Annotated in this window: 54 protein-coding genes and 1 riboswitch (1 of these 55 running past the window's edge); of the genes, 20 read left to right on the top strand and 34 right to left on the bottom strand. The window is 45.8% G+C overall.

Features of this window, described 5'->3' with window-relative positions:
- Both ACED41_RS16045 and ACED41_RS16040 read left to right on the top strand, forming a co-directional pair.
- Positions 1–339, top strand: partial view of a thiol:disulfide interchange protein DsbA/DsbL gene (locus tag ACED41_RS16045; protein WP_017063015.1) — the 3' portion only. Its footprint begins 261 nt before the window's first position; 339 of the gene's 600 nt are visible here — the last part of the coding sequence; its start codon lies beyond the left edge, outside the window; the stop codon is at positions 337–339.
- A gap of 140 nt (positions 340–479) precedes the next feature.
- Positions 480–1,436, top strand: coding sequence for a DUF2860 domain-containing protein (locus ACED41_RS16040; protein ID WP_017066751.1), 957 nt, complete (start codon positions 480–482; stop codon positions 1,434–1,436).
- A gap of 62 nt (positions 1,437–1,498) precedes the next feature.
- On the opposite strand, the gene ACED41_RS16035 is transcribed toward ACED41_RS16040, so the two are convergent.
- Positions 1,499–3,022, bottom strand: coding sequence for a YifB family Mg chelatase-like AAA ATPase (locus ACED41_RS16035; RefSeq protein ID WP_017058783.1), 1,524 nt, complete (start codon positions 3,020–3,022; stop codon positions 1,499–1,501).
- 472 nt (positions 3,023–3,494) lie between these two features.
- Here ACED41_RS16035 and ilvG point away from each other — a divergent pair, with 472 nt between their 5' ends.
- From ilvG to ilvA, 5 genes are read left to right on the top strand one after another with little or no spacing between them, the layout of a single operon-like run.
- The gene (gene ilvG, locus ACED41_RS16030) at positions 3,495–5,141 is read left to right on the top strand and encodes an acetolactate synthase 2 catalytic subunit (RefSeq protein ID WP_102321080.1); all 1,647 of its coding nucleotides are present in this window, start codon (positions 3,495–3,497) and stop codon (positions 5,139–5,141) included.
- Between the two features lies 1 nt (position 5,142).
- Positions 5,143–5,427 (top strand): acetolactate synthase 2 small subunit, encoded by a 285-nt coding sequence (gene ilvM / locus ACED41_RS16025; RefSeq protein WP_017055442.1) that lies wholly within the window; start codon positions 5,143–5,145, stop codon positions 5,425–5,427.
- Positions 5,428–5,439: 12 nt separating this feature from the next.
- A complete protein-coding gene (locus tag ACED41_RS16020; RefSeq protein ID WP_017063017.1) occupies positions 5,440–6,408 on the top strand; it encodes a branched-chain amino acid transaminase in 969 nt (322 codons plus the stop codon).
- Between the two features lie 33 nt (positions 6,409–6,441).
- Complete coding sequence (gene ilvD / locus ACED41_RS16015; protein ID WP_065584155.1) at positions 6,442–8,283, top strand: dihydroxy-acid dehydratase; 1,842 nt, start codon at positions 6,442–6,444, stop codon at positions 8,281–8,283.
- A gap of 3 nt (positions 8,284–8,286) precedes the next feature.
- Complete coding sequence (gene ilvA / locus ACED41_RS16010; protein WP_102429012.1) at positions 8,287–9,831, top strand: threonine ammonia-lyase, biosynthetic; 1,545 nt, start codon at positions 8,287–8,289, stop codon at positions 9,829–9,831.
- Positions 9,832–9,931: 100 nt separating this feature from the next.
- Here the strand turns inward: ilvA and punR are convergent, their stop codons facing one another.
- Positions 9,932–10,846, bottom strand: coding sequence for a DNA-binding transcriptional activator PunR (gene punR, locus ACED41_RS16005; RefSeq protein WP_017067697.1), 915 nt, complete (start codon positions 10,844–10,846; stop codon positions 9,932–9,934).
- 163 nt (positions 10,847–11,009) lie between these two features.
- Here punR and punC point away from each other — a divergent pair, with 163 nt between their 5' ends.
- Positions 11,010–12,221 (top strand): purine nucleoside transporter PunC, encoded by a 1,212-nt coding sequence (gene punC, locus ACED41_RS16000; RefSeq protein ID WP_371725270.1) that lies wholly within the window; start codon positions 11,010–11,012, stop codon positions 12,219–12,221.
- A 124-nt stretch (positions 12,222–12,345) separates the two neighbouring features.
- Here the strand turns inward: punC and glmU are convergent, their stop codons facing one another.
- The 23 genes from glmU to ACED41_RS15885 form a co-directional block, all read right to left on the bottom strand.
- Positions 12,346–13,707 carry a bifunctional UDP-N-acetylglucosamine diphosphorylase/glucosamine-1-phosphate N-acetyltransferase GlmU gene (glmU, locus tag ACED41_RS15995; protein ID WP_017063022.1) on the bottom strand — a complete coding sequence of 454 codons (1,362 nt, stop codon included), beginning with the start codon at positions 13,705–13,707 and terminating at the stop codon, positions 12,346–12,348.
- A gap of 182 nt (positions 13,708–13,889) precedes the next feature.
- The gene (locus ACED41_RS15990; RefSeq protein WP_004735742.1) at positions 13,890–14,312 is read right to left on the bottom strand and encodes a F0F1 ATP synthase subunit epsilon; all 423 of its coding nucleotides are present in this window, start codon (positions 14,310–14,312) and stop codon (positions 13,890–13,892) included.
- Between the two features lie 18 nt (positions 14,313–14,330).
- Positions 14,331–15,734: a F0F1 ATP synthase subunit beta gene (gene atpD, locus ACED41_RS15985; protein ID WP_017058792.1), complete on the bottom strand. Its 1,404-nt coding sequence runs from the start codon at positions 15,732–15,734 to the stop codon at positions 14,331–14,333.
- A gap of 34 nt (positions 15,735–15,768) precedes the next feature.
- Positions 15,769–16,635, bottom strand: a complete 867-nt coding sequence (gene atpG, locus ACED41_RS15980; protein ID WP_016794171.1) for a F0F1 ATP synthase subunit gamma — start codon at positions 16,633–16,635, stop codon at positions 15,769–15,771.
- 48 nt (positions 16,636–16,683) lie between these two features.
- Positions 16,684–18,225: a F0F1 ATP synthase subunit alpha gene (gene atpA, locus ACED41_RS15975; protein WP_017063023.1), complete on the bottom strand. Its 1,542-nt coding sequence runs from the start codon at positions 18,223–18,225 to the stop codon at positions 16,684–16,686.
- A 13-nt stretch (positions 18,226–18,238) separates the two neighbouring features.
- Positions 18,239–18,772 (bottom strand): F0F1 ATP synthase subunit delta, encoded by a 534-nt coding sequence (gene atpH, locus ACED41_RS15970; RefSeq protein ID WP_010433233.1) that lies wholly within the window; start codon positions 18,770–18,772, stop codon positions 18,239–18,241.
- Between the two features lie 15 nt (positions 18,773–18,787).
- On the bottom strand, positions 18,788–19,258 hold the full coding sequence (gene atpF / locus ACED41_RS15965) for a F0F1 ATP synthase subunit B (protein WP_010433231.1): 471 nt from the start codon (positions 19,256–19,258) through the stop codon (positions 18,788–18,790).
- 59 nt (positions 19,259–19,317) lie between these two features.
- The gene (gene atpE / locus ACED41_RS15960; protein ID WP_004411110.1) at positions 19,318–19,575 is read right to left on the bottom strand and encodes a F0F1 ATP synthase subunit C; all 258 of its coding nucleotides are present in this window, start codon (positions 19,573–19,575) and stop codon (positions 19,318–19,320) included.
- Between the two features lie 49 nt (positions 19,576–19,624).
- Positions 19,625–20,422, bottom strand: a complete 798-nt coding sequence (atpB, locus tag ACED41_RS15955; protein ID WP_009848124.1) for a F0F1 ATP synthase subunit A — start codon at positions 20,420–20,422, stop codon at positions 19,625–19,627.
- An 8-nt stretch (positions 20,423–20,430) separates the two neighbouring features.
- Positions 20,431–20,820, bottom strand: a complete 390-nt coding sequence (locus ACED41_RS15950; RefSeq protein ID WP_010433210.1) for a F0F1 ATP synthase subunit I — start codon at positions 20,818–20,820, stop codon at positions 20,431–20,433.
- Between the two features lie 191 nt (positions 20,821–21,011).
- A complete protein-coding gene (locus ACED41_RS15945) occupies positions 21,012–21,893 on the bottom strand; it encodes a ParB/RepB/Spo0J family partition protein (protein ID WP_017063024.1) in 882 nt (293 codons plus the stop codon).
- A 23-nt stretch (positions 21,894–21,916) separates the two neighbouring features.
- Complete coding sequence (locus ACED41_RS15940; protein WP_029235097.1) at positions 21,917–22,690, bottom strand: ParA family protein; 774 nt, start codon at positions 22,688–22,690, stop codon at positions 21,917–21,919.
- A gap of 14 nt (positions 22,691–22,704) precedes the next feature.
- Positions 22,705–23,337: a 16S rRNA (guanine(527)-N(7))-methyltransferase RsmG gene (gene rsmG, locus ACED41_RS15935; protein ID WP_017058801.1), complete on the bottom strand. Its 633-nt coding sequence runs from the start codon at positions 23,335–23,337 to the stop codon at positions 22,705–22,707.
- Positions 23,337–25,232 (bottom strand): tRNA uridine-5-carboxymethylaminomethyl(34) synthesis enzyme MnmG, encoded by a 1,896-nt coding sequence (gene mnmG / locus ACED41_RS15930; protein WP_017058802.1) that lies wholly within the window; start codon positions 25,230–25,232, stop codon positions 23,337–23,339. The genes rsmG and mnmG overlap by 1 nt, the downstream gene beginning before the upstream one ends.
- A 482-nt stretch (positions 25,233–25,714) precedes the next feature.
- On the bottom strand, positions 25,715–26,149 hold the full coding sequence (mioC, locus tag ACED41_RS15925) for an FMN-binding protein MioC (protein WP_017058804.1): 435 nt from the start codon (positions 26,147–26,149) through the stop codon (positions 25,715–25,717).
- Between the two features lie 50 nt (positions 26,150–26,199).
- A complete protein-coding gene (mnmE, locus tag ACED41_RS15920) occupies positions 26,200–27,561 on the bottom strand; it encodes a tRNA uridine-5-carboxymethylaminomethyl(34) synthesis GTPase MnmE (protein WP_029235098.1) in 1,362 nt (453 codons plus the stop codon).
- A 130-nt stretch (positions 27,562–27,691) separates the two neighbouring features.
- Positions 27,692–29,314: a membrane protein insertase YidC gene (gene yidC / locus ACED41_RS15915; protein ID WP_017058806.1), complete on the bottom strand. Its 1,623-nt coding sequence runs from the start codon at positions 29,312–29,314 to the stop codon at positions 27,692–27,694.
- 2 nt (positions 29,315–29,316) lie between these two features.
- On the bottom strand, positions 29,317–29,574 hold the full coding sequence (gene yidD / locus ACED41_RS15910; protein ID WP_004735802.1) for a membrane protein insertion efficiency factor YidD: 258 nt from the start codon (positions 29,572–29,574) through the stop codon (positions 29,317–29,319).
- Entirely contained in the window at positions 29,541–29,864 is a 324-nt protein-coding gene (gene rnpA, locus ACED41_RS15905) for a ribonuclease P protein component (protein WP_017055478.1), read from the bottom strand. The genes yidD and rnpA overlap by 34 nt, the downstream gene beginning before the upstream one ends.
- Before the next feature lie 45 nt (positions 29,865–29,909).
- The gene (rpmH, locus tag ACED41_RS15900; protein WP_004735800.1) at positions 29,910–30,044 is read right to left on the bottom strand and encodes a 50S ribosomal protein L34; all 135 of its coding nucleotides are present in this window, start codon (positions 30,042–30,044) and stop codon (positions 29,910–29,912) included.
- Positions 30,045–30,250: 206 nt separating this feature from the next.
- Complete coding sequence (locus ACED41_RS15895) at positions 30,251–30,988, bottom strand: amino acid ABC transporter ATP-binding protein (RefSeq protein WP_017063027.1); 738 nt, start codon at positions 30,986–30,988, stop codon at positions 30,251–30,253.
- Positions 30,985–31,656, bottom strand: a complete 672-nt coding sequence (locus tag ACED41_RS15890) for an amino acid ABC transporter permease (RefSeq protein ID WP_009848134.1) — start codon at positions 31,654–31,656, stop codon at positions 30,985–30,987. The genes ACED41_RS15895 and ACED41_RS15890 overlap by 4 nt, the downstream gene beginning before the upstream one ends.
- A gap of 135 nt (positions 31,657–31,791) precedes the next feature.
- Positions 31,792–32,541, bottom strand: a complete 750-nt coding sequence (locus tag ACED41_RS15885) for an amino acid ABC transporter substrate-binding protein (RefSeq protein WP_009848135.1) — start codon at positions 32,539–32,541, stop codon at positions 31,792–31,794.
- A gap of 311 nt (positions 32,542–32,852) precedes the next feature.
- Between ACED41_RS15885 and dnaA the strand changes: the two genes are divergently transcribed.
- The 4 genes from dnaA (at position 32,853) to gyrB (ending at position 39,024) form a co-directional block, all read left to right on the top strand.
- Positions 32,853–34,274 carry a chromosomal replication initiator protein DnaA gene (gene dnaA / locus ACED41_RS15880; protein ID WP_017058808.1) on the top strand — a complete coding sequence of 474 codons (1,422 nt, stop codon included), beginning with the start codon at positions 32,853–32,855 and terminating at the stop codon, positions 34,272–34,274.
- Positions 34,275–34,355: 81 nt separating this feature from the next.
- Positions 34,356–35,456 (top strand): DNA polymerase III subunit beta, encoded by a 1,101-nt coding sequence (dnaN, locus tag ACED41_RS15875; protein WP_017058809.1) that lies wholly within the window; start codon positions 34,356–34,358, stop codon positions 35,454–35,456.
- 53 nt (positions 35,457–35,509) lie between these two features.
- Complete coding sequence (gene recF, locus ACED41_RS15870; protein WP_371725269.1) at positions 35,510–36,589, top strand: DNA replication/repair protein RecF; 1,080 nt, start codon at positions 35,510–35,512, stop codon at positions 36,587–36,589.
- A gap of 17 nt (positions 36,590–36,606) precedes the next feature.
- Entirely contained in the window at positions 36,607–39,024 is a 2,418-nt protein-coding gene (gene gyrB / locus ACED41_RS15865) for a DNA topoisomerase (ATP-hydrolyzing) subunit B (RefSeq protein ID WP_017058811.1), read from the top strand.
- A gap of 239 nt (positions 39,025–39,263) precedes the next feature.
- Here the strand turns inward: gyrB and ACED41_RS15860 are convergent, their stop codons facing one another.
- The gene (locus tag ACED41_RS15860) at positions 39,264–39,386 is read right to left on the bottom strand and encodes a hypothetical protein (RefSeq protein WP_267869012.1); all 123 of its coding nucleotides are present in this window, start codon (positions 39,384–39,386) and stop codon (positions 39,264–39,266) included.
- 142 nt (positions 39,387–39,528) lie between these two features.
- Here ACED41_RS15860 and ACED41_RS15855 point away from each other — a divergent pair, with 142 nt between their 5' ends.
- Positions 39,529–39,963: an Hsp20 family protein gene (locus ACED41_RS15855; RefSeq protein WP_009848140.1), complete on the top strand. Its 435-nt coding sequence runs from the start codon at positions 39,529–39,531 to the stop codon at positions 39,961–39,963.
- A 106-nt stretch (positions 39,964–40,069) separates the two neighbouring features.
- Here the strand turns inward: ACED41_RS15855 and ACED41_RS15850 are convergent, their stop codons facing one another.
- The 4 genes from ACED41_RS15850 to glyQ all read right to left on the bottom strand — a co-directional run bounded on the left by ACED41_RS15850 (position 40,070) and on the right by glyQ (position 46,851).
- Positions 40,070–41,320: a valine--pyruvate transaminase gene (locus ACED41_RS15850; RefSeq protein WP_048611244.1), complete on the bottom strand. Its 1,251-nt coding sequence runs from the start codon at positions 41,318–41,320 to the stop codon at positions 40,070–40,072.
- A gap of 254 nt (positions 41,321–41,574) precedes the next feature.
- A complete protein-coding gene (locus ACED41_RS15845; RefSeq protein ID WP_017058813.1) occupies positions 41,575–43,662 on the bottom strand; it encodes an alpha-amylase in 2,088 nt (695 codons plus the stop codon).
- A 202-nt stretch (positions 43,663–43,864) separates the two neighbouring features.
- Entirely contained in the window at positions 43,865–45,931 is a 2,067-nt protein-coding gene (gene glyS, locus ACED41_RS15840; protein ID WP_371725268.1) for a glycine--tRNA ligase subunit beta, read from the bottom strand.
- Positions 45,932–45,933: 2 nt separating this feature from the next.
- On the bottom strand, positions 45,934–46,851 hold the full coding sequence (gene glyQ, locus ACED41_RS15835) for a glycine--tRNA ligase subunit alpha (protein WP_017058815.1): 918 nt from the start codon (positions 46,849–46,851) through the stop codon (positions 45,934–45,936).
- A 210-nt stretch (positions 46,852–47,061) separates the two neighbouring features.
- A riboswitch (yybP-ykoY riboswitch) is annotated at positions 47,062–47,237 on the top strand.
- Positions 47,238–47,271: 34 nt separating this feature from the next.
- Here glyQ and ACED41_RS15830 point away from each other — a divergent pair.
- Together ACED41_RS15830 and ACED41_RS15825 are read left to right on the top strand one after the other, a co-directional pair.
- On the top strand, positions 47,272–47,826 hold the full coding sequence (locus ACED41_RS15830; RefSeq protein ID WP_017058817.1) for a TMEM165/GDT1 family protein: 555 nt from the start codon (positions 47,272–47,274) through the stop codon (positions 47,824–47,826).
- A gap of 151 nt (positions 47,827–47,977) precedes the next feature.
- Positions 47,978–48,232, top strand: a complete 255-nt coding sequence (locus ACED41_RS15825) for a hypothetical protein (protein ID WP_017058818.1) — start codon at positions 47,978–47,980, stop codon at positions 48,230–48,232.
- Positions 48,233–48,315: 83 nt separating this feature from the next.
- Here the strand turns inward: ACED41_RS15825 and tusA are convergent, their stop codons facing one another.
- Positions 48,316–48,567, bottom strand: a complete 252-nt coding sequence (gene tusA / locus ACED41_RS15820; RefSeq protein WP_004736675.1) for a sulfurtransferase TusA — start codon at positions 48,565–48,567, stop codon at positions 48,316–48,318.
- Positions 48,568–48,716: 149 nt separating this feature from the next.
- On the opposite strand from tusA, the gene ACED41_RS15815 reads away from it, so the two are divergent.
- Positions 48,717–48,902 (top strand): hypothetical protein, encoded by a 186-nt coding sequence (locus tag ACED41_RS15815; RefSeq protein ID WP_004736674.1) that lies wholly within the window; start codon positions 48,717–48,719, stop codon positions 48,900–48,902.
- A gap of 156 nt (positions 48,903–49,058) precedes the next feature.
- Entirely contained in the window at positions 49,059–50,000 is a 942-nt protein-coding gene (locus ACED41_RS15810; protein ID WP_017058819.1) for a LysR family transcriptional regulator, read from the top strand.
- Positions 50,001–50,135: 135 nt separating this feature from the next.
- Here ACED41_RS15810 and ACED41_RS15805 read toward each other — a convergent pair whose 3' ends face one another.
- The 3 genes from ACED41_RS15805 to fadB form a co-directional block, all read right to left on the bottom strand.
- Positions 50,136–51,116 carry an MDR family oxidoreductase gene (locus ACED41_RS15805; RefSeq protein ID WP_371725267.1) on the bottom strand — a complete coding sequence of 327 codons (981 nt, stop codon included), beginning with the start codon at positions 51,114–51,116 and terminating at the stop codon, positions 50,136–50,138.
- Positions 51,117–51,358: 242 nt separating this feature from the next.
- Positions 51,359–52,522 (bottom strand): acetyl-CoA C-acyltransferase FadA, encoded by a 1,164-nt coding sequence (gene fadA / locus ACED41_RS15800; protein ID WP_017058821.1) that lies wholly within the window; start codon positions 52,520–52,522, stop codon positions 51,359–51,361.
- Between the two features lie 26 nt (positions 52,523–52,548).
- On the bottom strand, positions 52,549–54,720 hold the full coding sequence (gene fadB, locus ACED41_RS15795; protein ID WP_371725266.1) for a fatty acid oxidation complex subunit alpha FadB: 2,172 nt from the start codon (positions 54,718–54,720) through the stop codon (positions 52,549–52,551).
- Between the two features lie 227 nt (positions 54,721–54,947).
- On the opposite strand from fadB, the gene ACED41_RS15790 reads away from it, so the two are divergent.
- Genes ACED41_RS15790 through hemG form a run of 3 tightly spaced genes read left to right on the top strand, consistent with a single transcriptional unit; the run spans position 54,948 to position 57,601 of the window.
- Positions 54,948–55,571, top strand: coding sequence for a YigZ family protein (locus ACED41_RS15790; protein WP_017058823.1), 624 nt, complete (start codon positions 54,948–54,950; stop codon positions 55,569–55,571).
- Positions 55,572–55,605: 34 nt separating this feature from the next.
- Positions 55,606–57,063 (top strand): TrkH family potassium uptake protein, encoded by a 1,458-nt coding sequence (locus ACED41_RS15785; RefSeq protein WP_010433127.1) that lies wholly within the window; start codon positions 55,606–55,608, stop codon positions 57,061–57,063.
- A 10-nt stretch (positions 57,064–57,073) separates the two neighbouring features.
- Complete coding sequence (gene hemG / locus ACED41_RS15780; protein WP_229648146.1) at positions 57,074–57,601, top strand: menaquinone-dependent protoporphyrinogen IX dehydrogenase; 528 nt, start codon at positions 57,074–57,076, stop codon at positions 57,599–57,601.
- Positions 57,602–57,671: the final 70 nt, after the last annotated feature.

Genomic DNA, 57,671 nt, shown 5'->3' with positions numbered 1-57,671 from the left:
ATGAGCAAAGCTTACGCGACAATGATTGCACTGAAAGTTGAAGATAAAATGGTGCCAGTGATGTTTAACCGCATCCACACAATGAACAAGCCACCACGTGATGAAGAAGAACTGCGTCAAATCTTCCTAGACGAAGGCGTTGATGCGAAGAAATTCGATGCTGCGTATAACGGCTTTGCTGTAGATTCTATGGTTCGTCGCTTCGACAAAGCATTCAAAGACAGCGGCCTTTCAGGTGTACCCGCTGTTGTGGTTAACAACCGCTACCTAGTAGAAGCTCAAGGTATCAACTCTCTTGATGAGTACTTCGAGCTCGTGAACTTCTTATTAAAGAAGTAAGCCATTGATGAAAGGAAGCTTCGGCTTCCTTTTTTTTTGCTAGTTCAAAAATCATTATTGATAAATAATTAACCTGGAAGTTTAAAGCTTTACTGCTATTAATAACCCGTCCTAAGAACCGGTGGGCAAGGAGCCCTTGAATGAAAATAAAAATAACTCTCTTGGCATTGAGCGTTGCGGCTTCTCCCGCTTTTGCCAAGCTTGCAGACCAACAAGGTTTCAGTGGTGAAATCTCTCTCAATACCGGGGTTACCTCTTCCACCTCGAACTTTAATACCGATGCTGATAGCAATCTTTCATCCACAGATCAGAAGGCTTCTTCGGAAAGCTCTTTTCTGGTTGCTCCTTTAGGTAGTGTTGCTTATACCTTTGGTGAAAAGCTAAACCATCAGGTATACACAGGTACCGCGCGAGATGATGTAGCAACAGGTACTGTAGTTCTCGAAGTCGGTTACAAATACCAACTTGAGTCAGGCATGGTGATCGACGCTTCACTGCTGCCAACCATTATGTCTGGTGAAACTTGGGCTGATCCATACAACACCACATCAGCTCGCACCAAGACCGATGAAACTGGCAATGCGTTTCGTTTGAAGCTAAGCAACATTGCGGGCTCAGCTTTCTCGCTAGACATGGCCTATGCGACCAAAGATGTCGACAAGGATGATATTCAAGATCAAGAGCTCAAACGAGATGCCAATACTCTCTACTTGAAAGGTCAATATCGCCTGCCACTTAGTCGTACCATGATGCTTATTCCATCCGTCATCTATCAAACACGTGATGCTGATGGTAAAGCTGAATCTTACGACCAATTCGGTGGTGAGGTAAGCTTGTTTGGTGGCATGGGGCGTCACAAGTACGCACTAACAGCGGGTTACAACCAACGCTCTTACGATGCGAGCAACCCGATCTACGACAAGAAACGCAGCGACGACAATATCAACCTATTCGCCGCCTATGAGTATGATCAATTCATGGATTGGGAAAACTGGTCGTTTATTTCACTGGCAGGCTACGGCACCAGCGACTCGAACATTACCTTCTACGACGAGTCTCAATATATAGTTTCAGTTGGCTTGAACTACAAGTTCTAACCTTAGCGAGTATGAACTGCAATCCAACGAAAGCCTGCATCTAAGCAGGCTTTTTCTGCTTGCTAGACAGCTTGAGCCGTGAGTTGTTTCAGCAAGCGATCCATCGCGCGATAGCCTAGCGCTTCTGATAGATGTTTCTTTTCGATCTGCTCGTTACCGTCAAGGTCGGCAATGGTTCGTGCCACCTTAATAATTCGATGATAAGCACGAATCGATAAACCCAAGCGATGTAGTGCTGTCTCAAGAAACTCTGCATCTTCGCGTCGCAGTGGGCAATACTTCTCAATTTCTCGGCTACCTAACAGTGCATTCGATTTATGGTTGCGAGATAGCATTAACTCTCGCGCCTGCCTAACCCTTTGCTTAACTACTTGAGTGGTTTCACCGCGATCACCGCCTTCGGCCAACATTCCTTTTGGCAACAGAGGTATCTCCAATGACATATCGAACCTATCCAGCAAGGGCCCAGATAAGCGATTGAGGTAACGCAGGATGATCTGTGGGTTGGCGCGCGCCTGGTTACCTTCGTAATAACCCGTTGGACTTGGGTTAAGTGCACCGACCAATTGAAAACGCGCAGGAAAACGAGTCTTGCCCGCAGCACGGGAGATAATGATCTCGCCCGACTCTAGTGGCTCTCGTAATGAATCAAGCACCTTGCGCTCAAACTCCGGCATCTCATCTAAGAACAATAAGCCGTTATGCGCTAAAGAGATTTCTCCGGGGCGAGGCACCGAACCACCACCCACTAATGCCGCCATTGAACTGGAATGGTGAGGAGAGCGAAAAGGTCGTTGCTTCCAGTTGTATTGATTGATTTCTTGTTGCGTTAACGAGGCCACCGACGCGGTTTCCATCGCTTCGTCATCACTCATTTCAGGTAATAGGTCACGCAGTCGAGAAGCGAGCATAGTTTTTCCGGTTCCGGGTGGGCCAAGAAACAATAAGTTATGATTCCCAGCAGCGGCTATCTCTAGAGCTCGCTTGCCTTGTTGTTGGCCGATAATATCTTGTAGGTCGCGAAGCACTGAAACATCAGCCTGATGATGTTCCGTTCTATATAGCCCAAGCTGAGCCTGTCCACACATGTCAGCACAAACCTCCAACAAGGTTTGTGCAGATTTATGCGCTCCCTTGCCCACCAGCGCAGCCTGATCACCGTTATGATGTGGGACAACTAAGCATCGCTCTACACTGTCGGCGGCTAACGTCGCAGGCAAAACGCCCTTTACCGAGCGAAGTTCTCCTGACAATGCCAACTCACCGATAAATTCATGTTGAGCTATTTTTGATGTCGGAAGCTGATCTGACGCCACCAAAATCCCAAGCGCGATGGGCAGGTCAAAACGGCCACCTTCTTTGGGCAAATCGGCTGGGGCGAGATTAACCGTGATTCTTTTCGATGGAAACTCAAAGCGAGAATTGATGATCGCGCTTCTCACTCGGTCTTTAGATTCCTTGACCGTTGTTTCAGGTAGACCCACCAGCGTGAAGCCAGGCATTCCGTTGCTTATATGCACCTCAACGGTCACTTCTGGCGCCTCTACACCCACACTAGCTCGGCTATGAATTATCGCGAGTCCCATAACTTTCCTTTGTCTTTGATTTAAAAGTATTCGCTCTGGATATTCGTTGCTCACCAAAGCGATAAGGTTGTTATATAGCTTGGTGGAATGGTATTTTAATGTGAAAAAAGAATGACATTTCCCTTGTCATGCGGCAGATTTGTGTGATAACACTAGAGATGTAGACATTTACTGAAGACAATAAACGAGAAAACTCGAATATTATGATTTTTAACGCTCGCATTTACGCACTGATTAACCTGATTATCGTAGTCATTATTAAGACTGCGCGGGGGCGAGTGGGAAGAAAGTAACCACGAATTAGAAAAAACCCCCGCACTGACAAGTCCGGGGGTTTTTTCTAATTTAAACATTCGATTTTTATATTTTTGAGCATTTTCGGCTTTGCCGATTTACAGGAAGAATGGGAGCACAAGATGTGCAGAGACAAAGGAAACAGTTACCAAAATAAAGGTAATACGGGAGAATTCCGATGAAAGGCGCAGAACTAGTCGTATCCGCACTCAAGCAACAAGGAATTGAGACCGTATTTGGTTACCCCGGTGGTGCCATCATGCCAATCTACGATGCACTCTATGACGGCGGGGTTGAACATATCCTATGTCGCCATGAGCAAGGCGCCGCTATGGCCGCGATCGGCATGGCTAGAGCAACACAAGATGTCGCTGTTTGTATGGCAACCTCGGGACCAGGTGCAACCAACCTAGTCACTGGCCTTGCTGATGCCTTTATGGATTCAATCCCATTGGTTGCTATCACAGGTCAGGTTGCAAGTTCCCACATTGGTACCGATGCATTCCAAGAAATGGATGTGATTGGTATGTCTCTGTCATGTACTAAACACAGCTACCTAGTAACTGATATTGAAGAGCTAGCTCCAACCCTCGCTGAAGCGTTTGTGGTAGCAAAGTCTGGCCGCCCTGGCCCGGTTATCGTCGATATCGCTAAAGACGTTCAACTAGCAGAAGCACCTGTTAACGCTCTTCCTGAATTTACTCCACCCGCAATTCCTGTTGCGACAACTGATGCCATTGAACAGGCACAGTACTTTTTGTCTCAAGCGACCCGTCCTGTTTTATACGTAGGTGGTGGTGTTCAACTTGCTAAAGCAACCGATGCGGTTCGTGAGTTTTTACGCCTAAACCCAATGCCAGCAGTAAGCACACTGAAAGGCTTGGGCACTATCGAACGTGACGACCCACACTACCTTGGCATGCTGGGTATGCACGGCACTAAAGCCGCTAACCTTGTGGTTCAAGAGAGTGACCTGTTGATTGTTGTCGGTGCTCGTTTTGATGACCGAGTAACTGGCAAACTCGATACCTTTGCGCCGCATGCTAAGGTTATCCATATCGATATCGATGCCGCTGAGTTCAGCAAACTGCGTCTTGCCAATGCGCCAATTCGCGGTGACATCAACAAGATCATGCCTCAACTAGAGCTAAGCCAAGACATCTCCTCTTGGGTTCATCACTCTGAAGGTCTTCGTAGCTCATTCAAATGGCGTTACGACCACCCTGGTGATCTGATTTTTGCTCCACTGCTGTTGAAGCAACTGTCAGACATGATGCCAGCAAGCTCTATCGTATCGACTGATGTGGGCCAACACCAAATGTGGGCAGCTCAGCACATTCAGCCTCGCGATCCACAGAACTTCATTACCTCTGCCGGTTTAGGCACCATGGGCTTTGGCTTGCCAGCTGCAATGGGTGCATCGGTTGGGCGTCCTGACGACCAATCTATACTTATCTCTGGTGACGGCTCGTTCATGATGAACATTCAAGAGCTTGGCACATTGAAGCGTCGTCAGATCCCAGTGAAGATGGTACTGCTTAATAACTCTCGTTTGGGCATGGTTCGCCAATGGCAATCGCTGTTCTTTGATGGCCGCCACAGTGAAACTATCTTAGATGACAACCCTGATTTCGTGATGCTCGCGAAAGCGTTCGATATCCCGGGCAAAACCATCACTCGTAAAGAAGAAGTAGAACCAGCATTGAAAGAGATGCTAGAGAGCAAAACCGCTTACCTACTTCATGTTCTTATCGATGAAGAAGAAAACGTATGGCCACTAGTACCGCCAGGTGCTTCAAACAGTGAGATGTTGGAGAACACATAACATGAAAAGATACCTATTAGACATCAAAGCCGATGATAAGCCTGTACTACTAGAGCGTGTTCTTCGTGTTATCCGCCACCGTGGCTTCATTGTTAAGCAAGTTGCGGGCACTCAAAACCACGAAAGCAAAGTGGCGAGTGTTGAGATCATCGTAGACAGTGACCGTCCGATCTCGTTCTTGGTAAACCAAATCGAAAAGCTGTGGGATGTACGTACCGTTGACGTTATCTCGATCAGCCGTAATGAACTGCCAAACAACAACTTACAACAAAAGATAAACGCATAAGGAACCGCAAACATGACAGCTAAAACAGCAGACTATATTTGGTTTAACGGTGAGATGGTTCCTTGGGCAGAGGCGAACGTTCACGTCCTGACTCACGCAATGCACTACGGTACTTCTGTGTTTGAAGGTGTTCGTTGTTACAACACACCAAAAGGGCCGGTTATCTTCCGTCACCCTGAACATGCTAAGCGCCTAAAAGACTCAGCAAAAATCTATCGCTTCCCTATTCCTTACACTGAGGAAGAAATTATGGAAGCGACTCGCGAAACGCTACGCCAAAATAAGCTAGAGTCAGCGTACATCCGCCCTCTAGGTTTCGTAGGTAACGTTGGTTTGGGTGTCTGCCCGCCAGAAAATACTGAGATGGAACTGATCATCGCTGCTTTCCCTTGGGGGTCTTACCTAGGCGAAGAAGCACTAGAAAACGGCGTTGATGCAATGATTTCTAGCTGGAACCGTGCCGCTCCAAACACGATCCCAACCGCAGCAAAAGCCGGTGGTAACTACCTATCTTCACTATTAGTTGGTGGCGAAGCTCGCCGTCATGGTTACGATGAAGGCATCGCACTGAGTGTTGATGGTTACCTTTCTGAAGGGGCTGGTGAGAACATCTTTGTGGTACGTAACGGCGTGCTATCCACACCACCAGCGACCAGTGCGATTCTGCCGGGTATCACGCGTGATTCGATCATGACACTAGCAAAAGACATGGGTTATGAGATCCGTGAAGAGAACATTGCTCGTGAAGCGCTATACCTTGCCGATGAAGTATTCATGACAGGCACAGCGGCGGAAATCGTTCCGGTTCGCAGCGTAGACAAAATTACAGTAGGTGAAGGCAAACGCGGTCCTATCACTGAAAAAGTTCAAGCGGCTTACTTTGGTCTATTCAATGGAACCACTGAAGATAAGTGGGGCTGGTTAGACTACGTTTACCCAGCAGACCAAACTTCAGAAAACCAAACGCAAACAACTAAGTAAGCAACAGCCAAATATTTTATAAGGATTTAAGCAATGCCAATCTATCGTTCAGCAACGACTACCCACGGACGCAACATGGCTGGTGCGCGCGCTTTATGGCGTGCAACTGGCGTTAAAGATGATGACTTCGGTAAGCCAATCATCGCAGTTGTAAACTCTTTCACTCAATTCGTACCAGGCCACGTTCACCTTAAAGATATGGGTCAATTGGTAGCAGGTGAAATCGAGAAAGCGGGCGGTATCGCTAAAGAATTCAACACCATCGCAGTTGATGATGGTATCGCAATGGGTCACGGTGGCATGCTGTACTCACTGCCATCACGTGAGCTTATCGCAGACTCAGTAGAGTACATGGTGAATGCTCACTGTGCGGATGCGATGGTATGTATCTCTAACTGTGACAAAATCACTCCGGGAATGATGATGGCTGCAATGCGCCTTAACATCCCAGTGATCTTTGTATCAGGCGGCCCAATGGAAGCAGGTAAAACCAAGCTTTCCGATCAAATCATCAAGTTAGACCTTGTTGATGCAATGATTCAAGGTGCCGATCCAACGATTTCTGATGAGCAAAGTGAGCAAGTAGAACGTTCTGCGTGTCCGACATGTGGTTCTTGTTCAGGTATGTTCACGGCTAACTCAATGAACTGTCTAACTGAAGCGCTAGGCCTATCTCAGCCTGGTAACGGTTCTATGCTAGCAACGCACGCTGACCGTGAAGAGCTATTCATCAATGCTGGTAAGCGTATCGTTGACCTGACTAAGCGTTACTACGAGCAAGATGACGCATCAGCACTGCCTCGTAACATCGCGAACCGCGCAGCCTTTGAAAATGCAATGGCTCTAGATATCGCAATGGGTGGCTCGAGTAACACCGTTCTTCACCTATTGGCAGCAGCTCAAGAAGGTGAAGTCGACTTTGATATGGGTGATATCGACGAGATGTCTCGCCGCGTTCCACACCTATGTAAGGTTGCGCCTTCAACACCTAAATACCACATGGAAGACGTTCACCGCGCTGGTGGTGTTATGGCTATCCTAGGTGAACTAGACCGCGCAGGCCTACTGAACAACCAAACTCGCACTGTACTTGGCCTAAGCATGCAAGAGCAGCTAGCTCAATACGACATCATGCAGACAGAAGACGAAGCGGTACTTAAGTTCTTCCGCGCGGGCCCAGCAGGTATTCGTACCACCAAAGCCTTCTCACAAGATTGCCGTTGGGATCGTCTTGATGACGACCGTAAAGAAGGTTGTATCCGTACTAAAGAGAATGCATTCAGCCAAGAAGGTGGCCTAGCCGTACTTTCAGGCAACATCGCCGTTGACGGTTGTATCGTTAAGACAGCAGGTGTTGATGAAGAGAACCTGAAATTCCAAGGTCCTGCTATCGTATTTGAAAGCCAAGATAGTGCTGTTGATGGCATCTTAGGTGGCAAAGTGAAAGCGGGCGAAGTGGTTGTTATTCGTTACGAAGGTCCTAAAGGTGGTCCGGGCATGCAAGAAATGCTTTACCCAACCACTTACCTAAAATCTATGGGTCTAGGCAAGTCTTGTGCTCTATTAACAGATGGTCGTTTCTCGGGTGGTACATCGGGTCTGTCTATCGGTCACGCTTCTCCAGAAGCAGCAAGTGGCGGTGTGATTGGTCTAGTAAACACTGGCGATATCATCACTATCGACATCCCTAGCCGTTCGATCACACTTGATGTGCCTGAAGCTGAACTAGAAGCGCGTCGTGTTAAGCAAGACGCACTAGGCTGGAAACCAGAAAACCGTCAGCGTGAAGTGTCTTTCGCACTGAAAGCTTACGCAAGCATGGCGACCAGTGCCGACAAAGGCGCCGTGCGTGATAAGTCTAAGCTAGAGGGCTAGTCTATGAGTGATGACACGGTCAGTCCCCAAAAACAAACTGGCGCAGATTATCTGCGTCAGATCCTGAGAGCGCCAGTTTACGAAGCCGCAATCGTGACACCTCTGCAAGAGATGCCTCGCTTAAGTGCTCGCATTGGTAATCAGGTTCAGCTAAAGCGTGAAGACCGTCAGCCGGTCCACTCGTTCAAGCTACGTGGTGCCTACAACATGGTATCAAGCCTTTCAGAGCAACAGAAAGCCGCAGGTGTGATTGCAGCATCGGCAGGTAACCATGCTCAAGGTATGGCGCTGTCCGGTTCTAAGCTTGGTATTCAAACCACGATTGTGATGCCAAAAACCACACCAGACATCAAGGTTGATGCGGTACGTGGCTTTGGCGGTAACGTAGTTCTACACGGCAGCAACTTTGATGAAGCTAAAGCTGAAGCAGAACGCCTTTCCGCTGAACATGGCTACACCTTTGTGCCTCCATTCGATCACCCATTGGTGATCGCCGGACAGGGCACCATGGGTATGGAAATGCTTCAGCAAAATGGTCACATGGATTACATCTTTGTGCCTGTCGGTGGTGGTGGTTTGGCTGCGGGTGTTGCCGTGCTAGTTAAGCAATTGATGCCGGAAATAAAAGTCATCGCGGTTGAACCTGAAGATTCATCTTGCTTGAAAGCAGCACTGGATGCCGGTGAGCCAGTAGTACTGGATCAAGTCAGCATGTTTGCCGATGGCGTTGCGGTTAAGCGCATTGGTGAAGAGACATTCCGTCTGTGTCAGCAGTACATCGATGGTCACATTGCCGTGTCTAGCGATGAGATCTGCTCTGCGGTCAAAGACATCTTTGAAGACACTCGTGCGATTGCCGAGCCTTCTGGTGCGCTTGCTCTGGCTGGTTTAAAGAAGTTTGCAGAGCAGAACCAACTGCAAGGCAAACAACTGGCAACTGTACTTTCTGGTGCTAATACCAACTTCCATGGTCTGCGTTATGTCTCTGAACGTTGTGAACTAGGTGAGAAGCGAGAAGGTCTACTTGCGGTTACGATTCCAGAGCGACAAGGAGCATTCCTAGAGTTCTGTAATATTATTGGTGGTCGAGCGGTAACTGAGTTTAACTACCGCCACAACGACGAAAGCCTAGCGAATATCTTCGTTGGTGTACGCCTACAAGGTGGTCAAGAAGAACTCGAACACATCATCAATGACTTACGTGAGGGCGGCTACCCGGTTGTCGATCTCTCTGATGATGAGATGGCAAAACTGCACATTCGTTACATGATTGGTGGCAAACCATCAAAACCATTGAAAGAGCGCCTATACAGCTTCGAGTTTCCTGAATACCCAGGAGCATTGATTAAGTTCCTTGATACCTTAGGTACCCATTGGAATATCAGCCTGTTCAACTACCGTAACCACGGCGCTGATTACGGCCGTGTATTGTGTGGATTCGAACTGGATGATGATGATTTAGCTCAGTTCTCAACACATCTACGAGAGCTTGGCTATCAGTGTAAAGATGAAACCGATAACCCTTCCTACAAGTTCTTCTTGTCATAAGAGTTAACGACCGAATCAAAAAAGAGCGAGTATTTACTCGCTCTTTTTATTGGTGCTGATTCAGCTCAAGCTTGAAAAGGATCTTCTTGTAAACAGATCATTAGATCGCCTTGCGATGATCCAACCAATCTTGGTGAAGTTGCTCACTCGATCCTAGGTACTTCACCATCCATTCGATCAGTTTATGGTTATCGTCTTTTCGCCATACCAAACAACAATGACTCTGCGGACTCGGTTCAGGCAGTATTTTCTCCACCAGCAGGCCTTGTTCGATAATTGGCGCGGCAATGTGCCTTGGCATATAACCCACTCCTACTCCATTTTTAAGACACTCTATGGCGCTATACCAGTTGGGTAACAACAGGCGTCTTTGACTTGAGTAGTGACCTGTGTGTCGCTTGGGGAGCACACTAGAGGTATCGTCCAAACATATCGCGGGATACTGGCTAACAAATTCTTCGTTGAGGTTTTGCTCTCGCACACACGGGTGACTTGGCGACATTACAAACGCCCAATCTAGGCGTCCCATATCTTTAACCTCAAAGTCGCCACCGACCGGTATCGCTGAGGTTGCGCCAATCACAATATCCGCTCTGCCCTGTGCAATCGCTTCCCAAGAGCCATTAAACACCTCCATGTTGATCTGAAGCTCTGCAAACTCAAAGGTTTGGTAGAACTCTTCAATCATCGGCTTCATTTTGTCGAGCTTAACCACGTTATCGAGCGTCAGACGCAAGGTTTTCTTCCAACCTCGAGCTGCTCGACGAGTCTGGGCACTGACCTCTTCCATTTGCCTCAGTAGTGCACGCGCCTCTTCAATGAACAGTTCACCTGCCGGAGTGAGCTCAACCTTTCTCGGTAAACGCCTGAAAAGCAGCACATCCAGTTCTTGTTCGACCTGTCTGACACCATAACTGATCGCCGAGGGCACTTTGTGCAACTGCTCAGCCGCCGCGGTAAAACTGCCCAAGCGCGCTACCGTATCGAGCATTTCTAAAGAGGATTTAGAGAACATAAGCCTTCAAATTTTTTGATTGATAACCACATATTTTAGCGTTTTATTTTATCAGGTCTGAAAAATAGAATGTCAGCATAAATAAACAGGGGCTTTCACTTCTGTATATCAAACAATTTTTTTGATGATAAAAACATCACTACCTTTAGCTTAATGGCATCTTATGAATATTTCTAAATTTCAATTGGTCTACCTTGCAGTTCTTTCAATGCTTGGCTTTATTGCGACCGATATGTACCTTCCTGCATTTAAGGCAATGGAAGTTGATTTCGCAACCGGCCCAGAGCAGATTGCCCTGTCTTTAACGGTATTCCTTGGCGGTATGGCAATGGGTCAGCTTCTTTGGGGTCTGGCGAGTGACAAGTATGGTCACCGTAATACGCTGGCGGTTGGTCTTGTTATCTTTACTGCAGCTTCATTCGGCTTAGCATTCAGCACCGAGGTATGGCATCTACTGACACTGCGCTTCATTCAAGCGATCGGCGTATGTGCTCCTGCGGTAATCTGGCAAGCAATGGTTATCAAGCGTTACTCACAAAGCAGTAGCCAACAAATTTTTGCAACCATCATGCCTTTGGTTGCGCTATCTCCTGCATTAGCACCTCAGCTAGGTGTGTTACTGGCGGATAGCTTTGGCTGGCACAGCATCTTCATCACATTAACCTTGATGGGTGCACTGCTAGTGGCGACAACAATGGCTCAACCAAAAGAAGCGCCTGAAGTAAAACAGACATCGATTAAGGCAGACATCAAGATGTTGCTTAAATCAAAGCCTTACATGGGTAATGTTTTAATGTTTGCATCAGCATCTGCCGCGTTCTTCGCTTACCTAACGGGTATGCCAGAGATCATGGCTCAGCTAGGTTATGAAGCAAAAGACATCGGTTTGAGCTTCATCCCACAGACAATCGCGTTCATGGCGGGTGGTTACTTCGGTAAGCAAGCGGTGAAGAAATATGGCGATGGTGTTGTACTAAGAAATCTTATCGGTTTGTTCAGCGTAGCAGCGATGCTTATCTTTATTGCATCACAATGGGAACTGACGTCAATCTGGCCTCTACTAGCACCTTTCTGTTTGATTGCTGTCGCAAACGGTGCTCTTTACCCAATCGTAGTAAACCGTGCCCTATCAAGCGCTAAACAAAGCCCAGCAACAGCTGCTGGCCTACAAAACAGCCTGCAAATCAGTATCAGTGGCCTATCAAGTGCATTGGTCGCAGCAATGGCGAGCCAAGCACTAAGCGCGACGGGTATTGCAGTTGTGATCTGTTTGGGTGCATTGTGGGTTGGTTATATTGTTTCGAACAAAGAGCTTTCTGAACACTTCGCGACACCAGACAACTCTCGAGTGGTCGCTGACGAGAAACAAGACTAATTTCTGGATTAACGAAAACAAAAAAGAGCGAGATTACTCGCTCTTTTTTTATATCTAGATAAATAAGAAAAAGCCAGTAGCGGTACTACTGACTTTCATTTAAATCATCTTATTTATTAAGAGACTACTTTTTCTTAGTCGGACGCTGCCAGTCAGCAATCTTACGTTCTTTCGCACGGCTGATAACCAGCTCATTTTCAGAAACATCGCGTGTTACGGTAGAGCCAGCTCCAACGGTAGCACCATTACCAATCGTAACAGGCGCGATTAATTGGCTGTCTGAACCAACGAATACGTCATCACCAATTATGGTCTTAAACTTATTCGCCCCATCGTAGTTACAAGTAATTGCACCCGCACCCACGTTTACGCGCTGACCAATTTCAGCATCCCCAAGATAAGTCAGGTGGTTGGCTTTAGAGCCTTCGCCAAGGCGAGTGTTCTTCACTTCAACAAAGTTACCGACGTGCGAATCGTTACGCATGTCTGCACCAGGGCGTAGGCGAGTAAATGGACCAACCGTACAGTCTTCACCAACAGTCGCTCCTTCGATTACGCTGTATGGACGAATAACTGTGTTGTCATCGATCTCACAGTCTTTCAGCACGCAGCCAGTGCCGATAACCACGTTATCGCCAATGCTTACGCTGCCTTCGATGATAACGTTAGTATCAATCTCAACGTCCATACCGCACTGCAGTTCACCACGCAGATCAAAGCGGCTTGGGTCGCGTAGCATCACGCCTTGCTTCAATAGCTTATCGGCTTGCGTAGCTTGGTAAGCGCGCTCTAGGCGAGCCAGTTGCGAACGATCGTTAACGCCTTCCACTTCAATTGGGCTTACTGGGTGTACCGCTTCAACTGCACGACCTTCGTCGTGAGCCGCAGCGATAACGTCAGTCAGGTAATATTCACCCTGTGCGTTGTCGTTGCTTAGACCTGACAACCAGCGCTTCAGATCGCCACCAGTCGCCACCATAACGCCGGTATTGATCTCTTTGATAAGCTTCTGCTCATCCGTTGCATCTTTCTGTTCAACGATAGCCACAACAGGGCCATTACGACGAATAATACGTCCGTAGCCCATCGGGTTGTCTAACACGACAGTAAGTAGCGCGATGCCACCGTTTGGTTGAGCGTCTAATAGGTTTTCAATGGTTTCAGGTGAGATTAGTGGAACATCACCGTAGAGCACCAATACTTTTTCATCATCAGCGAAATGTGCAGATGCTTGATCCACAGCGTGACCTGTGCCGAGCTGTTCAGCTTGCAGTGCCCAGTTTACAGATTCTTCAGCTAAGGTAGCCTTCATCTGATCACCACCGTGGCCGTAAACCAGGTTGATGTTTTGAGCGCCTAGACCATTACATGTATCGATAACATGCTTCACCATTGGCTTACCCGCAAGTGTGTGCAGAACCTTTGGTGTGTTTGAATACATGCGAGTGCCTTTGCCCGCCGCGAGAATTACCGCGCTAAACTTCATTGTAAACCTATCCAACGTTATTTTTATTAAGCCGATATTGTAACCGTTTTTGGGCAAAAAATTAAATCGCAATAACCATTTAACCAGTAGTGATACGTAAAAGAAGCATTTTTGAGAATCTAAAAATGCAAAAAGGCGACCCTTAGGTCGCCTTTATCTCAGAGTCTGTAATCTTAAAAAGATTAACGACGCTGTTTTGTCAGTTCGATAACTCGTAACTGAGCAATGGCTTTAGCCAGTTCACCGGCCGCTTGTGCGAAGTCTATGTCGCCATGCTGATTTTGGATATTCTCCACAGCCTTGCGTTTAGCTTCTTCCGCCTTTGCTGCGTCTAGCTCTTCACCACGGATAGCTGTATCAGCCAGTACAGTCGCTGTACCAGGCTGAACTTCTACCATACCACCAGAAACATAAATAATTTCTTCGTGGCCGTGCTGCTTAACAATACGCACCATACCAGGCTTGATAGCGGTCAGCAGTGGAGTGTGACCATGGAAAATACCAAGCTCACCCTCACTACCGGTCACCTGAAACGTCTCAACAAGACCAGAGAAAATTTGTTTCTCGGCACTTACAACGTCTAGGTGAAAGGTTATTGCTGCCATATCGCCTCCTAGTTAGCCTTATAGCTTCTTAGCATTCTCGATAGCTTCGTCAATTGCACCACAGTACATGAACGCTTGCTCTGGAATGTCATCGTATTCACCAGATAGAAGACCTTGGAAGCCACGTAGAGTCTCTTTAAGAGGTACGTAAATGCCTGGGTCACCTGTAAATACTTCCGCTACGTGGTAAGGCTGAGTTAGGAACTTCTCAATCTTACGAGCACGAGATACAACTTGCTTATCTTCTTCAGATAGCTCGTCCATACCTAGGATAGCAATGATATCTTTCAGCTCTTTATAGCGCTGAAGAGTAGACTGAACGCCACGAGCGATGTCGTAGTGCTCTTGTCCAACTACCAATGGATCCAGTTGACGTGAAGTAGAATCTAGCGGGTCGATCGCAGGGTATAGACCCATAGATGCGATGTTACGGTTAAGTACAACCGTTGCATCCAAGTGAGCGAACGTTGTTGCTGGAGACGGGTCAGTCAAGTCATCCGCAGGTACGTATACCGCCTGTACAGACGTGATAGAACCAGCTTTAGTTGACGTGATACGCTCTTGTAGAACACCCATTTCTTCAGCCAGTGTAGGTTGGTAACCTACCGCAGAAGGCATACGACCTAGAAGTGCTGATACTTCAGTACCTGCTAGTGTGTAACGGTAGATGTTATCAACGAACAGTAGAACGTCACGACCTTCGTCACGGAAGCGCTCTGCCATTGTTAGGCCAGTCAGGGCAACACGTAGACGGTTACCTGGTGGCTCGTTCATCTGACCGTAAACCATCGCTACTTTTGATTCTTCAGGTTTTTCGATGTTTACAACACCTGCTTCCTGCATCTCAAAGTAGAAATCGTTACCTTCACGAGTACGCTCACCTACACCTGCAAATACAGATAGGCCTGAGTGTTGAAGTGCGATGTTGTTGATAAGTTCCATCATGTTAACGGTCTTACCTACACCAGCACCACCGAATAGACCGATTTTACCACCCTTAGCGAATGGACAAATCAAGTCGATTACTTTAACACCAGTTTCTAGAAGCGCTGTCTCGTTAGACTGCTCTTCATAGCTTGGAGCTTCACGGTGAATGGCGTAATGCTCTTCAGCACCAATCTCGCCACACTCATCAATCGCGTCACCTAGGACATTCATGATACGACCCAATGTCTTAGTACCTACTGGTACTGAGATTGGAGCGCCAGTATTTTCAACTGTCAAACCACGACGTAAACCATCAGAGCTACCCATTACGATTGCGCGAACTACGCCACCGCCAAGTTGTTGCTGAACTTCAAGAACTAGACGTTCTTGTACTTCATTAACATTCAGAGCGTCGTATACACGAGGTACTTCACCCTGTGGGAACTCTACGTCGACTACCGCACCGATGATCTGTACGATCTTACCTGTAGCCATCGTTAATCCTCTAACTATTTAGTTTTACCTAAGCTTAAACCGCAGCTGCGCCTGAAACGATCTCAGAAAGTTCTTGTGTAATCGCCGCTTGACGCGCTTTGTTATACACAAGTTCTAAGTCATCAATAATGTCACCAGCGTTATCTGTTGCTGATTTCATTGCAATCATTCGAGCCGCTTGCTCACAAGCAAGGTTCTCAACCACACCTTGGTACACTTGAGATTCGACATAGCGAACCAGTAGTGCATCTAGTAGTGGTTTTGGCTCGGGCTCATAAATGTAGTCCCAAGAATGACTGCGTTTCATTTCTTCGCTGTCTGATTTAGGCAAAGGAAGTAATTGATCGATCGTTGGTTCTTGAACCATAGTGTTTTCAAACTTGTTGAACACTACGAACAGGCGATCTAATTCGCCTTCATCATATTTCTTCAGCATAACGCTTACAGAGCCAATCAAGTCTTCAAGGCTTGGGCGATCGCCCAGACCAGAAACTTGAGCTGCTACTTTCGCGCCGCTGTTATTGAAAAATGCTGTCGCTTTAGAACCTACAATTGCAAGTTCAACGTCAGCACCTTTCTCAGACCAATCTTTCATGTCGTTCATGGCTTTCTTGAACAAGTTAATGTTCAAACCACCACAAAGACCACGGTCTGTAGAAACGATGATGTAACCAACACGTTTGGCTTCACGTTCCTCAAGATAAGGATGCTTATACTCGAGGCTACCATTAGCCAAATGACCGATCACTTTACGCATTGTTTCTGCATATGGACGAGTAGCTTCCATTGCGTCTTGAGAACGACGCATTTTTGAAGCTGCTACCATTTCCATTGCTTTCGTAATCTTCTGTGTGCTTTTAACACTACCGATTTTATTACGTATCTCTTTTGCGCCGGCCATCGTTACTCTCCGTTAATGGTATGAGGTGGCCCTAAGACCACCTACCAATTACCAGGTCTGGGTTGCCTTGAAATCGTCAACAAGCTTCTTCAGCTCAGCTTCGATTTCTTTATTGAAAGCACCCGTTGTGTCGATCTGTGTTGCTAGATCGGCATATTGACCACGAGCAAACGACAGTAAAGCAGCTTCAAAGTCTAGAACTTTAGAAAGTTCAACGTCTTGAAGGTATCCACGCTCTGCAGCGAAGATTACTAGAGCTTGGTCAAATACAGACATAGGAGCGTATTGCTTCTGCTTCATCAGTTCTGTAACTTTTTGACCGTGGTCTAGCTGCTTCTTAGTCGCTTCATCAAGATCCGAAGAGAACTGAGCAAATGCTGCAAGTTCACGGTATTGAGCTAGAGCAGTACGGATACCGCCAGATAGCTTCTTGATGATTTTAGTCTGCGCCGAACCACCTACACGAGAAACTGAGATACCAGGGTCAACAGCTGGACGTACGCCCGCGTTGAATAGCTCAGTTTGTAGGAAGATCTGACCATCGGTAATCGAGATTACGTTCGTCGGTACGAATGCAGATACGTCACCAGCTTGCGTTTCGATGATAGGAAGAGCAGTTAAAGAACCCGTCTTGCCTTTCACTTCGCCTTTAGTGAATTCTTCTACGTAGTGTTCGCTTACACGAGCAGCACGCTCTAGTAGACGAGAGTGAAGGTAGAAAACATCACCTGGGAACGCTTCACGACCTGGTGGACGCTTAAGTAGTAGCGAGATTTGACGGTAAGCGACAGCTTGCTTAGATAGATCATCATAAACAATCAGTGCATCTTCACCGCGATCACGGAAGTATTCGCCCATCGCACAACCAGCATACGGTGCAAGGTATTGCAGCGCTGCAGATTCAGAAGCCGATGCAACAACAACAACAGTGTTTGCTAGTGCGCCGTGCTCTTCTAGTTTGCGAACTACGTTAGCAATAGTCGACGCTTTTTGGCCGATAGCTACGTAGATAGAGAAAATACCAGAATCTTTTTGGTTAATAATCGCATCGATCGCCATTGCTGTTTTACCAGTCTGACGGTCACCGATTACTAGTTCACGTTGACCACGACCGATAGGGATCATTGAGTCAACAGACTTGTAACCAGTTTGAACAGGTTGATCTACCGATTTACGGTCGATTACACCTGGTGCGATAATTTCTACAGGCGAAGTCAATTTAGCTTCGATTGGACCTTTACCATCAATTGGCTCACCTAGCGTGTTTACCACACGACCAAGCATTTCAGGACCTACTGGTACTTCTAGAATACGACCAGTACCTGTAACTTTCATGCCTTCCTGTAGGTCAGCATACGGGCCCATTACAACAGCACCAACCGAATCACGGTTCAAGTTCAGTGCTAGAGCGTAACGGCCACCCGGTAGTTCGATCATTTCACCTTGCATCACGTCCGCTAGGCCGTGGATGCTAAGGATGCCATCGCTTACAGAAACGATAGTACCTTCATTGCGAGCTTCACTAACAACGTCGAAAGATTCAATACGTTGTTTAATTAGATCGCTAATTTCAGTGGAATTAAGTTGCATGCTCCAATCCCCATTAAGACTGCAATGCATCGCTCAGGCGGTCTAAACGACTGCGCGCTGAGTTATCGATGACTAGGTCTCCGGCTCGAATAATAACTCCACTAAGTAGAGTCTCATCTATACTGCAATTCAGCTGAACTTTGCGCGCAAGGCGCAGTTCCAATTTGCTGATAATGCTTGTGCGTTGTTCTTCAGAAAGTTCAACAGCTGAAGTAACTTCAACGTCGATCTCTTTCTCATACTCTTTTTTGAGTATAAAGAACTCTTTACAAACATCAGGAAAAGCCATTAAGCGGCCATTCTCTGCCATCACTTTAATTAAGTTCTGGCCGAATTCATCAAATTGTTCGCCACAAATTACAATGAATACTTCAGCTAATTTTTCAGCAGTCATAGAGCCGCTTAATAAATTGTGAACATCATCATTTTGTGCCACTTCGGCAGCAAAAGTAAGCATTTGACCCCATTGGTCTAGCTCACCTTTATCTACCGCAAAGTCAAACGCTGCTTTAGCATAGGGGCGTGCGATTGTAGTCAAATCAGACATATACAGCCCCTTGCTTTAAAGTTTTGCAGTAATGTTGTTAAGAAGATCATCGTGTACATCTTTATCGATTGTACGCTCAAGGATTTTCTCAGCACCAGCTATAGCCAGAGTTGCGACTTGTTTGCGCAGGTCATCACGGGCACGTGTACGCTCTGCTTCAATTTCTGCTTCAGCTTGCGCTAAGATTTTCTGGCGTTCTGCCTGAGCTTCTTCGCGTGCTTCATCAATAATTTGAGCTTTACGTTTGTTTGCCTGATCAATAACCTCAGTTGCAGTGCGCTTTGCTTCTTTCATTTGCTCAGAAGCGTTGGCTTGTGCCAGGTTCAAGTCTTTAGCAGCGCGTTCAGCGGCTACAAGACCGTCAGCAATTTTTTTCTGACGTTCTTCAATTGCTTGCATGATTGGTGGCCATACATATTTCATGCAGAACCAAACAAACAGTGAAAAAGCAATTGCTTGACCTAGCAGAGTTGCGTTCATATTCACAACAGCTACCCCTCGTTAAGAATCAACTACAAAAATTTAATTAACTATTAAAGAGTTAATTAGCCTGCTAGTTGACCAACAAATGGGTTAGCAAACGTGAATAGTAGTGCGATTACGATACCGATCATTGGAACAGCATCCAGTAGACCAGCGATGATGAACATCTTAACTTGTAGCATTGGAGCCATTTCAGGTTGACGCGCAGCGCCTTCTAGGAATTTACCACCAAGAATAGCAAAACCAATTGCAGTACCTACGGCACAAAGACCAACAATAATAGCAACAGCGATTGCTGAAAAACTTAGTACAGTTTCCATTTACGTTCTCCGATTAACATTAATAGTTAGAATAAAGCTTAAAAATTTTTTAGTGATCACTATCTTCATGAGCCATTGATAAGTAAACGATTGTCAACATCATGAAAACAAACGCTTGAATCAATATAACTAAGATATGGAAGATAGCCCAAGGTAGTGCACCTACCCATTGTAAGTACCACGGTAGCATTGCCGCGATAAGAATAAACACCACCTCACCCGCAAACATATTACCAAACAAACGCATACCTAGAGATAGTGGCTTCGCTAATAACGAAATTACCTCAAGTACCAAGTTAAATGGGATCATGATTGGGTGATTAAATGGATGCAGTGCCAATTCTTTAGCAAATCCGCCTAGGCCTTTCACTTTGATGCTGTAGTAGATCATCAGAGCAAAAACACCCAAAGCCATTGCCATGGTTATATTTACATCAGCTGTAGGAACCACTTTCAAGTAAGGGATACCTAGCCAATGCTCTGCAGGATATGGTAAGAAATCGATAGGCACTAAGTCCATCAAGTTCATAATGATAATCCAGCAGAATATAGTCAGTGCTAGTGGGGCAATCAGAGGGTTGCGACCATGGAAAGTTTCTTTAACGTTGTCGCCAACGAATTCCACTACCATTTCAACAAAACACTGAAGCTTACCAGGTACACCTACTGTTGCTTTCTTAGCGACTGAGCGAAAAACCCAAAGGAATAACATCCCTGTCAACACCGAAAAAAACAGACTGTCTATATGTACGTTCCAGAAACTTGTCTCCTCTACAAGACCAAACTTAGCTAAAGAAAGGTTTTGTAAATGGTGTTCAATGTATCCGGATGCTGTTGGCGCAGCCATAACTCATCCTATTTTTTATTGTTAATGAAAAGCACTGGCGCAAAGATATTAATACCTAGAACCAGTAAATAGGTCAGTTTGAGGGGAATTAATTCCACCTGCATATACATGTAGACAATAGAGAATAGTAGAACTGTGATAAGGATCTTTAGTGCTTCACCTGCATAGAACGACGCCGCAACTAACTTAGTTGCACGAGCTCCACAAAATAGGAAAGCACACACACAAAAAACTACATTCGCGATGACAAAAATACCGCCACCAACCAATGCAGCAAAACCCCAATCAGGATTAACAGCTAAACCTAACCCTATCGCCACTAATATAACCGCGCTAAGCTCGATCAATAACATTTGCTTTGCAAGCACTCGTCCTGGTCTTGCTAACGCCGCTACCATGTATTCGTTCCTCTTTAAGCCCACTTTACCACTCGCTTAAAAGCGTGCTGAGAAATTGGCGAAAATTATACGTTCAGCCAAATTGATTGCAATAAGAATGCAGCAATCATTTACATTTCTGTATACAAACCGACAACTTTTGTAAGAAATTACTTGTTTATTACATAATTGACCTAAATCAATTATCTCATTTAGTACTCTAGTTTAGCAATAAGTTGCTCTAATTTGTGAGGCTCATCAAGAGTAATTGTCACTTTTGACTTACCGCTAACAGAACGAGTAACTGAAACGTTTGCTTGCAATTTTTCCGTGAGTCTTCGTGAAAGTTCGATGGCCTCAGTGTCTTCGGGCTTCGATTCCGCTTCAACGTCTGGTTTTAAGCACTTTTTGACAAGTTGCTCAGTTTGACGCACGGTCATTTTTTTGGTTGCTGCAGTATTCGCTGCCTCAACCTGGGTAACACCTTCAAGCGCAAGCAGTGCTCTAGCATGCCCCATTTCTAGTTGTTTACTGGAAACTAAACCTTTTACTTCATTTTCGAGCTGATTTAGACGTAATAAGTTACTAACGGTAGCTCTGGATTTACCAATCACATCGGCGACCTGCTGATGTGTCAGTGAAAACTCGTTCTGCAAGCGCTCTAGCGCTTGTGATTCTTCGATAACATTCAGATCTTCACGTTGAATGTTCTCGATCAATGCCATCGCAATCGCGGCCTTGTCTTCTACTCTCTTGATCAAGCATGGAACTTGTTTAAGACCAGCTTGACGAGCCGCTCTCCAACGACGTTCACCAGCAATAATCTCAAATTGGTCGTGCGCTAAAGGGCGTACAACGATCGGTTGGATAATGCCTTGAGATTGTATAGATGCCGCTAACTCTTCTAGCGCTTCCGGCGCAATATCCTTACGCGGTTGATATACACCTGGCTTTAAGCAACCGACAGCAAGTTCGATGAGCTCACCATCAGCCGATAACGCTTGACTATGAGAAGCTACTTGTTGTTTTTCACGAGCCAGAGAGCTAGTTGCAAGCAATGCATCTAGCCCCTTTCCTAAACCGCGCTTAGACATTGAGCGAATTCCTTTGGTTAGACCTATACTGGGACTTCTTCACGACGCAACATTTCGCCTGCAAGAGCAAGATATGCCTTCGCTCCTGCGGAATATTTGTCGTAGTACATTGCTGGCTTGCCATGACTAGGCGCTTCTGCCAGACGCACATTTCTAGGGATAACAGTTCGGTAGACTTTGCTACCAAAATGTTTTTTGAGTTGATCAGATACTTCGTTCGATAAGCGGTTACGAGGATCGTACATAGTACGTAGAAGACCTTCGATCTTAAGATTCTCGTTTACTACCGCAGCGAGTTTACTGATGGTATCCATCAACGCAGTCAAACCTTCCAAAGCAAAGTATTCACATTGCATAGGAACCAATACGGAGTCGGCCGCAGCCATCGCGTTGATTGTAAGAAGGTTTAATGAGGGCGGACAATCAATAAAGATGAAATCATAGTTATTGCGAATGGGTTCGAGTGCATTTTTTAAACGAACTTCACGAGCAAACACTTCCATCAGCTTGATTTCTGCCGCAGTAACATCACCGTTCGCGGCGATGAGGTCATAATTGCCAGATGTACTCCGGCAAACCACCTCATCAAATGGGGTGTCTTCAACCAACAAATCGTAAGCTGTTGCTTCAACTTGATACTTGTCGACACCGCTCGCCATAGTGGCATTACCTTGAGGATCGAGGTCAACAACCAATATCTTGCGTTTTGTTGCCGCCATTGATGCTGCTAAATTAATGCAAGTTGTTGTTTTTCCTACGCCACCCTTCTGGTTGGCAATTGCTACGATTCTACCCACTATGGCCTCGCTGATTATCCCTGACGCGATAAAGTAACTAGATGACGCTCTCCATCAAGCTCTGGCACTTGCAAAGCTTTAATGTCTGTCACTGAACACCATTCAGGTAACAGGTCGATTTCGTCTCTAGGATGTTGTCCCTTAAGAGCCAAAAATACACCGGATTGCTCTTTAGGTAAATGGTGACACCACTCTACCATGTCTGTCATTGACGCAAATGCACGACTGAGCACTGCATCAAACTTTTCTTCTGGTTGAAATTCTTCAACGCGACTTTGAACCGGTACCACGTTGTCGATACCCAGCTCATGAATCACCTGTTTGATAAAACGAATACGCTTACCTAGGCTGTCTAGCAAGTAAAACTCGCAGTCTGGATTCATGATTGAGAGCGGAATCCCAGGAAGACCAGGTCCCGTACCCACATCGATAAAGCGCTTACCTTGTAAGTGAGTGCTAACAATGATGCTATCTAAGATATGTTTCACCATCATTTCTTGTGGGTCACGAACTGATGTTAGGTTATAAGCTTTGTTCCACTTGTTCAGTAACTCAACGTAGCCAACCAACTGGCCACGTTGTTTTTCAGATACTTCAAGTTCAGTCTGGCCAATAAGGTGATCCAGTTTTTCGCGTAATGCGCTCATTATGCTTCCTCACCTTTTTTCAACAGGCCGTGTTTTTTCAAGTAAACCAACAGAATTGAGATTGCTGCAGGTGTGATACCTGAAATTCGCGAAGCAATACCAATTGAGTCAGGCTTAGCTGTCGTTAGTTTAAGAACCACTTCGTTAGAAAGTCCTTTTACCTTGCTGTAATCGATATCAGCAGGCAGTTTGGTGTTTTCATGACGCAGTGATTTTTCAATTTCGTCTTGTTGACGCTGAATGTAACCATCGTACTTCACTTGGATCTCAACTTGCTCAGACGCTTGTTGATCTTCCAGTGCAGGACCAAAACGATCCAATGCGGTTAACTGTGAATAAGTCATTTCAGGGCGACGAAGAAGATCTTCACCGCTCGCTTCACGAGACATTGGTGTTTTCAGAATTTGGTTCAGTTGATCAATATCTTCAGATTTTGGATTAATCCAAGTCTCTTTCAGACGTTGACGCTCCTTCTCCATGTTTTCCATCTTCTCGTTGAAACGAGCCCAACGAGCGTCATCAACAAGGCCAAGTTCACGCGACTTTTCAGTCAAGCGGATATCGGCGTTGTCTTCACGAAGCAGCAGACGGTATTCCGCGCGAGACGTAAACATGCGGTAAGGTTCTTTGGTACCCATGGTAGATAGGTCGTCGATAAGCACGCCCATGTAAGCTTGGTCACGACGTGGACTCCAGCCTTCTTTGCCTTGAGTAAACAAACTTGCATTCAGACCGGCCATCAAGCCTTGTGCAGCCGCTTCTTCATAGCCAGTGGTACCGTTGATTTGACCCGCAAAGAATAGACCTTTGATAAACTTAGTTTCGTAAGTCAGCTTAAGGTCGCGAGGATCAAAGAAATCGTACTCAATCGCATAGCCAGGGCGAACGATATGAGCATTTTCAAAGCCCTTCATCGAACGAACAATTTGAACCTGTACATCAAACGGCAGACTGGTAGAGATACCATTCGGGTATAGCTCGTGAGTCGTTAGACCTTCTGGCTCAATAAAAATTTGGTGACTGTTCTTGTCAGCAAAACGCATTACTTTGTCTTCAATCGAAGGGCAGTAACGAGGGCCAATGCCTTCAATCACACCCGCGTACATAGGGCTGCGATCAAGGTTGGCACGAATTACGTCATGCGTATTTTCATTGGTATGCGTGATGTAACATGGAATTTGACGAGGTTGTTGAGCTCGGCTGCCCATGAACGAGAAAACAGGCGTCGGGTTATCACCGTGCTGAACCTCAAGCTCAGAAAAATCAACGCTACGCGCATCGATACGAGGAGGAGTACCTGTTTTCAGGCGATCAACTCGGAATGGAAGATCACGAAGACGGTCAGCCAGTGCGATCGATGGTGGATCACCAGCACGGCCACCTGAAGAACTTTCCATACCAATATGGATCTTGCCGCCTAGGAATGTGCCCACAGTCAGAACCACAGCGCTTGCGCGGAACTTAAGGCCCATCTGCGTTACCACACCTACCACTTGATCCTGTTCAACGATCAAGTCATCAACCGACTGTTGGAACAAAGTCAGGTTTGGCGTGTTTTCAAGAACGTTACGAACAAAGGCTTTGTACAGTGCGCGGTCAGCTTGTGCACGAGTAGCACGAACCGCAGGGCCTTTTGATGCGTTCAATGTTCTGAACTGAATACCTGCATGATCAATAGCTTGCGCCATTAATCCACCCATTGCATCGACCTCTTTTACCAAGTGGCCCTTACCGATCCCGCCAATGGCTGGGTTACAAGACATTTGTCCTAGTGTATCGATATTATGAGTAAGTAATAACGTACTTTGACCAGTACGTGCAGATGCGAGTGCGGCTTCCGTTCCTGCATGGCCACCACCAACAACGATGACGTCAAATTTTTCGTGATAAAGCATGAACCGACCTCAGGTATTCAAACGTTTTCTAGATTGATAAAAAGGAGCGATATTCTACCTGTTTTCATAGCCTGAGAAAACGTTTTTGGGATTTTTCGAAAAAGCTGTTTTTAATTAATATAGATAAGATCTTTAAGGAGATCTTTTATTAGATCTATTATTAGGATCGAGGGTATCTGTGGATAAGTCGGAAATGATCAACGAGATCATGGATCTTTTTTGGATCAAATGATGTGATCTAACTTTGATCAGGATGAGGATTAGCTGGGATCAAAATGGCTACTTATTCACAGGAGGAAATTAGCCTAAAACTTGTTATTTGGATAACTATAGGTTAATCACCGTATATGTATGATCTTATCCACAGCAGAAATTGAAAATAGATCGCTAATTTTCGATGTTTTTGAAAAAAAGTTATTCACAATCACGATGTTCAGAGACAAAAAAAGCGGCATAAGCCGCTTTTTGAGAGAGGAGAGAGGTTAAAACTGGTCGCTATGATCGTTGAACCAAGCTTCTGCTGCGTCTTCTGGTACCGGAGTTTCCAATACATCGATGGTAAAACAGTCAGAAATAGGCTGAGCACCGAGCTCTTTCATCTGGCTGTGGACTGATTTTCCCGCCAAACAGAAGGTATCGTAACTCGAATCACCAAGCGCCACGACAGCAAAGCGAACCGGGCTTAAATCTGGAGATTGCTGGGTCAATGCGTCGATAAACGGCTTAATATTATCTGGAAATTCACCCGCACCATGAGTTGAAGTCACCAGCAACCAAAAGCCTTGTTGGGGAATATCATCGAATTCAGGCTGATTATGAAGGGTGATCTCGTGGCCTTGCTCTTCAAGAAGATCATTAAGGTGATCGCCAACGTACTCTGCACCACCTAAGGTGCTGCCTGTAATAATGTGGATCATTAAGCTGTCCTTACTAAAGAAAAAGGCCAGCATGAGCCGGCCTTTAAAGGTTATTTACCAATACAGAAAGAGGTGAAGATACGGCCGAGTAGGTCATCGGAACTGAATTCACCAGTAATCTCGTTAAGGTGTTGCTGCGTTATACGCAGTTCTTCTGCCAAGATTTCCCCTGCCATATAGCCTTCGAGCTGTTGCTGGCCAATATCTAGATGCTCAGATGCGCGTTCTAGGGCATCTAAGTGGCGACGACGTGCCATGAAGCCACCTTCATTGCCACCAGCAAAGCCCATGCAATCTTTTAAGTGATTACGTAGTGCATCAACGCCTTGTCCCGTCTTTGCTGATAGTCGAATCAGAGTTGGATCATTAACATGGCAAATCCCGAGATCTTCACCGGTTTGATCGGCTTTGTTACGAATCACGGTCATTCCGATGTTATTCGGCAGACGATCAACGAAATCTGGCCAGATATCTTTCGGGTCGGTTGCATCGGTAGTGGTGCCATCGACCATAAATAAAACGCGATCGGCTTGAGCAATTTCTTCCCAAGCGCGTTCAATACCGATTTTTTCGACTTCATCCGAGGCTTCACGCAGGCCTGCGGTATCAATAATGTGCAGTGGCATACCATCAATATGGATATGTTCACGAAGTACATCACGGGTTGTACCTGCAATATCAGTCACAATCGCGGAGTCTTTACCCGATAATGCATTCAGTAAGCTCGACTTACCGGCATTAGGACGACCTGCAATCACCACCTTCATACCTTCACGCATGATGGCACCTTGATTGGCTTCTTGGCGAACCGCTTCGAGGTTGTCGATGATAGCTTGTAAGTCAGCACTTACTTTACCGTCAGCAAGGAAATCAATCTCTTCTTCTGGGAAGTCGATAGCGGCTTCAACATAGATGCGTAAGTGAATCAGAGAGTCCACCAGCGTATTAATGCGTTTCGAGAACTCACCTTGCAACGATTGCAGAGCTGATTTCGCCGCTTCTTCTGAACTGGCATCAATGAGGTCAGCAATCGCTTCTGCTTGGGTTAAATCCATCTTGTCGTTCAAGAAGGCACGCTCCGAGAACTCACCTGGGCGTGCTGCGCGTAGCCCTGGAATAGCGAGGATGCGCTTGATGAGCATATCCATTACCACAGGACCACCGTGGCCTTGCAGCTCTAAAACGTCTTCACCGGTAAACGAGTGCGGGTTAGGAAAGTAAAGCGCGATGCCTTGGTCTAGCTCTAAACCATCGTGAGATTTAAAAGGGGTGTACTCAGCGTAACGTGGTTTCAGTACTTTGCCGGTAACTTCAAGCGCAACTTGGGCTGCTTGTGGGCCTGAAACGCGAATAATACCGACGCCGCCACGGCCGGGTGCAGTCGCTTGAGCAACAATCGTATCTGTAGTCATAGTTGTGCCTGCTAGCATGTGAAAGCCAAAAAGGGGCGCTCACGATTAATCAATTAGCTGAATTGTAATCAGCTAAAAACAAAAAGGCGACCTTTTGGTCGCCTTTCTTTGTCTCTTTCTATTATCGAACTTACTTAGAATGTAAGCCTTTCTTTTCCAGCGCGCGGTAGATAAGCGTTTGCTGAATCAGAGTTACGATGTTCGATACTAGCCAGTATAGAACCAGACCTGAAGGGAAGAACAGGAAGAAGAATGTGAACATAACCGGCATAAAGGTCATGATCTTCTGCTGCATTGGATCCGTTACAGTTGTCGGGCTCATCTTCTGGATTAGGAACATTGAAGCACCCATCAGAAGTGGCAAGATGTAGTATGGGTCTTGTGCCGAAAGGTCAGTAATCCAACCGAAGAACGGTGAGTGACGCAGTTCAACAGACTCCATTAGTGCCCAGTATAGCGAAATGAAGATAGGCATTTGCAGAAGGATAGGTAAACAGCCACCTAGTGGGTTTACTTTCTCTTTCTTGTAAAGCTCCATCATTTCTTGGCTCATGCGTTGACGATCGTCGCCGATACGCTCACGCATTGCAGTCAGCTTAGGCTGAAGCATACGCATTTTCGCCATAGACGTGTACTGAGCTTTCGTTAGTGGGTACATAGCACCACGAACGATGAAAGTTAGACAGATGATTGCCAGACCCCAGTTCACAACGATGCCTTGAATGAACGAAAGCAGAGTATGAAGTGGTTTAGCAATGAACCATAACCAACCGTAGTCAACTACTAGGTCTAGGTTAGGTGCAACAGCAGCCATTTGGTCTTGAAGTTTAGGACCAACCCAAAGCGTTGCTTTGAAGTTTGCTTCGTCGCCAGTAGCGATGGTTTTGTTCGGCATGCGAACACCGATGTCGCCAAGGTTACCAATTACACGAGTGTAAAGGTTGCTGCCTGCTTCGTCGCGTGGGATCCATGCACTTGCAAAGTAGTGCTGAATCATCGCTGCCCAACCTTGACCGTTTGCTAGGTTAAGAGACAGGTTGCGATCTTGCATGTCGTCGAAGCTGTATTTTTTGTAACGCGTATCTTCCGTAGAGTAAGCACCACCACGGTAAGTTGGCATTGTTAGGCTACCGCCGTCATCCATTACGTTCTGACGCAGGTGAGCGTACATGCCGAATGTCGCGTTGTTACCAGAGTTGTTGACTACATCGTATTCAACATCCATTGCGTAGCTGCCACGCTTAAGGATGAATGTTTTCGTGTAATCAAGGCCGTTCGCTTGGTAAGTCATCGGGATGCGTAGTTCATCCTGACCATCAGCAAGCGTGAAGCTGTCTGCTGAAACTGTGTAGCTTGGGCGGTTTGTGCTGCTTAAATCGATACCTTGAGGACCCACTAGACCGCTTTGTGCGATAAATTGGTGACCTGGTTCGTTTTTAAGAAGAACAAACGTATCTTCAGAATCGAACTCAGCAGAGTAATCGTTTAGGTTTGCTTTAACGACATCACCACCAACCGTATCAATTGACAGAGTCAGTACATCAGTTGTTACTGTGATAGTTTTAGCAGAAGAAGCAACTTGACCAGGAGCCGGGTCTAGATCATCTGCATAAGATGGCGCTGGTAGGGTGCTGCCAGATTGTGCCTGCTCAACCGCTTGTGGTGCTGGATTCTGAGCTACGTTCCATTGTTGGAACAGTAGGAAAGAAACCAAAGCCAATGCGATTAACAGGATATTACGTTGAGAATCCATCGTTATTTATCTCTGTCTTGTTTTTGGACTGGTGGAACGGGGTCAAAGCCCCCTTCGTTCAAAGGATGGCATTTTAATAGACGTTTGCCTGATAACCAACACCCTTTTACAAAACCGTGAGCTTTCAACGCTTCTATCGCATATAAAGAGCAGGTTGGAGTAAATCGGCAGCGTGGGCCGATGAGTGGACTAATAAACCATCTATAAAAATAGATGGGTATTAGCGCTATCCACGCGAAGGGCGAGACAGGCGAAGCCATAATTTGTCGAGTAGCTTGAACATTTCTTCATTGCTTAAATCTTGCGCGCTCTTCTTAGCGATTACAACAAAATCTTTGTTAGGAAGTTTGTGTTGAGTGTTACGAAAGCTTTCACGAGTAAGACGCTTGAATCGGTTACGACCCACGGCGGTTTTAATCTGCTTTTTCGGAACGGCTAATCCAAGACGAGGATTTGAAAGAGAGTTATTTCGGGCAATGATGGTGAAATGAGGGGAGCCAGCTCGATGAGCTTGCTTGAAGACATTTTGATAATGTTCGGGAGTTAACAAGCGTAACTCCCGACCGAAGGCTAGCTTATTCAAAATAATCAAAGATTACTTAGAAAGACGCTTACGGCCTTTTGCACGACGTGCATTGATTGTTGCGCGACCGTTCTTAGTAGCCATGCGAGCACGGAAACCGTGAGTACGCTTACGCTTTAGAACTGTAGGTTGAAAAGTGCGTTTCATTGTAATTACCTTACTGATCAGTAGTTTTAGGTTTTTGTTAAACCCGGCGTGGGCATTTTTTCTCTTCTTTATATAAGAAAGGAAAACCGACGCCTCTCAACAAAGAGGCGGAATTGTAATCACTGTCACAAAAAGTGTCAATGATTGGGTTAACTAAAATTCCGGTCGGGGGATTATACGTAGAATAACTAAAATCACAAGGATCCTTAGTCGATCCCAACCTTATTTAAGAATTTTTTTAATTTAGGATCCTGTGGATTACCAAAAATATCCTGTGGAGATCCCTGCTCGATAATATGACCGTCAGCCATGAAGATCACTCGGTCTGCGACCTCTCTCGCGAACTGCATTTCATGGGTAACCACCAGCATGGTTTGATGCTGATTTGCCAGTTTTTTCATTAGGTTAAGCACTTCGCCAACCCACTCAGGATCGAGCGCTGAAGTCGGCTCATCAAACAGTAAAAGCTCGGGTTGTAGTGCCATTGCACGGCCAATACCCACCCGTTGTTGCTGGCCACCAGAGAGCGCGGCTGGGTAGCTATCACCTTTGTCACCTAAGCCAATATCATCAAGTATTTGTTGTGCTTTTTCATGGGCTTGCTGTTTTTTCCAACCACGAACGGTAATTAAACCTTCAGCAATATTCTGTCTCGCGGTTTGGTGAGCGAACAGTGCATAGTTTTGGAACACAAAACCGGTCTTACGACGCAGTGCAAGCACCTCTGCCTTAGTGTGTTTCTGAGTATCAACCTTGATATCATCAATCGAAATCGTGCCTTGATCGGCTTGCTCTAGAAAATTCACACAACGCAGTAGGGTAGATTTACCCGTACCACTTGAACCTATGATGACAATTATCTCACCTTGTTTGATTTCTAGGTCGATCCCTTTCAAAACTTCGGTGTCACCAAACTGCTTGTGGATACTTTGTAATTTGATCATCGTACATACGCCTTATTCAGTTTCACTTCGGCCCAAATTTGAATACGAGTGAGGATAACCACCACGCCCCAGTAAATCAGTGCGACTGCTAAGAAAGCCTCGAAGAAGCGGAAACTTGAAGAAGCCTCCATCTGAGCTTTAGCCATGATTTCGGCGACACCTAGGGTGAAGGCAAGTGAAGTCGACTTGATCATATCGATGAAGTAGTTCATCAACGACGGCAGTGCCACGCGAGTTGCTTGCGGTAAGATCACTCGGCGCATCGCTTGGCTGGTTGTCATACCGACCGAAAGGCTGGCTTCCATCTGGCTGCGATCAATACCGATAATCGCGGCACGAATACTTTCTGCCATATACGCGGCAAAGTGCAGGGTTAAGCCAATCACAGCGGCGCTGAAGGCATCCAACCCAACCATCCACGGGAAGACTTGTGGTAAGCCGTAATAAAGGAGGAACAGCTGCACCAACAGTGGTGTGCCTCGGAAGAAGCTAATGTACAGCTGGCTCAGTTGGTCGAGCACTGGGATTTTGAATACACGAATATTCGCCAGTATCAGAGACAGGATCAGAGCAAAGAACAAGCCCCAGGTCGCCATCTCCATCGTGGTGCCTAAATACTTCAGTAGTATTGGCAACAGCTCTAGCATGTAATTAAAGTCAAATCCCATAATCTATCTCGTATTTTTATTGGCAGTGTTGTTCTATATGTAAGTACTGTTGTATCAGGTTTTTTAATCAGTGCACAAAAGCAAAAAGCCCACCGCTGTATAAAGCAGTGGGCCTTGAATGGAGAAAGTGAGTAATTACTTCTGAGTAATGTCCGCACCAAACCATTTCTGAGAGATACTTTCTAGCGTACCATCTGCGCGCATTGCTGCTAATGCTTCATTTACTTCTGCTTGCAGTTTTTTGCCGTTATCGTTGTCGACGAAAGGCCAAGCGTTTTCAATTGTTTCGAATGGCTGACCTGCTAGTTGTAATGGTAGACCAGTCTTCTTGATAAGCTCTAGTGCTGATAGGCGATCCATTACGAATGCATCGGCACGACCCAGTGCCACGTCATGTTCAATACCTGTATCGTAGGTTTTTACATTGATCTTGCCATCTTTGTCGTAGCTGCGAAGCAGTTGTTCAAAGTTTGAGCCTAGGTTTACCGCAACCGTCTTGCCATCAAGGTCTTCGATGCCTTTAATGCTGTCATTACCTTTACGAACGGTAATTTGTGCGCCGTCTACTACGTATGGGTCTGCGAATAGGTATTTCGCTTTACGTGCATCCGTCATTGTAATTTGGTTTGAAATGGTATCGATGCGACCCGTTTCAAGAAGACCAAACAGACCAGAGAAGTTTGCCGTTACGTATTCAACCTTGTAATCGTTACGCTTACCGATCTCATCCCATAAATCCACTTCAAAACCCTGTAGCTGGTCTTGTTTAACGAACGTAAACGGGAAATAGCGACCAGACATGCCGACTTTAACTTCAGTCGCAGCTTGAACAGTAGCAGCAGAGAGTGCGATAGCCGCAATTGCAGCCTTAATCCAGTTATTCATTTGGTAACTCCTTATATTTATGGGTTTGGATGTTACTGGGAAAATGCTCACTAGAATAAATAACCAGATGTTATTAACCATAACCAGATTGAATTCCCGATTTGGGGATAACTAGCAAGGATCCGGGCATAAGTGGATCATTGTGTGAGTAAATTAGGGGCAAGATGTGTGGATCCACCGATAAATTACAAATTTATTGTGAATAACTTGGATCTTATTCACTGGATCTGTGATCAATTGCTGGTGATCTGACTTATCAACAGGTAAAATTAGCGGTCATTTCATATTACTTTAAATAGAGTGAGGGCACCGTGTCATCTTCGCTTTGGTTGCAGTGTTTGCAACAGCTTCAAGAAGAGTTACCAGCTACAGAATTCAGTATGTGGGTTCGTCCGTTACAAGCGGAACTCAATGACAATACTCTAACTCTATTTGCACCGAACCGTTTCGTACTCGATTGGGTTCGTGATAAGTATCTAAATAGCATTAACCGTCTGCTGCAAGAATATTGCGGTAACGATATCCCACATCTTCATTTTGAAGTGGGAAGCAAGCGTGTGATTGCACCAAAGCCTGCGACACCGACACCAACTCAGACTCGCACTGCAGCTGATGTGGCCGCTGAGTCATCAGCACCTGCGCAATTACAAGCTCGCAAACCTGTCCATAATATCTGGCGTGATGAAGAGCCTGTCGCGGTTGACTTGAATCACCGCTCAAACGTGAACCCAAAACATAAGTTCAATAACTTTGTTGAAGGTAAGTCGAACCAACTCGGTTTGGCTGCGGCACGTCAGGTTTCTGATAACCCAGGTACAGCCTACAACCCGTTGTTCCTATACGGCGGCACTGGTTTAGGTAAAACGCACTTGTTGCATGCGGTGGGTAACGCCATTGTTGATAATAAGCCGAATGCGAAAGTGGTTTACATGCACTCAGAGCGTTTTGTTCAGGATATGGTAAAGGCTCTGCAAAACAACGCGATCGAAGAATTTAAGCGCTACTACCGTAGTGTTGATGCATTGCTTATCGATGACATCCAATTCTTTGCTAATAAAGAGCGTTCTCAAGAAGAGTTCTTCCATACCTTTAACGCGCTGCTTGAAGGCAATCAACAGATCATCCTAACGTCTGACCGTTATCCAAAAGAGATCAACGGGGTAGAAGATCGTCTTAAATCTCGTTTCGGCTGGGGTTTGACGGTAGCGATTGAGCCACCAGAGCTTGAGACACGTGTTGCGATCTTGATGAAGAAAGCCGAAGACCACCAAATTCACCTTGCGGATGAAGTGGCGTTCTTTATTGCCAAGCGTCTACGCTCTAACGTTCGTGAACTGGAAGGCGCATTGAACCGTGTTATTGCGAATGCAAACTTCACTGGCCGCCCGATCACGATCGACTTCGTGCGTGAAGCACTGCGTGACCTACTTGCACTGCAAGAAAAACTGGTCACTATTGATAACATTCAAAAGACAGTAGCCGAGTACTACAAAATCAAAGTCGCTGATCTATTGTCTAAGCGTCGTTCTCGTTCTGTTGCTCGTCCACGTCAATTGGCGATGGCACTGGCGAAAGAGCTAACAAACCATAGCTTGCCTGAGATTGGCGATGCATTCGGTGGTCGTGACCACACGACGGTACTGCATGCTTGTCGTAAGATTGCTCAGCTGCGTGAAGAGAGCCACGACATTAAAGAAGATTATTCGAACTTGATTCGTACCCTTTCTTCTTAATACACAGTATTCTTAACCTTAATAAGCAGAATCTTGGCCACGTACTATTACGCAGTGCCATTTAGACCGTAAGAGCAAGATATGAAATTTACCATTGAACGTAGTCACCTGATTAAGCCATTACAACAAGTATCTGGCGCACTCGGTGGCAGGCCAACGCTTCCAATTCTAGGAAACCTACTGATTAAAGTAGAAGATAACGTGTTGTCGATGACAGCGACGGATCTAGAAGTTGAACTGATCAGCCGTGTAACGCTTGAAGGTGATTTCGAAGCGGGTAGCATTACCGTACCTTCACGTAAATTCCTAGATATCTGCCGTGGATTGCCAGATAACTCAGTGATCACGGTGGTATTGGATGGTGACCGTATTCAGGTTCGCTCTGGTCGTAGCCGCTTCTCTTTAGCAACATTACCTGCGGCAGATTTTCCAAATATTGAAGACTGGAGCAGTGAAGTTGAAGTGTCAGTGACACAAGCTGAACTTCGCGGTCTTATCGAGAAAACACAATTCTCAATGGCGAACCAAGATGTTCGTTACTACCTCAACGGTATGTTGTTTGAGATTGAAGGCTCTATCCTGCGCAGCGTAGCGACCGATGGTCACCGTATGGCAGTATCTCAAGCACAACTGGGTGCGGATTTTGCTCAGAAGCAGATCATTGTTCCTCGTAAAGGTGTTCAAGAGTTAGTGAAGCTATTGGATGCACCTGAACAGCCAGTAACACTGCAAATTGGTAACTCTAACGTGCGAGCTGAAGTGAACAACTATGTCTTCACTTCTAAGCTGGTTGATGGTCGTTTCCCTGATTATCGCCGCGTAATGCCGCAAAATACCACCAAGACACTTGAAGCTGGCTGTGATGAATTACGTTCAGCATTTTCTCGTGCTGCGATTCTATCGAATGAAAAATTCCGTGGTGTTCGCGTTAACCTTGCGGATAGCGAGATGCGCATTACCGCGAACAACCCAGAGCAAGAAGAAGCAGAAGAAGTACTCGATGTTAACTTCGACGGTGACGCGCTAGAGATTGGCTTCAACGTAAGCTACGTATTGGATGTTCTGAACACACTGCGTTGTGAACAGGTTCGCATCTCAATGTCAGACGCCAATGCGAGTGCTCTTATCGAGAACGCACAAGATGACAGCGCGATGTACGTTGTTATGCCAATTCGCTTATAAGCAGCCCTATGTTGACCTACCGAGTCGTGATTGAAGATTAATATGAAGACGTTATGCCTTTATCGCGCTTAATCGTTAAGCAGTTTAGAAATATTGAAGCCTGTGACATTCAACCGTCATCAGGCTTTAACTTTCTTATAGGGGCTAACGGAAGCGGCAAAACCAGTGTCCTTGAAGCTGTGTATCTGCTCGGACATGGTCGCTCATTCAAGAGTTCACTTACCGGTCGTATCATACAAAACGAGTGTAGTGAGCTGTTTGTACATGGCCGTTTTATGACCTCGGATCAATTTGAGCTGCCAATTGGCATTAATAAGCAGCGCGATGGCACGACAGAGGTTAAAATAAGCGGTCAAACTGGGCAAAAGTTGGCTCAGTTAGCTCAAGTCTTACCTTTGCAGTTGATTCACCCTGAAGGGTTTGATTTACTAACCGATGGACCTAAGCATCGCCGAGCATTCATTGATTGGGGAGTCTTCCACAGTGAGTCGGGCTTTTATGATGCGTGGGGCAGGGTAAAGCGCCTCAATAAGCAGCGAAACGCCTTATTGAAAACGGCAACGCACTATCGAGAGCTGAGCTATTGGGACCAAGAATTGGCCCGTTTAGCAGAAAGCATCAGTCAGTGGCGTGCCACCTACGTTGATCAGCTCAAAGAAGTCGCCGAAGAAATCTGTGCGACCTTCCTTCCTGAGTTTGAGATAAAGATTAACTACTATCGTGGCTGGGACAAAGACACCCCGTACGCCGATATATTAGAAAAGAATTTTGAAAGGGATCAGCAGCTTGGTTACACCTTTGGTGGGCCAAACAAAGCGGATCTGAAGATAAAAGTGAACGGCACTCCAGTGGAAGATGTCTTGTCACGAGGTCAATTGAAGTTGATGGTGTGCGCGCTACGAGTAGCACAAGGGCAACACCTCACTCAAATGACAGGTAAGCAGTGCATCTATTTGATAGATGACTTCGCTTCCGAATTAGATAGCCAACGCCGAGCACGTCTTGCTGAGTGTTTAAAGGCGACCCAGGCTCAAGTTTTTGTAAGCTCTATTACCGCTGATCAGATTGCAGATATGCATGACGAAAATAGCAGGATGTTTCATGTGGAACATGGCAAAATAGAGCAAGGATAATTAGTCAGAGAGTAACTATGTCAGATAATTACGATTCATCGAGTATTAAAGTACTGAAGGGTCTGGATGCGGTACGTAAGCGTCCTGGAATGTACATTGGCGACACGGATGATGGTACCGGTCTGCACCACATGGTTTTTGAGGTGGTAGATAACTCTATTGATGAAGCGCTAGCTGGTCACTGTAATGACATCATTGTAACTATCCATGAAGATAGTTCTGTGTCTGTGAGCGATGACGGCCGTGGTATTCCAACAGAATTGCACCCAGAAGAAAACGTATCTGCAGCCGAAGTAATCATGACGGTTCTTCACGCTGGTGGTAAGTTCGATGATAACTCGTACAAGGTATCTGGTGGTCTGCACGGTGTTGGTGTTTCAGTAGTTAACGCACTTTCTAAGCAAGTTACTCTTACTATCCACCGCGGTGGCAAAATCCACACTCAAACCTACAGCCACGGTGAGCCTCAAGCGCCACTAGCGGTTATCGGTGACACGGATAAAACAGGTACAGAGATTCGTTTCTGGCCGAGTGAAGAAACCTTCACTAACATCGAGTTCCATTACGACATTTTAGCTAAGCGTCTACGTGAGCTATCATTCTTGAACTCAGGTGTATCAATTAAGCTAATTGACGAGCGCGAAGAAGACAAAATGGATCACTTCGAATACGAAGGCGGTATCCAAGCGTTTGTTGAACACCTTAATACTAACAAAACGCCAATCATCCAAAAAATCTTCCACTTTAACTCTGAGCGCGAAGACGGTATTACCGTTGAAGTTGCGATGCAGTGGAATGACGGCTACCAAGAAAACATCTACTGTTTCACCAACAACATCCCTCAACGCGATGGTGGTGCTCACTTAGCAGGTTTCCGTGCGGCGCTAACGCGTACTCTGAACAGCTTCATGGACAAGGAAGGCTTCTCTAAGAAAGCGAAGACTGCGACCTCTGGTGATGATGCTCGTGAAGGTCTGACGGCGATTGTTTCTGTTAAAGTGCCTGATCCTAAGTTCTCAAGCCAAACTAAAGATAAGCTGGTTTCTTCAGAAGTGAAGTCTGCCGTTGAATCTACAATGGGTGAGAAGTTGTCTGAGTTCCTTATTGAGAACCCAGGTGAAGCGAAAACAGTTTGTTCTAAAATTATTGATGCAGCACGTGCTCGTGATGCAGCGCGTAAAGCTCGTGAAATGACTCGTCGTAAAGGCGCATTAGATTTAGCGGGTCTTCCTGGTAAGCTTGCTGACTGTCAGGAAAAAGATCCTGCACTGTCTGAACTATATATTGTGGAAGGAGACTCTGCTGGCGGTTCAGCTAAGCAGGGGCGTAACCGTAAGAACCAAGCAATCCTACCGCTGAAAGGTAAAATCCTTAACGTAGAGAAAGCACGTTTCGATAAAATGCTGTCTTCTCAAGAAGTAGCAACGCTAATCACCGCTCTTGGTTGTGGTATTGGTCGTGACGAATACAACCCAGATAAACTGCGTTACCACAACATCATCATCATGACCGATGCCGATGTCGATGGTTCTCACATCCGTACCCTGCTACTGACGTTCTTCTACCGTCAAATGCCAGAGCTGATTGAACGTGGCTACATCTACATTGCTCAACCGCCACTTTACAAAGTGAAGAAAGGTAAGCAAGAGCAGTACATTAAAGATGAAGATGCGATGAACCAGTATCAAGTATCTTTGGCTTTAGACAACGCAGAACTGCACGTAAACCCTGAAGCGCCAGCATTTGCAGGTGAAGGTTTAGAGAAGCTTGTTCAGCAATACAATGCAGGCATCAAGCTTGTTGATCGTATGAGCCGCCGTTACCCACGCGCATTGGTTCACGAACTGATTTACGTTCCTCGTCTAACGGCCGAGCAGTGTCATGATGACGCGGCAGTTGAAGCTTGGGGTAAGCAGCTTGTTGAACAGCTAAACGCGAAAGAAGTAGGTGCAAGCCAATACAGCCTTGAAGTTGAAAAACACGAAGAGCTAGGCTTAAGCGTTCCTAAGATTGTGGTTCGTACTCATGGTGTGACTCATGAACACCTACTAAGCATCGATCTTATTAACTCTAAAGAGTTTGGTAAGCTAGCGGATCTTTCTGAAGCTCTTGATGGCTTGATTGAAGAAGGCGCTTACATTAAGCGTGGTGAGCGTACTCAAGAAGTTTCTAGCTTCGTTGATGCTCTGAACTGGTTAGTGAAAGAGTCTCGTCGTGGTCTGAGCCTACAGCGATACAAAGGTCTAGGTGAGATGAACCCTGATCAACTTTGGGAAACCACGATGGATCCTGAAACTCGCCGTATGATGCAAGTAACAATTGAAGACGCTGTTGGTGCTGATTTGTTGTTTACGACGCTAATGGGTGACCAAGTTGAACCTCGTCGTAACTTCATCGAAGAGAATGCACTGAAAGTAGCAAACCTAGACGTTTAGTCTCTTTGATACTTCGCTCTTTGGCTTAATTTCTGTGTCAGAGGTGCTCACATACATTCGTATGCTCCGCGCCTCTTCCTTGAACTAAAGCCAAATAGCTTCGTCTCAAAAAACTAAAATCATTTTAAAGCACTATCCTTTGGATGGTGCTTTTTTATGTTTGTAAGATATTGAAAAATATTGAGTTGCAAAAATAATTGAAAATAACCCCTTGAAACTATTTTGCTCAATCCATATATCTATTTGTGAAGAGGATGACTGTCTTGCTCTACAAGAGAAGAAACAGAACCTTCATTACCGCTAACGAAGTATCGCTCAATAGAGGATAACTTTGGCAGCACACAACTTAAAAATTGATTCATTGCCATGTCCCAGCGTTGTCGCCAATAGAGGTGAAACCCGAGGAATGCGAATTGAATCTCTTAGCTGTTTACTGGGTCACACACAGGTTAGATCCAAGTAAAATTCGCAGCTAAGACTATTGCTTACTAAAAGGATAGCATTATGAGAACTGTAGATTTCACTCCACTTTACCGCAACGCAATCGGCTTCGATCGTCTATTCAACATGATGGAAGCGAATACATCGAAGAACTCTTCTGGCGGTTACCCTCCATACAACATCGAGCAAAAAGACGAGAACAACTACCGTATTACTATGGCAGTCGCTGGTTTTGCTGATGACCAATTAGATCTGACTCAGAAAGAGAACATGCTAATTGTGAAAGGTGAGCGTAAAGCAGAAGCAGAGAAAACCTTCGTATACCAAGGTATCGCAGAGCGCGATTTCGAGCGTAAATTCCAACTGGCTGACTACGTAAAAGTGGTAGGTGCAAGCATGGAAAATGGTCTTCTTCACATCGACCTCGAACGCGAAATCCCAGAAGCGATGCAACCACGTAAGATTGCTATCAATGGTAATAGTCTACTAGAAGGCTAATTACTGTTAGCTCCTTAGAGCTAAAAAATATCGGGAAGTAAAAGTGAAAGAGCACCTAATGAGGTGCTCTTTTTGTATTTGACCTGCGGTAAGCTAAAAGCTCTTATTACTGCTCTGAGTAAGCCTTTTTCACTTCTTCAGCAATGATAGCAATGCCTTTCTGCATCGCCTCATCATCTTGCACGTAGTTCATACGTAGACATTGATGGGCATGATCCCACTCGTCTTCTTGGCCGATAAAGAAGTATTCACCCGGAACAATCAATACGCCGCGAGCTTTAAGGCGGTCGTACAGTTCCATTGTGGTGATCGGCAGCTCATCAAACCATAGCCATAAGAAGATAGCGCCTTCAGGCTTGTGAATACGGAAGCGAGGGTCGTCGATAGCGTCTTGTAACAGTTCAACTGCACGTAGTGACTTATCTTTATAGAAAGGTTTGATTACCTCGCTACTTAAGCGCAGTAAATCGCCTTTTTCAATCATGTGATTGGCAATTGCAGGGCCAACACTGTTTGGCGCTAAGCTAATGATGCCATTCATGTTGGTCAATGCTTGTGTTACTTCTTCACTCGCAATTACGATACCGCAACGCACACCCGGCAAACCAAGCTTAGAAAGGCTCATGCACAGAATCGTATTTTCATTCCAGAACGGTTCGACATCTTCAAAGATGATGTTAGGAAACGGCAGGCCGTAAGCATTGTCGATCAGCAGTGGGATGTTGTTTTCACGCGCCAGTTTATCCAGTTTACGCACTTCTTCGTCGGTCAGTACGTTACCCGTTGGGTTGGTTGGACGAGATGCACAGATAGCCGCGACTGAGTCATCAACCTTTAGTTGTTCAAAATCAACGTGGTATTTAAACTGACGGTTTTCTAGCAGTTCGATCTCTGGGTGGTAAGAGATAAAAATATCGTCATCAATACCCGCGTCGCCGTAGCCGATGTATTCCGGTGCGATCGGCAGTAGGATTTTCTTATGTGAGCCGTCAGGCTGTTGGCCTGCTAGCAGGTTGAATAGGTAGAAGAAGCCACTTTGACTGCCATTAGTCAGGCTGATGTTCTTCTCGCTGATGTCCCAACCGTAGGTCTCTTTCAGCATTGCCGCTAACGATTTGATGAAGCTGTCTTTACCCTGCGGACCATCGTAGTTGGCGAGGGCGGCGATGAGTTCTCCACTGGCGAGCATGTCGGCACTGGCTTGGTTAAAGTAATCGAGCATGGCAGGGATAGCGGCTGGGTTGCCACCACCGAGCATGATAGCGCCAGGAGTGCGCAGGCCATCATTCAAATCATCCATTAAACGAGTGATTCCAGAGTATCGATTAAACTTTTCGCCAAACTTAGAGAACTGCATTACTAATTTTACCTAATTCATTGTGATTGCTTGTTACGTGTCATTAAGGCAGACCTTATGTCTGCCATCAGTGTATTCCTTGAACATACCGCAATGTTTTTGCGACGCATAGCGCCAAATGCTCTAACACGTAAAAAACTTCTATAAAGTTTGGTTAATGAGTGACAGCTTGCTTATTGAACGTACCTTTAGCGATAAAAAAAGGAGAAGCCTAAGCTTCCCCTTTAGTTTCTGGTGTTTATGTTAATGAAGGTTTAGTTCGAACCGGTATAAACGACTAATACCTTGTCATCTTGGTATTGGCGTTCGAACGCATAGTAGCCCTTGCTGTTACGGATGATGTGCTTACCCTGAGCAACGGCTGGGTGGCGTTGGCGGAATTGGCCAAGCGCTTGCCAGTGTTCTAGCAGCTCTGCACGTTCGCCAGTGATTTGATCCCAAGGCATGTCTGAGCGTGTGCCTTGCATTGGATCAGAACCCGTTGGGCCAAAGTCTCGGGCGATTTCATCGCCGTAATAGATCTGTACCGCACCGGGAGCCAGCATCAACGCGTTTGCAGCTTTGGTTTGTTTTGCAAAGTCACTGCCATGTTGTGTCCAGAATAGCGAGGTGTCGTGAGACGAAAGGTAACTCAGTACGTTGAACTCGCTGTCGTTGTTGATCTTCTCTGCGTATCGAAGGTAATCAGCATCAAGATCGGATAGGCACTTGAGCGCCTTTGGTGCGATATCACTCTGGAATTCAAAGTTGATGATCGAATCAAATCCGTTAGCGAAGTAATCTGATTTGACCACGCTGTGTGCCCATACTTCGCCAGTCATCCAGAAGGGTAAGTCATCCAAGGCCTTGTCTGGGTTGTTCTGTTTCCACTCGGCAAGTGCCTGGTTGGTGCTCTCTTTCAGTTCTGCCCATGCTTCGAGTTCAACGTGTTTAGCGGTATCGACCCTGAAACCATCGACACCATATTCGCGCACCCAATCCGATAACCAAGTGATTAAATGGTTACGAGGTGTTTTGAGTTCATCGGTCGCGCTGGTGGACTTATTGCGATAGAAATTAGGCAGCCCGATTGTCTCTGTCGACTCTGTTTTGAAATCGGGCAGATGCGCCAAAGACATGGTGAGGTTATTGTAGCCCGGAGAGTCATAGGCGCCGATATCGCTGCGTAGCCAAGCTTTGCCCCACCACTTTTCCCACGCTTCTTTGTCGCTGTAAGAGATGTAGTTGTTGAAGTAGTGCCAGTTCTGACCTTTGGCAGGTTGCCAATCTGTCCAGTTTTCGCCAAGTGTTTGTTTGGCTTCTTCGTCAGTTAGGTTGAGCTTACCAAAATCAAACTCTTGCATGTCGGCAAGCGTCGCATAGCCGGTGTGGTTCATTACCACATCCCAAACAACACGAATGCCTTTGCTATGCGCGGTATCGATGAAGGTTTTTAGCTCGTCTTCGGTGCCCATGTTGTCATCGAGCTTGGTCCAATCTTGATGGTAGTAGCCGTGGTAGCCGTAGTGTTTGAAGTCACCTCGATCACCGCCGCCAACCCAGCCGTGGATTTGCTCTAACGGAGACGTTATCCAGATAGCATTAGCACCGAGTGATTCTATGTAATCGAGTTTTTCGGTTAAGCCTGCCAAGTCACCACCGTGGAAGGTGCCGATTTCGTCTTGTCCATCTTGGCTGCGACCGTAACTGTTGTCGTTATCAGGATTACCATTGTGGAAACGGTCAGTCATTACGAAGTAAACCGTGGCGTTATCCCAACTAAAGTCAGCTTTGGTTTCTGGTTCTACTTTCTCAAGCAGCAGAACACCTTGGCTATTTTCTGCTGGCTGCATGGTGACGCTGCCATTCGTTACTGTGACTTGTTTGCCTGAAAGAGCGTCTCTAACCACGGTGCCATCATCAAAGGTTTGAGCAACGTCGATGATGGTTGGTTCGTCACTAGGAACCGGACAAGCAAAGCTTTGTACTTGTTGTTGCTTCGGCTTTATCTGAACGGTCAGTTCATTGGTTTGTGGGTTGAGCATAAACTGATAGGTGTTAGCGCGAAAGATCTTGATATCTAATTCAGACTTCTCGGCGCAGTCGTCTAGGCGAAGGGGTTTATTGAATTTGATGCGGTTTTCTTCAGCCAGCGCATAGTTGGTGCCACAGGTATTTTGAGTATCGCTGATAGAGAAGGTATAGCTACCTTTCGCGAGTTCCTGTTCTGCAATCACGGTGCCTTTACCGGATGATTCGAATACGACAGTGTCGTTATCAATTGTCAGTAATAGGTTGTTGTCACTGGTTTGGCTGCATGCGCTGAGTGCGAGTATTGAAAGCGCGAGTACTGTTTTTTTCATTGTTCCCTTCCCCTGAATAAACAGGTCAGTTATAGCAAACAATGCCCTCTACAGTCTGAGTGCTGTTTCATTCAGTTAATCAATAAGACCTCTACAAACAAATGCTTGGTTCACAAAAACAAAAAGGGAAGCTTTCGCTTCCCTTTGGGTGTTTACCGTTAATTACTCAGAGTATGACTTAGAGTAATTGTCTCACTTGTGCTTATTTTTGCAGTAGAGAGATGTCAGCAATCTGTAGGAACAGGTTACGTAGGTTGTTCAGTAGCGTTAGACGGTTCTTCTTAAGCGCTTCGTCATCAGCCATAACCATTACGTTATCGAAGAATGCATCAACTGGTTCACGTAGATCAGCAAGCTTGCTTAGGGCTTCTTGGTAGTTACCTGTTGCGAATGCTGGTTCTAGTGCTTCCGTCATTACTTCAACGTTTTCAGCCAGTGCTTTCTCTGCGTCTTCTTGAAGAAGCGTTAGGTCGATTTCAGCTGGTAGCTCGCCATCGAATTTCGCAAGGATATTACCTACACGCTTGTTCGCTGCTGCTAGTGCTTCTGCTGCTTCCAGTTCACGGAAGTGAGAAACCGCTTTAACACGTTGGTCAAAGTCAGCAGGCTTAGTTGGACGACGTGCTAGTACCGCTTGGATGATATCAACGCTGAAACCAGCATCTTGGTACCATGCGCGGAAACGACCTAGCATGAAGTCGATAACGTCAGCTTCTACGTTTTTGTTAGTCAGCTTGTCGCCTAGTAGCTCTTTCGCTTTGCCGATCAGATCGGTTAGGTCTAGGTTGTAGCCGTTTTCAACGATGATACGTAGCACACCTAGAGACGCACGACGAAGTGCAAATGGGTCAGAACCTTTTGGTGCTTGGCCAATACCGAAGATACCTACGATAGTGTCTAGCTTGTCTGCCATTGCTACTGCTGAAGAGATACCAGTGCTTGGTAGATCGTCACCCGCGAAACGAGGCATGTATTGTTCGTAAAGTGCCAGTGCAACTTGCTCGTCTTCACCGTCGTGAGTCGCGTAGTGCATGCCCATCACACCTTGAGTATCCGTAAATTCGAATACCATAGAGGTCATTAGGTCACACTTAGCCAGTAGGCCAGCACGTTTAGACTTTTCAACGTCAGCATCGATTTGCTCAGCAATGTAGCCTGCAAGCTCTGTGATGCGGTCTGTTTTGTCTTTGATAGTACCCAATTGCTTCTGGAAGATAGCCTGGTCTAGTTCAGCAAGACGGTCGATAAGCGGGCGCTTACGGTCTGTGTTGAAGAAGAATTCAGCATCAGCAAGACGTGGGCGTACCACTTTCTCGTTACCTTCGATAACGTGACGAGGCTCTTTAGACTCGATGTTCGATACGAAGATGAAGTTCGGTAGTAGCTTCTTGTTGTCATCGTAAACAGGGAAGTACTTTTGGTCACCCTTCATGGTGTAAACCAAAGCTTCAGAAGGGACTTTTAGGAATTCTTCTTCAAACTTCGCTGTCAGTACTACTGGCCATTCAACCAGAGACGTTACTTCTTCAACAAGGTCATCTTCTAGGTTAGCTGTACCGCCAACCGCAGCTGCCGCTTTTTGCGAATCAGCAAGGATGATCGCTTTACGCGCTTCGTAATCTGCCATTACTTTACCGCGCTCTTCTAGGATCGTAGGGTATTGGTCAGCAGAGTCGATTGTGAACTCTTGTTCGCCCATGAAACGGTGGCCACGGATAGTACGAGCAGATGCTACGCCTAGGATTTCGCCTTCAACAAGCTCATCACCTAGTAGTACTGTCAGTGTTTTTACTGGACGGATAAATTGAATGTCTGAGTTACCCCAGCGCATTGCTTTAGGAATTGGTAGGCCAGCCAGTGCTTTCGCAGCAATGTCCATCACCAATTCTTGAACTGGTTTGCCAGCTACTTCTTGTTTGAAAAGAAGCCACTCGCCTTTGTCTGTTTTCAGACGGTCAGCTTGCTCAACAGTAATACCGTTACCACGAGCCCAACCTTGTGCCGCTTTGGTCGCGTTGCCTTCAGCATCGAATGCCACAGAAACAGCAGGGCCACGTTTCTCAACCACTTTGTCTGCTTGGCCTTCAGCCAGTGCAGTTACTTTAAGTGCTAGACGACGAGGTGCTGCGTACCACTTGATGCCTTCGTGAGAAAGCTCAGCCGTTTTAAGACCTGCTTCAAAGTTAGAAGCAAACGCTTCTGCTAGAGAACGAAGTGCTGTTGGTGGAAGCTCTTCCGTACCCAGTTCAATTAGAAAATTCTTCGCCATGATTATTTACCTTCCTTCTTACACATTGGGAAGCCAAGCGCTTCACGTGACGCGTAGTACGCTTCAGCAACTGATTTAGTCAGGTTGCGGATACGAAGGATGTAACGTTGACGCTCTGTTACAGAGATAGCTTTGCGCGCATCAAGGATGTTGAATGCGTGACCTGCTTTTAGAATGCGCTCGTAAGCTGGAAGCGGCAGTGGCTTCTCAAGCTCAAGTAGCTCTTTACACTCTTTCTCGCACTGGTCGAAGAAAGTGAATAGGAAATCTACGTCTGCGTGCTCGAAGTTGTACGTCGATTGCTCAACTTCGTTTTGGTGGAAGATGTCACCGTAAGTCACGTTAGAACCGTCTGGTGCTACGTTCCATACTAGGTCGTAAACAGAATCTACTTCCTGGATGTACATTGCTAGACGCTCGATACCGTAAGTGATCTCGCCAGTTACTGGCTTACACTCAAGGCCGCCAACCTGTTGGAAGTAAGTAAACTGAGTTACTTCCATGCCGTTTAGCCATACTTCCCAACCAAGGCCCCATGCGCCTAGTGTTGGGTTTTCCCAGTTATCTTCAACGAAGCGAATGTCGTGAACAAGTGGGTCAACACCAAGAACCTCTAGGGAGCCTAGGTACAACTCTTGGATATTGTCTGGCGATGGTTTTAGCGCTACTTGGAATTGGTAGTAGTGCTGCAGACGGTTCGGGTTTTCACCGTAACGGCCATCGGTCGGACGACGAGAAGGTTGAACGTAAGCTGTAGACATTGGCTCTGGGCCAAGTGCTCGTAGACATGTCATTGGGTGAGAGGTGCCTGCACCTACTTCCATATCTAGAGGTTGAACAATGGTACAACCGTTTTGAGCCCAGTAATCCTGCAGCGCGAGGATCATTCCCTGGAAGGTTTTGATATCGTATTTTTGCATAGTCAGGTTCGCGCGATTCTTTTAAATGAATGAGAAAAATAACCTCTGAGTATACCGAGATATTCGTAAAGCGAGTAGGGGTAATCTTGTTTAATTAGTGGTCTAAAATGTCGTTTAGTGGATTTTTTTGCCTTTAATGTTTGTTTTTCGGCACAAGTGGATATTTTGATAAGTTTGACACTTGTGTTTGAAAGCGTGGGTGATTAAAATCTCGCGGTCTTTGGGGAGTAGCTTACTTATTCATATCCTATTGAATGAGTTCGTTCGTCAACATAATTGATGCAAAATCATCATGGCGTTCGAGGCAACCACCACCTTGGTGGCGCTTAGCAAGACCTTAGACAAGCATCGTGAACCGGGATGGGGCGCGAGGTTTGTCTTTGGTTAAATATAATAATCTCCATCCCAAATGAGCATGTCGTGAGCGTTTTAGCAATTTCAATTACAACTGTCGCCTTAGCCGAGATCGGTGATAAGACCCAGTTGCTATCCCTTTTATTAGCCAGTCGATATCGAAAACCGATACCTATCATTGCGGCTATCTTCTTTGCCACCATTGCCAATCATGCCCTTGCTGCATGGCTCGGGGTTGTGGTCGCCGACTATCTTTCACCTGAAGTATTAAAGTGGGTGCTGGTGGTTAGTTTCATCGCTATGGCGGGCTGGATTTTGATTCCCGATAAGTTAGATGACGATGAACAGATCTCAAACCGAGGACCGTTTGTCGCCAGTTTTATCGCTTTCTTTATTGCTGAGATCGGCGATAAAACCCAAATTGCGACCTCTATCCTAGGGGCTCAATATGCGGATGCATTAGCGTGGGTGATTCTGGGTACAACCATTGGTATGTTGCTGGCAAATGTGCCTGTGGTGATCATCGGTAAGCTGTCTGCTGATAAGATGCCGCTTGATCTGATTCGTAAGATCACAGCCTTACTATTCGTGGGTTTAGCTATCGCTGCTGCTTTCTATTAACAGGTGGTATTGAGTCTTATTATACTCAATCAGTAGAGTAATGTGTTGTAGGTCATACTCTTACAGTATTGTGGGGTTTATCGAGCGAATGGACATATAACTGTCATACTTGTCATGATATTTTAATCTTGTGAGTTAAGAACACGAGGGCATGATTATGTTGACGCGTTATATGGGTATTACTCCACAAAGCCAAAGTTATCTATTTACTTTTGGTCTTGCACTTACACTGTTAGGCATGGTGTTGACGGACATGTGGCTGCCAATGGTCGCGGGTGCCATCATCATGACTGCACTTGCGGTAGAGGCTTGGATTCGGGTCGCGCATATTATTCCGATGCGCAAAGATATCCGAGAAATTCAGCATCAGCTGGAGCATCTGCAAAACAAATCTAGAAGCGAATAAACAAAAAGCCGCTCGTACTCTGAGTTCTGTTTAAGAACATAAGGTACGAGCGGCTTTTTTGATACTTGATAGTCGGTGGGGCGTTACGCCTCCAATCCCTTTCTGATCAAATACTGGTAAGGCAACGTTTCTGTTGCTTGGCCTACCAACTGGTGATCCATGAATCGACAAAAGCTCGGAATATCTCGAGTTGTCGAAGGATCGTCAGCTTTTACCAGTAACACATCGCCATCCTGCATGTTTCTAATTGTCTTCCTGACCATCATTACTGGTTCCGGGCAACGCAGGCCTTCAGCTTCTAAAGTATGGGTTGCCAGTTCAGGTTTGAATGTCATGGTTTGTATCTCTATATCTATCTAACGAGTGAATAATACGTCTGCAGAAAAAATATGCAATAAGTGCTTGGCAAACAGAATCATTTCCTATAACTTAGTTAACAAGTTGATAACAACTTGAAGCAAAGGCAACTAGCTAAGGAGTGGCGATGTTGACAGGATTAGATAGATTAACAATTTATTCGGTTCTCTGTTTTATTTCTTTTTGTGCGTTAGTACTACGCTCATCGACAGAGACCTCACTGATGCCTATTTTTGGCATAGTAGCAACGATTATTGGTATTTGGGTAGAGATGCGCCGTTGGCAAGGCATAGCCGAAGAGCAAGAGCACTAACCCGAATACAGCAAGCGAATTCCGATACGACAACATTCCGACACTATCCCCCAATTTTCTTGGGCTTCCCCGCGTAATTGCGGGATTTTTTTTATCTAAAGCATGCTATAAACAACTTAGTGACTAATGGCAATCGTATACAGCTAGGTAAGTGGCGTGGAATTAGAAGACATCTATCGTAGAGACCTTAATTTATTGGTCGCTTTAAAGGTATTGATTGAAGAGGGCAGCGTAAGCCAGGCCGCGCTTCGTCTTAACTTAAGCCAATCCGCAACCAGTCGAGTATTAGGGCGTTTAAGAGAATTACTAAACGATCCGTTGTTTACACGTCAAGGTCAGCACCTTATTCCTACCAAGAAAGCACTCGAGATCAGTCAGCGTATTGATCAGCCTTTGGAGTCTTTTCGCCAATTGCTGAGTCCGAGTGACTTTGACCCTTACTATTGCAGCGAACGTTTTCTGATCGCTACCACCGATTATGCGATGCAAACCATCTTGCCTTATGCGTTGCCTAAGATTTATGAACAAGCACCCAATATCTCTTTGGAGTTTGCTCCGTTGCAGCATGAGCATTTGTTTAAACAGCTCAGCACCGAACGCGTTGATATGGCGATCTGTCGTCCGAGTGGCAGCATTGCACCACTTCATCAAGAAGTCTTGGGGCCGGTTGGTGTGTCGTGTCTGTTATCTAAAAACCATCCATTAGCCGATCAACCTTTAAGCCTTGCAGACTATGTTTCACTCCCACATGCGATGATTGCGATCAGTGATGGTGTTAAGGCTTTATTGGACAACGCTTTAGCTAATCAACAACCCAGAAAAATGGTACTGCGTGCTTATCACCTTGAAGCGGCATTGGCGATTGTCGATAGAATGCCGTTGGTGATTACTGTGCCTGCTGATTTGGCTTATTTGGTAGCAGAGCGTTATGACTTGGTTGTTAAGCCATTACCATTTGAATTTATGCCGTTTGATTACTCACTGATCTGGCACTCGCGTTGCGATTCTTCTGCTTCACAACAATGGTTAAGAAGAGTGGTAAAAGAAGAGTGTGGTGAGTTGATTCAAAAACGGATTGCGGATGTCGGTTTGGGTTAACCGGATCTGAGTCTGAGTTCACTTGACCCGAATGACAAAAACGCAAAAGGGCTGATAAAAATCAGCCCTTTGTTGTTTTGGGTTATCCAAGCCTAAAGCTGTTGCTTAAGGTTTGATAACTTTATGTTTGAGAGCCTATAGTTTAATGACTACGCGACCAGTGATTTGACCGTTAGTGATGTCTTCTGCTGCTTGAATTGCACCGTCTAAAGACACTTCTTTGGTTGCTTGAGCGTAGAAAGATTCTGGTAGTAGCTCAGCCAGTTGTTCCCACGCTTTAATACGTTTTTCACGAGGGCACATTACAGAATCAACACCTTGTAGGCGAACGTTACGCAGAATGAATGGCATTACCGTGGTTGGTAAGTCAAAACCGCCTGCTAGACCACACATCGCAACCGCACCGTTGTAATCAATTTGCGCCAATACTTTCGCAAGCACTTTGCTGCCTACCGTATCGATAGCGCCAGCCCACAGTTGTTTTTCTAGTGGCTTAGCTGGTTCTTCTAGTTCAGCACGCTCTACAATACGTGTCGCGCCTAGTGATTTAAGTAGTTCACCGTTTACAGAAGCACGGCCAGTCACTGCTGCCACTTTGTAGCCCAGTTGGTTTAGTAGAGTGATAGATACGCTACCTACACCGCCACTTGCGCCGGTAACTAGGATTTCACCGTCTTCTGGTTTGATGCCTGCATCTACGATAGCTTGCACACAAAGCATTGCCGTGAAGCCTGCTGTACCGATCGCCATGACTTTCTTAGCGTCTAGACCTTTAGGCATTGGCACTAACCAGTCACCGTTTAGGCTTGCTTTTTCAGCCATGCCGCCCCAGTGACCTTCACCAACACCCCAACCCGTTAAAACAACTTCGTCGCCTGCTTTGTAGCGTGGGTCATCAGATTGTGAAACCACACCTGAAAGGTCGATACCAGGAACCATAGGGAAGTTACGAACAATGCGCCCTTTACCTGTAATCGCCAAACCATCTTTGTAGTTCAAAGAAGAGTAGCTAACATCAATCTTCACGTTATCTTCTGGTAATTGAGATTCTTCAATTTGAGAAACTGACGCGATAGTTTTTTTGTCTTCTTGGTTTAGTACAAGTGCTTTAAACATGATCTGCTCCGTGGAGGAATATTAGGAAACTGAAGTAACTTTAGTTGAATCATCCGAGAAAAAATAATGAAACATCAACATTGAATATATGCGTTTTGTGCATAGATGTCAGGGTTGGTTTTTCTCTCGTTGAGTTCGCTGAACGCAATCGATGCATTGTTGGATGCCAAGCAATAAAAAGTGCAGCTATATAAATATAGCTGCACAAAAGATTACCCTTCAAATATTACAGTCAGTAAACGCTATGGGCGTTCAAATACCGTTGCAATACCTTGGCCTAAACCAATACACATAGTCGCCAAGCCGTATTTCACGTCTTGTGCTTCCATCAGGTTGATTAGCGTCGTCGAGATACGAGAACCAGAACAGCCTAGTGGGTGACCCAGAGCAATCGCACCGCCGTTAAGGTTTACTTTCTCGTCAACAACATCCAGTAGACCTAAGTCTTTAGCACAAGGTAGAGATTGAGCAGCAAACGCTTCGTTTAACTCAATCACACCCATGTCTTCAATGGTTAGTCCTGCACGTTTAAGTGCTTTTTGGGTTGCTGGTACTGGGCCGTAACCCATGATTGAAGGATCGCAGCCAGCGATAGCCATAGACTTCACGCGAGCGCGAATCTTAAGGCCAAGTGCGTTAGCTTTCTCTTCGCTCATGATAAGCATTGCAGAAGCACCATCAGACAGAGCTGATGAAGTACCTGCTGTTACTGTGCCGTTTGCTGGGTCAAATACCGGACGCAGCTGGGATAAGCCTTCAACTGTTGTCTCTGGGCGAATGACTTCGTCGTAATCCAGAGTGAACAGAGAACCGTCTGCAGCGTGAGCTTCGGTTGGCAGGATTTCATTTTTGAAACGACCTTCAACCGTAGCTGCTTGAGCGCGAGCATGTGAGCGTGCTGCGAATGCATCTTGGTCTTCACGGCTAATACCGTGCATTTTGCCTAACATCTCAGCGGTTAGCCCCATCATGCCGGCCGCTTTTGCTACGTGTTTTGACATGCCTGGGTGAAAATCAACACCATGGTTCATTGGTACGTGGCCCATGTGCTCCACACCACCAATCAGGCAGATTTCAGCATCACCAACCATGATAGAGCGAGTTGCATCATGCAAAGCTTGCATAGATGAACCACATAAACGGTTGACTGTTACCGCACCAATCTCAATCGGTAGACCAGCAAGCAAGGCAGCGTTACGTGCAACGTTGAAGCCTTGCTCTAGTGTTTGTTGTACACAACCCCAGTAAATATCTTCAATTTCGACAGGGTTTACTTCTGGGTTGCGCTCTAAAATGCCTTTCATCAAATGTGCAGACAGATCTTCAGCACGAGTGTGACGGAAAGCTCCACCTTTGGAACGTCCCATTGGGGTGCGAAGGCAATCAACAACAACTACATTTTTCATTTTGCTATTCCTTTTCCAAATGTGGGTTACAGAGAACTGGCTTGTTGGCTGTCGTAAAAGCTTTCGCCCTTCGCTGCCATATCAAGCAATAGCTGAGGAACTTGGTACATTGCACCTAAGTCTTGGTAGCCTTTCGCCATTTCAACGAAGTTACCAATGCCCACACTGTCTAAGTAGCGGAATACGCCGCCTCTAAATGGAGGGAAGCCTAAACCGTAAACCAGTGCCATATCCGCTTCTTGCGGTGTCGCGATAATGCCTTCTTCTAGACAAAGCACCACTTCGTTGATCATTGGAATCATCACGCGCTGGATAATTGTTTGGTCATCAAAATCTTGTGGTGCTTGACATACGTCAGCCAAGATAGGAAGAATGTCTTCAGAGAAGGTCTTCTTCGGACGACCACGCTTGTCTACGCTGTATGTGTAGAAACCGCTACCGTTTTTCTGACCGTATTTTTCAGCAACGTAAAGTGCATCAATCGCATCACGACCTTCTTTGCCCATACGCTCTGGGAAACCTTGCGCCATCACAGCTTGTGCGTGGTGTGCAGTGTCTAGGCCTACAACGTCTAGTAAGTAAGCCGGGCCCATTGGCCAACCGAACTTACGCTCCATCACTTTATCGATCTTAGTGAAATCAGCACCGTCGCGTAGCAACATGCTGAAACCGCCAAAGTAAGGGAAAAGTACACGGTTAACGAAGAAGCCTGGGCAATCATTAACAACGATAGGGGATTTACCCATCTTCGCTGCGTAAGCAACCACGCGATTAATGGTTTCTTCTGAAGTGTGCTCACCTCGGATGATCTCAACCAAAGGCATGCGGTGTACTGGGTTAAAGAAGTGCATGCCACAGAAGTTCTCTGGGCGCTTCAAAGATTTCGCTAACAGATTAATCGGAATCGTTGAGGTATTTGATGTTAGAACCGTGTCTTCACCAACCAAACCTTCCACTTCGCTCAGTACCGCTGCTTTTACTTTAGGATTCTCTACAACCGCTTCCACAATCACATCTGATTGCTCAACACCTGCATAATGCAGACTTGGAGTAATAGAAGACAGAATGCCTGCCATCTTGAATCCATCTAGGCGACCGCGTGATAAGCGTTTATTCAACAACTTAGAAGCTTCGTTCATACCAAGATCTAGAGACGCCTGTGCGATGTCTTTCATCATCACTGGCACACCTTTCAATGCTGACTGGTAAGCAATACCGCCACCCATGATGCCAGCACCAAGAACCGCTGCTCGTTCAGTCGCTTTGTTGGCAGACTTACCAGCTTGTTTCGCTAGGCCTTTGATGTATTGGTCATTAAGGAATAAGCCGACCAATGCTTTTGCTTCTTCAGATTTCGCTAGCTTAACGAATTGTTTACGCTCGATATCCAATGCAGCATCACGATCGCTACGTGCTGCTTCTTCGATAGCAATCACAGAAGTGATGGGTGCTGGGTAATGAGGTCCTGCTTTTTGAGCCACTAAGCCCTTCGCCATGGTAAAGCTCATCATCGCTTCTAGTTTGCTTAGTGAAAGCGCTGATGTTTTTTGTTTACGACGTAGCTGCCAATCGAGTTTCTCATTGGCTGCTAGAGAAACAGTATTAATCGCTGATTCTAATAGTTGGTCTGTTTCAACAATCGCATCTAACAAGCCAACTTTAAGTGCTTCATCTGCACGGCATGCTTTGCCTTGCGTGATAATTTCCATTGCACTGTCAGCACCGATAACACGAGGTAGGCGCACACAACCGCCAAAACCAGGCATGATGCCAAGTTTGGTTTCTGGTAGACCTATGCTGGTGGTCTTGTCACCGATACGGAAATCGGTAGCGAGTACACATTCACAGCCGCCGCCAAGGGCATGGCCACGCATCATTGAAAGAGTTGGGACAGGAAGGTCTTCTAGCTTGCTGAAGATTGAATTAGCGAATCTTAACCATTCATCAAGTTCTGCTTCTGGCTTAGCAAATAGGCCAAGAAATTCAGTGATGTCTGCGCCTACGATGAATGCGTCTTTGTTTGAAGTTAAGATTAAACCACGTAATCCAGCGTGAGCATTAAGAGCATCTAGCGCTTTATCTAGTGATTCTAAAGTAGCAAGGTCGAGTTTGTTTACAGAGGCCGGAGCACAGAAGCTAAGTTCTGCAATACCATCTTGTAATTCCTTTACCTGTAAGGTGTTAGCTTGGTAAATCATTGTCTATCTCCATGACATACAATCCACGATTGTTTGAGAGAATCTTGTTATCTTTCTATTATTGTAGAATACCTGGTAAGACCAGTTATTCTAGTCTGTACCTCTGCTTGGTGAATTTCAATACATTTTTTAAACAATTGTTTAACATTGTGCGATGGCACAGATCCTCTAACCCTTATTATTCACGCGTGATACACTTCGTCGCTCTTATTAACTAAGTTAACGATATGAATGAACAGCCTTATTTAATACCTTCTGCGTCGGCTCTGTTTGAAGAAGAGATAAAAAAGAGCGTCTTTATTACGCATCTTGCTCATACTCCAAGTGTTGAAGCTGCAAAACAGTTCGTAGAACAGGTGAAAAAAGAGCATTCTTCAGCACGACATAACTGTTGGGGTTTTGTTGCTGGTCGACCTGAAGACTCAATGCTTTGGGGTTTCAGTGATGATGGTGAACCCTCGGGTACAGCGGGTAAGCCTATCTTGGCGCAACTATCGGGCTCTGGTGTCGGTGAATTAACGGCTGTTGTGACGCGCTACTCTGGCGGAATTAAGCTTGGAACCGGCGGTTTGGTTAAGGCTTACGGCGGTGGCGTACAACAAGCTCTCAAGCTGCTTCAAACTATCGAGAAAAAAATAACCACAAAATTACGGCTAGAGTTAGACTATGGCTTTGTGCCGATCGCACAATCCATCATGGCTCAGCATCAGGCTGTTGAGGTCCAAGCGGATTATGGTGTTCAAGTTGAGCTTATTATTGAAATAGAGCTCCTTCAGGTAGATTCGTTTACCCAAACCATGATCAATAAAAGCGGTGCTAAGGCACTGGTAACGAAAGTCAAAGACAACTAGGAAGTGTGAAGCATTTCGCTTCGTTCAATAGCTCATGCAATTTCGCTCAATTATTCGAATCGTCGGATTATTATTAGCACTTTTTAGTGTATCAATGCTTGCTCCTGCGCTCGTCGCACTGATCTATCGAGATGGTGCGGGTGTGCCATTTGTGACGACCTTCTTCGTTCTCTTATTCTGTGGAGCAACTTGCTGGTTTCCAAACCGACGTTATAAGCATGAATTGAAAGCGCGTGATGGCTTTTTGATTGTTGTTCTGTTTTGGACGGTAATCGGTAGTGCGGGTGCGCTGCCGTTTTTGATCGCCGATAACCCCAATGTGTCGGTAACCGATGCTTTCTTCGAATCCTTCTCTGCATTAACTACGACAGGTGCGACCGTAATTGTCGGCCTCGATGATCTGCCTAAGGCGATTCTTTTTTATCGTCAGTTCCTACAATGGTTTGGTGGTATGGGTATCATCGTATTAGCGGTAGCCATCCTTCCTGTTCTCGGCATCGGTGGTATGCAGCTATATCGTGCAGAAATCCCGGGTCCAGTAAAAGACAGTAAGATGACTCCGCGTATTGCTGAAACGGCAAAAGCGCTTTGGTACATCTATCTGAGTCTAACGATTGCTTGTGCGGTGGCGTTTTGGCTTGCAGGCATGAGCTTCTTTGATGCTATCAGTCATAGCTTCTCTACTATTGCGATTGGTGGCTTCTCGACTCACGATGCGAGTATGGGCTATTTCAACAGTCCAGCGATCAACATGATTACGGTCGTGTTCCTTCTTATCTCTGCGTGTAACTATTCGCTTCACTTTGCTGCATTTGCTTCTGGTGGTGTGCATCCTAAGTATTATTGGAAAGATCCTGAATTTCGCGCCTTTATCTTTATTCAAGTAGTCTTGTTCTTAGTTTGTTTCTTATTACTGCTTAATCACCACTCTTATGACTCGTATTATGATGCTTTTGATCAAGCGTTGTTCCAAACGGTGTCTATTTCAACAACCGCAGGCTTCACCACCACAGGTTTCTCTGAGTGGCCGTTATTCTTACCTGTGCTGCTTCTGTTCTCTTCTTTTATAGGGGGCTGTGCAGGTTCAACGGGCGGTGGTATGAAAGTCATTCGAATCTTATTGCTTACTCTGCAAGGTGCTCGTGAAATGAAGCGCCTTGTCCACCCGCGTGCTGTCTATACCATCAAGGTTGGCGGTTCTGCGTTACCACAACGTGTTGTTGATGCGGTTTGGGGCTTCTTCTCTGCATACGCATTGGTTTTTGTGGTTTGTATGTTGGCTCTTATTGCTACTGGGATGGATGAGCTGAGTGCTTTCTCTGCCGTAGCGGCAACATTGAATAACCTTGGCCCGGGCTTAGGTGAAGTGGCAATGCACTTCGGCGATGTGAATGATAAGGCCAAATGGGTGTTGATCGTATCTATGCTGTTTGGTCGTTTAGAGATATTCACCTTATTAATTTTATTGACCCCTACGTTTTGGCGTAGCTAAGGACAACATTGTGGCAAAAGCTCTATTTTTGTATTCAAGCCGTGAAGGGCAAACCAAGAAGATCTTGAACTATATAAAAGAAGAAATGAATGAGTTCGAATGTGAGCTTCAAGATCTGCACACTATTGGCAAGGTGGACTTTGCTCAGTACGACAGAGTGTTGATTGGCGCATCGATTCGTTATGGCCACCTTAATAAGAAGCTATATCAATTTATTGATGCCAACCTTACTCAGTTGCAATCAAGCAAGGTTGCGTTCTTCTGTGTTAACTTAACGGCGCGTAAAGAAGACCAAGGCAAAGATACACCAGAAGGCAGTGCGTATATTAAGAAGTTCCTTACCAAGTCTCCATGGCAGCCGACTTTAATCGGTGTATTTGCAGGTGCCCTCTATTACCCACGTTATAACTGGTTCGATAGAACCATGATCCGCTTTATTATGAATATGACAGGTGGTGAAACGGATACAACGAAGGAAGTTGAGTACACAAACTGGGAAAAAGTCTCTTTGTTCACTGAAAAACTGAAGAATATGTAAGATAAAAGCCTACTTTTGAGGCGTTTTGAGTTCTTTTTAATCGAACGAATAAAAAAACGAAAAAAACTTA

It is taken from the genome of Vibrio sp. 1F255, from assembly GCF_041439145.1.
In the GTDB taxonomy this organism is placed as follows: domain Bacteria; phylum Pseudomonadota; class Gammaproteobacteria; order Enterobacterales; family Vibrionaceae; genus Vibrio; species Vibrio crassostreae_C.
Note: the sequence above shows the minus strand (reverse complement) of the source record. Positions and strands in the feature narration are given on the sequence as shown.

What these genes read in the sequence shown, in the direction of transcription:
- ACED41_RS16040 (WP_017066751.1), top strand. Translation starts at nt 480, where the DNA reads ATGAAAATAAAAATAACTCTCTTGGCATTGAGCGTTGCGGCTTCTCCC.
- ACED41_RS16035 (WP_017058783.1), bottom strand. Translation starts at nt 3,022, where the DNA reads ATGGGACTCGCGATAATTCATAGCCGAGCTAGTGTGGGTGTAGAGGCG.
- ilvG (WP_102321080.1), top strand. Translation starts at nt 3,495, where the DNA reads ATGAAAGGCGCAGAACTAGTCGTATCCGCACTCAAGCAACAAGGAATT.
- ilvM (WP_017055442.1), top strand. Translation starts at nt 5,143, where the DNA reads ATGAAAAGATACCTATTAGACATCAAAGCCGATGATAAGCCTGTACTA.
- ACED41_RS16020 (WP_017063017.1), top strand. Translation starts at nt 5,440, where the DNA reads ATGACAGCTAAAACAGCAGACTATATTTGGTTTAACGGTGAGATGGTT.
- ilvD (WP_065584155.1), top strand. Translation starts at nt 6,442, where the DNA reads ATGCCAATCTATCGTTCAGCAACGACTACCCACGGACGCAACATGGCT.
- ilvA (WP_102429012.1), top strand. Translation starts at nt 8,287, where the DNA reads ATGAGTGATGACACGGTCAGTCCCCAAAAACAAACTGGCGCAGATTAT.
- punR (WP_017067697.1), bottom strand. Translation starts at nt 10,846, where the DNA reads ATGTTCTCTAAATCCTCTTTAGAAATGCTCGATACGGTAGCGCGCTTG.
- punC (WP_371725270.1), top strand. Translation starts at nt 11,010, where the DNA reads ATGAATATTTCTAAATTTCAATTGGTCTACCTTGCAGTTCTTTCAATG.
- glmU (WP_017063022.1), bottom strand. Translation starts at nt 13,707, where the DNA reads ATGAAGTTTAGCGCGGTAATTCTCGCGGCGGGCAAAGGCACTCGCATG.
- ACED41_RS15990 (WP_004735742.1), bottom strand. Translation starts at nt 14,312, where the DNA reads ATGGCAGCAATAACCTTTCACCTAGACGTTGTAAGTGCCGAGAAACAA.
- atpD (WP_017058792.1), bottom strand. Translation starts at nt 15,734, where the DNA reads ATGGCTACAGGTAAGATCGTACAGATCATCGGTGCGGTAGTCGACGTA.
- atpG (WP_016794171.1), bottom strand. Translation starts at nt 16,635, where the DNA reads ATGGCCGGCGCAAAAGAGATACGTAATAAAATCGGTAGTGTTAAAAGC.
- atpA (WP_017063023.1), bottom strand. Translation starts at nt 18,225, where the DNA reads ATGCAACTTAATTCCACTGAAATTAGCGATCTAATTAAACAACGTATT.
- atpH (WP_010433233.1), bottom strand. Translation starts at nt 18,772, where the DNA reads ATGTCTGATTTGACTACAATCGCACGCCCCTATGCTAAAGCAGCGTTT.
- atpE (WP_004411110.1), bottom strand. Translation starts at nt 19,575, where the DNA reads ATGGAAACTGTACTAAGTTTTTCAGCAATCGCTGTTGCTATTATTGTT.
- atpB (WP_009848124.1), bottom strand. Translation starts at nt 20,422, where the DNA reads ATGGCTGCGCCAACAGCATCCGGATACATTGAACACCATTTACAAAAC.
- ACED41_RS15950 (WP_010433210.1), bottom strand. Translation starts at nt 20,820, where the DNA reads ATGGTAGCGGCGTTAGCAAGACCAGGACGAGTGCTTGCAAAGCAAATG.
- ACED41_RS15945 (WP_017063024.1), bottom strand. Translation starts at nt 21,893, where the DNA reads ATGTCTAAGCGCGGTTTAGGAAAGGGGCTAGATGCATTGCTTGCAACT.
- rsmG (WP_017058801.1), bottom strand. Translation starts at nt 23,337, where the DNA reads ATGAGCGCATTACGCGAAAAACTGGATCACCTTATTGGCCAGACTGAA.
- mnmG (WP_017058802.1), bottom strand. Translation starts at nt 25,232, where the DNA reads ATGCTTTATCACGAAAAATTTGACGTCATCGTTGTTGGTGGTGGCCAT.
- mioC (WP_017058804.1), bottom strand. Translation starts at nt 26,149, where the DNA reads ATGATCCACATTATTACAGGCAGCACCTTAGGTGGTGCAGAGTACGTT.
- mnmE (WP_029235098.1), bottom strand. Translation starts at nt 27,561, where the DNA reads ATGACTACAGATACGATTGTTGCTCAAGCGACTGCACCCGGCCGTGGC.
- yidC (WP_017058806.1), bottom strand. Translation starts at nt 29,314, where the DNA reads ATGGATTCTCAACGTAATATCCTGTTAATCGCATTGGCTTTGGTTTCT.
- yidD (WP_004735802.1), bottom strand. Translation starts at nt 29,574, where the DNA reads ATGGCTTCGCCTGTCTCGCCCTTCGCGTGGATAGCGCTAATACCCATC.
- rpmH (WP_004735800.1), bottom strand. Translation starts at nt 30,044, where the DNA reads ATGAAACGCACTTTTCAACCTACAGTTCTAAAGCGTAAGCGTACTCAC.
- ACED41_RS15895 (WP_017063027.1), bottom strand. Translation starts at nt 30,988, where the DNA reads ATGATCAAATTACAAAGTATCCACAAGCAGTTTGGTGACACCGAAGTT.
- ACED41_RS15890 (WP_009848134.1), bottom strand. Translation starts at nt 31,656, where the DNA reads ATGGGATTTGACTTTAATTACATGCTAGAGCTGTTGCCAATACTACTG.
- ACED41_RS15885 (WP_009848135.1), bottom strand. Translation starts at nt 32,541, where the DNA reads ATGAATAACTGGATTAAGGCTGCAATTGCGGCTATCGCACTCTCTGCT.
- dnaN (WP_017058809.1), top strand. Translation starts at nt 34,356, where the DNA reads ATGAAATTTACCATTGAACGTAGTCACCTGATTAAGCCATTACAACAA.
- recF (WP_371725269.1), top strand. Translation starts at nt 35,510, where the DNA reads ATGCCTTTATCGCGCTTAATCGTTAAGCAGTTTAGAAATATTGAAGCC.
- gyrB (WP_017058811.1), top strand. Translation starts at nt 36,607, where the DNA reads ATGTCAGATAATTACGATTCATCGAGTATTAAAGTACTGAAGGGTCTG.
- ACED41_RS15860 (WP_267869012.1), bottom strand. Translation starts at nt 39,386, where the DNA reads ATGAATCAATTTTTAAGTTGTGTGCTGCCAAAGTTATCCTCTATTGAG.
- ACED41_RS15855 (WP_009848140.1), top strand. Translation starts at nt 39,529, where the DNA reads ATGAGAACTGTAGATTTCACTCCACTTTACCGCAACGCAATCGGCTTC.
- ACED41_RS15850 (WP_048611244.1), bottom strand. Translation starts at nt 41,320, where the DNA reads ATGCAGTTCTCTAAGTTTGGCGAAAAGTTTAATCGATACTCTGGAATC.
- ACED41_RS15845 (WP_017058813.1), bottom strand. Translation starts at nt 43,662, where the DNA reads ATGAAAAAAACAGTACTCGCGCTTTCAATACTCGCACTCAGCGCATGC.
- glyS (WP_371725268.1), bottom strand. Translation starts at nt 45,931, where the DNA reads ATGGCGAAGAATTTTCTAATTGAACTGGGTACGGAAGAGCTTCCACCA.
- glyQ (WP_017058815.1), bottom strand. Translation starts at nt 46,851, where the DNA reads ATGCAAAAATACGATATCAAAACCTTCCAGGGAATGATCCTCGCGCTG.
- ACED41_RS15825 (WP_017058818.1), top strand. Translation starts at nt 47,978, where the DNA reads ATGATTATGTTGACGCGTTATATGGGTATTACTCCACAAAGCCAAAGT.
- tusA (WP_004736675.1), bottom strand. Translation starts at nt 48,567, where the DNA reads ATGACATTCAAACCTGAACTGGCAACCCATACTTTAGAAGCTGAAGGC.
- ACED41_RS15815 (WP_004736674.1), top strand. Translation starts at nt 48,717, where the DNA reads ATGTTGACAGGATTAGATAGATTAACAATTTATTCGGTTCTCTGTTTT.
- ACED41_RS15805 (WP_371725267.1), bottom strand. Translation starts at nt 51,116, where the DNA reads ATGTTTAAAGCACTTGTACTAAACCAAGAAGACAAAAAAACTATCGCG.
- fadA (WP_017058821.1), bottom strand. Translation starts at nt 52,522, where the DNA reads ATGAAAAATGTAGTTGTTGTTGATTGCCTTCGCACCCCAATGGGACGT.
- fadB (WP_371725266.1), bottom strand. Translation starts at nt 54,720, where the DNA reads ATGATTTACCAAGCTAACACCTTACAGGTAAAGGAATTACAAGATGGT.
- ACED41_RS15790 (WP_017058823.1), top strand. Translation starts at nt 54,948, where the DNA reads ATGAATGAACAGCCTTATTTAATACCTTCTGCGTCGGCTCTGTTTGAA.
- ACED41_RS15785 (WP_010433127.1), top strand. Translation starts at nt 55,606, where the DNA reads ATGCAATTTCGCTCAATTATTCGAATCGTCGGATTATTATTAGCACTT.